Source organism: Streptomyces sp. NPDC000345 (assembly GCF_042898825.1).
GTDB lineage: Bacteria > Actinomycetota > Actinomycetes > Streptomycetales > Streptomycetaceae > Streptomyces.
Genome location: NZ_JBIAZE010000020.1, coordinates 56,872 through 113,755, shown reverse-complemented (window position 1 = coordinate 113,755; position 56,884 = coordinate 56,872). Strand labels below are relative to the sequence as shown.

Sequence of the window (56,884 nt, the reverse complement as noted above, 5' to 3'; positions counted from 1 at the left end):
CCATCTCGATCAGGACGCCGTAGCCGTTCTCCAGGCCCCAGTGGAAGCCGGCGAGATAGGCGGCGCCGAGGCCTTCCTTGCCCTTGCGGTGCAGCACCTGGACCTGGTCGTCGGCGGCGGCCAGTTCGTCGGCGAGCTTGCCGGTCCCGTCGGGGCTGTTGTCGTCGGCCACGAGGACGTGGGCCTCGGGGACGGCCTTGCGCACCCGGCCGACGATGCTCCTGATGTTCTCCGCCTCGTTGTAGGTGGGGATGATCACCAGGGCCGTGCCCAGCGGACCGAACTGTCTCCCCCGGTCCCGTGCCGCGAGGGTCCCGTCGCCGTCGTTCACTGCTGCCCCTTCGTGTCCGTACGCAGGCCACCACCATAGTGGTCACCGCCTGCGATGACGTGACAGGACGTTCGAACGGTGGTGTCGGTTCCACAAGAGCGGGGTAAGAACAAGCTTTTGGTCTCGTATGTACGTACCCCGCTCGGGTGGGCCGAAGCGTGCTGCGGATGGGGGCCCGGCGCCCTTCGGGCCGACCTGGGGCCCGCTGGCTGCGGGTCGACCGAAAGCCGTTGTCTACTGAGCGCCCGGGCCCCACCCGGGTCACACCTCCCCGGCCGGACCGAACGTTCACTCGCTGCGGCGCGGGCGCTGAGCCTGGCTGCCAGTGACGGTGCCCCGGTGCGGCACACCGTCCCTGACCCAGCGGCGCCGCCACGCGTGCGCGGACGTTCTGCGGCGGGGCGTCCGGTGGTGGACCCGGCCGAACCTACCGGCCCCCCGCCGTCGGCTGTCAACAGCCGTTCGACCTGCGGGTTTTCCGTCAATTCCCTGGTCAGCGGCGAGACGGCACCGGCTGCGCCTCCGCGTGCGGACGGGTGATCTTCCCCGCACCGGCTCCGGAGATCACTCGCCCGGCCGTACGAACACCGTCCGTCCCGCGACCACCGTGCGCAGGCACACGGGCAGGTCGGTGCCGGGGGTGAGATCGGGCAGCCCGGGGGTGCCGGAGCGAGGGTCGGTGGACCAGCGGGCGACCCGGTCGTCGGGGGCCTGGACGATCAGTTCGTCGGTGCGCCAGACCGCGTAGTCCGCCGGTGCGCCCGGCACCAGCACGCCCGCGTCGTCACGGCCGATCGCCCGCCAGCCGCCGCGGGTGTGGGCGGTGAAGGCGGCGCGGACGGAGACGCGGTGTCCGGGGGTGCGGTGGAAGGCGGCCGCGCGGACCGTGCCCCAGGGATCGAGGGGGGTGACCGGGCTGTCGGAGCCGAAGGCGAGGGGGACACCGGCCCGCAGCAGGGCCGCGAAGGGGTTCAGGGTGGCGGCCCGCTCGGCGCCCAGGCGCTGGGCGTACATGCCCTCCTCGCCGCCCCACAGGGCGTCGAAGGCAGGCTGCACCGAGGCGGTCAGGCCCAGTTCGGCGAAGGCCGCGATGGTCTCGGGCGTCATCATCTCGGCGTGCTCGACGCGGTGACGGGCGGCGCGGACGCGGGCCTGGCCGGTCTTCTCCGCCGCGGCCCGCACGCCCTCGACCACGGCGGTCACGGCGGCGTCGCCGATCGCGTGGAAGCCCGCCTGGAGGCCCGCCTCGGTGCAGGCGGCCACGTGCGCGGCGACGTCGGCGGCGGTGAGGTAGGCGATGCCGGTGTGGGCCGCGTCGGTGTAGGGGGTGCGCAGACAGGCGGTGTGGGAGCCGAGGGCCCCGTCGACGAACAGGTCCCCGGCGGCGCCGAGCGCGCCCAGCTCCCGGGCCTTGTCGACGTCGCGCTCGGCCCAGTAGCCGACGACCCGCGGGCCCGTCTCCTCGGCGGCGAGCCGCAGCAGGTCCGTGAAGTCGTCCTCGGAGGAGATCGCGGGGCCGGCGCACTCATGGACTGAGCCGATGCCGAGCGAGGCTGCGTGCGCGAGGGCGGCCCGCTGGGCCTCGGCGCGCTGTGCGGGCGTCACGGCTGCGAACGCGGCGGCGCGTACGGTGTGGTGGGCGTCGCGGGTGAGCGGCTCCCCGTCCTGGAAGCCGGGCTCGGTGCGGGCCCGGGGTGCCAGTTCCAGCAGGGCGGTGGTGACCACGGCCGAGTGGACGTCGATGCGGCTGAGGTAGAGCGGCCGGCCGCCGGTGGCCTCGTCCAGTTCGTTCCGCCGGGGAGGGCGCCCCTCGGGCCAGCGGGAGGCGTCCCAGCCGTGCCCGAGCAGCACCTTGTCCTGCGGCCGGGCGGCGGCGAAGTCGCGTACGAGGTGCAGGGCCGCCGGCAGGGAGGGGGCGGCCGAGAGGTCGAGGCCGGTCAGGGCGAGGCCGGTGGCCGTGGTGTGGACGTGGGCGTCGGTGAACGCCGGGGTGACGAGGGCGCCGTCCAGGTCGACCACCTCGTCGACGCCCTCCGCGAAGGCGTCGGCGGCGCCCTCCGAGCCGACCCAGGCGACCTGGCCGCGCTCGACGACCATCGCGGTCGCGAACGGGTCGGCGGGGCTGTGGACCTCTCCGCGGCGGAGCAGGACGGTCTTCGGCTCGGGGGTGCGCTCACTCATGGGGAACAGTCTCGCGCCTCGCGCGGAGCGCCCCGCACGCAGGTGGGGTCAGATCCGGGGCGGCCGCGCCTCGTACGGAGTCGACAGGACGACGGTCGTGCGCGTCGACACCCCCGCGAGCGCCCGCAGCCGGCTCAGCAGCTCCTCCAGCTCGTGCGGGGTCGCCACGCGCACCTTGAGGATGTAGTTCTCGTCCCCGGCGACGCTGTGGCAGGCCTCGATCTCGGGCACACCGGCCAGCCGGTCGGCGATGTCGTCGGGGGCGCTGGGGTCGAACGGTTTCACCGAGATGAAGGCGGTCAGGGGCAGCCCGACGGCCTCGGGGTCGACGACGGCCGCGTAGCCCCGGATGACACCGCGCTGCTCCAGCCGGCGCACCCGCTGGTGCACGGCCGACGTGGACAGGCCCGTGGCCTTGCCCAGGTCGGTGTAACTCATCCGCCCGTCCTTGACGAGCAGCTGCACGATCTGCCGGTCCAGCTCCTCCATGGCGCAAGAACCTACAGTGCGTGTGATCTCCTCGTATACCGATGCAGCGCAGGTCATACCCGGTTCGTGATGTGTCCCGCAATCGCCGGGAGCCGTCTGTGAGCCGGCTGAGCGTTCCGGTGGCGCGTGCGAGGCACCTGCGGGTGGCATGTGACGAAGACCACAGCCCCCGTCAAGGCTTCGTGATGTCCTCGTGATTACCGCCGAGACGGGCTGGGAAGTGCTTGCTGTGGTCGAGGCCGCAGTGCCTTCACGGCCCAGCCCGAGGGGGAGAATCCCATGCAGAGTCTTAAGCGCCCTGGTCGCACCGCGCCCAAGCGGCTCCAGTCGGTCGTCGAGCCCGAGCCGGAGGGCGTCGAACCCGACGATCCCGAGGCCGCCGACGAGTTCGACGCGTACGACACCTTCGAGATGTACCGGGTCATCTGCCCGGACTGCGCGCAGCCCATCGCGCTGCTGGCGGACGAGGAGGTCCTGCCGGAGCACGCGCTGTGCGCCTCGCCGTGGAACCCGTTCGGGCTCACGGTCTGCGCCGGCACGGGACGTACGGCGTCCGAGGCCCGGCCGGCGGACGAGTCCTGCGCGCCCCAGGAGCAGGACACCGCCCTCCTGCTGACGCTTCCTCAGGGGCTCGACTGGCGCATGCAGCCCTTCTCGCACGTCGGCGGCCCGGGCTCACGCCCGATGCGCGTACCGGCGATGCGGCGCCAGGCCGCCTGAGCCTCGTCGCTCGGCTTCCGGAGCCCGTTTCCCTGTAGCTGCCCTGCACCATGGCTCGCAGGCCGCCATGGTGCAGGATCAGTGCGTCCGGGACCGGCCGGGACACTCACCTCACGGAAGTACGCCCGGCCGCCCGAAATTTGACGATACGTCAGCCGGGGCGGCGGCGGCCGGATACGGACCGGCCGAAACCGGGCCGGGGCCTGTGCGAACACACGCTCGACGGGGTGAGCCGTGACCTGGCGTCCCGCCCCCGCGTTGCCCCGGTATGGCCCCTACGTACACCGCGGTGCGCCGACGCCACCGCCGGCTCCTCGTCGCCGCCCCCGCGGAGGCGGGCGGCGCGGATGCCGGAGGCACGGAACACAGAGGCGCAGAATCGGTTCCCCGGACCGCTCCGGCCGCGCCGCCCCCGCCGGACCCGCCCATCTACCGGGAACTGATCAGCACATGGGCGGACCGTGGCCGCACCCTGCCGGGGCGACACGACCCGGAGTGGGTGCGGCTGGCGGCGCCGCAGGTGCGGCCCGGGCAGTTCAGTGAGTCGGCCCCAGCAGATGACGGGCGATGACCATCCGCTGGATCTGGTTCGTGCCCTCGACGATCTGCAGGGCCTTGGCCTCGCGCAGATAGCGCTCGACGGGGAAGTCGGCGGTGTAGCCGTATCCGCCGAGCACCTGGACGGCGTCGGTGGTGACCTGCATCGCGGCGTCGGTGCAGTGGAGTTTCGCCATCGCCGCCTGCCGGGCGAACGGGCGGCCGGCGTCCCGCAGCCGCGCCGCCGCCAGATACAGGGCGCGGCCCGACTCGACCCGGGTCGCCATGTCGGCGAGCAGGAAACGCAGCCCTTGGAAGTCCGCGAGGCGCCGCCCGAACTGCCGTCGCCGGGCCGCGTAGGCGACCGCCTCGTCCAGGGCCGCCTGGGCGAGGCCGACCGCGCAGGCGGCGATACCGAGCCGCCCGGAGTCCAGCGCGGCCAGGGCGATCGCGAAACCCTGCCCCTCGTCGCCGAGGCGGCGCGCGTCGGGGATCCGTACGCCGTCGAAGTGGAGCTGGGCCGTGGGTGAGCCCTTCAGCCCCATCTTCCTCTCCGGGGGCGCGGCGGCGAGGCCGTCGGCGTCGCCGGGCACCAGGAACACGGTGATCCCGCCCGCGCCCTCGCCGCCGGTGCGCGCCATGACGGTGTAGAAGTCGGCGATCCCGCCGTGGGTGGTCCAGGCCTTGGTGCCGCTGATCACCCACTCCTCCCCGTCCCGCACGGCCCTGGTGCGCAGCGCGGCGGCGTCCGAGCCGGAGGACGGTTCGGACAGGCAGTAAGCGCCGAGCAGCCCGCCGCCGAGCATGCCCGGCAGATGCGCGGCCCGCTGCTCCTCGGTGCCGTGGGCGGCGAGCGGGTAGGTCGCCAGGGTGTGGACGCTGACACCGAGCCCGACGGTGAGCCGGACGGCGGCGAGTTCCTCCAGCACCTGGAGGTAGACCTCGTAGGGCTGGTCGCCGCCGCCGTACCGGGAGCCGTACGGCAGACCGAGCAGCCCCGACACGGACAGAAGGGTGAACAGCTCGCGCGGGAAGTGCCCCGCGTCCTCCTCCTCGGCGGCCGTCGGGGCGATCTCGCGCCGGGCGATGTCACGGACGAGCGCCAGGAGTTCCCGGGCCTCGTCCGTGGGCAGGGCCCGTTCCACCGGCGCCGGCGTGCGCTCGGGCATGGGGCGCCTCCTCAGTGGCCGACCAGCGGCTTCGCGCTGTGAGTATGCCCGCGGGACGCCTTCGCCGCACGGCCGAGCACCCGCGGGATTGGTCCAAACCATTGACCGAACTGGTCTAGTCCTCCTACCGTTTCGGTCCAACGCCTCCCCGCGTTCATGCCGATCGGCGTGCGATCCCCTCCCTGTCCCTGCGAGGAGACACCCGATGCACACCCCGCTCCACCCCCGCACCCGGTTCCGGACGCTCCTGTCCGCCGGCTGCTGCGCCGCCCTCGGCGCCGCCCTGCTCGCCGGCGCGGGCACCGCCACCGCCGGCGAGCCCGGTCCGGCCGGGACGAGCGCCGGCTCCAAGGTCGTGGGCTACTTCACCGACTGGGGCATCTACGGCCGCCAGTACTACGTCAAGAACATCGAGACGTCCGGCTCCGCGGACAAGCTCACCCACATCAACTACGCCTTCGGCAACGTCACCGACGGCAAGTGCGCCCTCGGTGACTCCTGGGCGGACACCGACAAGCCGTTCACCGCCGAGGAGTCCGTGGACGGCGTCGCCGACACCGCCGACCAGCCTCTCAGCGGCAACTTCAACCAGCTGCGCGAGCTGAAGAAGCTGCACCCGAACCTCAAGGTCCTCTGGTCGTTCGGCGGCTGGAGCTGGTCGGGCGGCTTCGGTGAGGCGGCCAAGGACCCGGCGGCCTTCGCCCGGTCCTGCTACGACCTGGTCGAGAACTCCCGGTGGGCGGACGTCTTCGACGGCATCGACATCGACTGGGAATACCCCAACGCCTGCGGCCTCACCTGCGACACCAGCGGCCGCGAGGCGTTCCGGGACGTCATGAAGGCCCTGCGCGAGAAGTTCGGCAAGCGCGAGCTGATCACGGCGGCCATCACGGCGGACGCCACGGGCGGCGGCAGGATCGAGGCGGCGGACTACGCGGGCGCGGCCCGGTACGTCGACTGGTACAACCCGATGACGTACGACTACTTCGGCGCCTGGGCGGCCACCGGCCCCACGGCCCCGCACTCGCCGCTGCACTCCTACCCCGGGATTCCGACGAAGGGCTACGACACCGCCACCACGATCGCCAAGCTCAGGAGCCTGGGCATCCCGTCCCGGAAGCTGCTGCTCGGCATCGGCTTCTACGGGCGCGGCTGGACCGGTGTCACCCAGGCGAAGCCGGGCGGCACGGCCACCGGGCCCGCGGCCGGGACGTGGGAGGACGGCAACGAGGACTACAAGGTCCTCAAGGACACATGCCCGGCGACCGGCACGGTCGGCGGCACCGCGTACGCCAAGTGCGGCAGCGACTGGTGGAGTTACGACACCCCGAAGACCATCAGGGGGAAGATGAAGTACAAGGACGCCCAGCACCTGGGCGGCACGTTCTTCTGGGAGCTGAGCGGGGACACGGCGGACGGTGAGCTGATCGACGCGATCGGCTGACGCGAGCCACCGAGCGGGCCGCCCGGTGACCGGGGCGGGGGACCACGGCCCCTCGCCCCTCGCGGGTGCTCAGTCCCGGCGGGCCGGCCTGGGCGCCGGGAAGGCGGGGTCGATCTCCTCGATGGCGCGCAGGGCGCCGCCCAGGGTCTTCACCAGCAGGTCGCACATGACCTCGCGGGAGAGCTCGGGGCGGTCGATCCAGTCGAGGGTGGCCCCTTCGACGCTGCACACCCAGGAGAGCAGGGCCATGCGGGGCAGCGGCGGGATGTCGCTGTCGCCGTAGGCGCCCTCGGCGAGGGTCGCGACGATCGCCGCGCGGACCCCGTCCCGGATGGCGTGCACCTCGGTGTCGAAGCCGACGCCCCCGCTGACGATCGTGCGGAAGGCGGCCTGGTTGTGCTCGGCGTAGCGCAGATAGCCGTCGATGGTGCGCTGGACCCGGTCGACCTGGGGCAGTTCGAGACCGCTCGCCGCGAAGGAGACCAGGTCGGCGACGGAGTCCTGGACGATGGCCAGGTAGTAGCCGCGCTTGGACTGGAAGTAGTAGTAGATCAGCCCCTTGGCGACGTGCGCCTGCCGGGCGATGTCGTCCATCGAGAGCGCGTCGTAGGACGTGTCGGCGAACAACCTGCGCCCGATGGTGATGAGTTCGGCGCGTCGCGCCAGTGAGCGCTCGGTTCCCCGCGCCCGGGGACGGGCGGCGTCGCGCTGTTGGCTGATATTCAATTCGACCCTGGTCTCCGTCGGTCTGCGGGACGACGTCAGTATGTCAGGTCGAACCGAGGGTCAGGTCACGTCAGCAACAGGTGCAGCAGGGGTCACATCAGTCCCAGCTGTGTCACGAACATCGCGACGACGGCGACGAGGACCCAGCCCAGAACATGCTCGGCGATCTTCGGGCCGTCGTCCCGGGGGCCGCCGGTGCGGGCACGGGTGGCGGTGGCTGCGTGTGCGGTCATGATGTCTCGCTGAGGTCGGGCGGGCACGGGGCGCGCGGCGGGCAGGCGGACCTTTCCGCCCACTTTGCCACCGGCCAGGGCTTTTGCGGCCGAGACCTTGCTCACACGCGCACGCCCACCGACGTCAGCGCCGCCCGCTGGAGCGCGCCGGGACAGACCGGGAAGTAGAGGTAGCACACGCCCCCGGTCCCGGAGACGACCTTGCCCTCGGCGTTCGTGCGCCGGGTCCTGAGCCAGACGTTCTCGAACTGCCGCCGCCGGTACACGCGCCGGACCGAGGCGTCGTCCACCGCGTACGGGTCGTTGGCGATCACGTCGCCACCGGCCGTGAAGCCGATCACGGTCATCAGGTGTCCCGCGGTGCCGTAACCCGCCCCCGTGAGCTCCTCCTTGAGGAAGGACTGGGACGTCACGGCCGGGATGCCGGCCGCGATCAGGGTCTCCAGGTCGGTGAGGGAGGTGAGCCGGGTGACCACACCCTGCAGGTCCTTGAAGGTGGCCGCGTAGGCGGCGTTGAACGGCCAGTTGCCGCAGCCGCGGTACTGGTGGTCGTACGTGTGGCGGGCCGCGTGGCACACCTGCGGGTCCGCGTAGGACGGGTCCACCCAGGCGAGCTGCCCGGCGGTCAGCCGGCCGCCCCAGTACTCGATGACCATCTGTGAGGAGGTCGGGCTGCACCAGGCCTCGCCGCCGTTGTCGTACTCCGGGTACTGGCCCTTGTGGATCTCCTGCGAGTAGCGCGGCACGGCCAGTTCGCGCGCGAGGCCCGGTACCGAGGCCGGGACGGTGAAGCGGTCCGGGATGCCGGATCCCGTCACGCCCAGCCGCCACACGGTCGGGGTGAGCGTCGTGCCGGGACGGCGGTACAGGGTCAGCCGGATCCGGTACGAGGCGAGGCGCGGGCCCGCCGCGGCGTCGTCGATCGCGAGGGTGTCGGTCTGGACGGTGCTCCTGCCGTCGCTCTGGCCGTCGACCGAGGTCCGCTTGATGTCCTGGTCGCCCGACGCCCAGCGGCCCATGACGTACCAGGGGGTGTCCGTGCCGTCGGAGTAGGTGGCCTTCAGTTCGGTCTGGAGCCAGGTGCCGGCCGGGGTCTTCGCGTTCCAGGAGGCGATCACCTCGGTGGCGGGAACGGTGAGCCGGTGGACGGGGGAGGTCCAGGTGGCGTACTCCCAGCGGGCCGTGGTCCTGGTGTGCGGGTCGGCGTAGTCGACGGTGCCGAGCGGCGTGCCGAGGACCAGGCCCGGCCGGGTGGCCGCCACGGCGCGGGTGCCCCGGGCGGTGCCGCCCGTCCAGTCGGCGTACGTGAACCAGGCGCGGTGGTCGACGGGCCGGGCGGGGGCGGACCCGGCGTCCGGGCTCTCGCCGGCGTCCCCGGCGGCGGTGGCCGTCGCCGGGGACGCGCCGCCGGCGAGCGCGGCGGCGACGGTCACGGCGAGGAGCGCTCTGCGGGACGGCTGTTCGACTCCGCGGGAGGACTGGTCGGCGCTGCTCATGGGCGGAAGGACCCCCAGGGTGTCCGGTGCTCGGCTGTGCGCCCACTATGGACGCAGGCGGCCCCGCTCACCAGCATCTCCCTCCCCAACGGTGCCTTTCGTGTCGCACGGGGTGTCCCACTAGACTTTCGCGCCGCGCACCCCCGTTCTTCCGCCACCACGAGAACCCGCCCCCGCACCCGCCTCCAGGACCCGTCATCCACCAGCTCGCCTCCCGGCTCCGCCGTCTCCCCCCGTCCTGTGGCCCGGTCCGTCTGATCGGGATCGACGGACACGCGGGCTCGGGCAAGTCCACGTTCGCCGGCCGGCTGGCCGGGGCGCTCGGCGGTGCGCCGGTGCTGCACCTCGACGACATCGCCAGCCACGAGGAACTGTTCGCGTGGACCGGGCGGCTGCTGACCGAAGTGATCGAGCCGTTGCGCCGCGGCGAGAGCGCGCACTACGCCCCCTACGACTGGCGTGAGCGCCGCTTCGGCCCGCCCCGGCCCCTGCCCGCGGCCCCCGTCGTCCTGATCGAGGGGGTCGGCGCGGGCCGCCGCGCCCTGCGGCCGCACCTGGCCTGTCTGCTGTGGCTGGAGACGCCGCGCGAGGAGGCCTGGGCGCGCGGCCGGTCCCGGGACGGGGAGGAGCAGCGGGAGTTCTGGGACGGCTGGGTCCGGGCGGAGGAACGGCACTTCGCGGAGGACCCGTCGAGACCCCATGCCGGGCTGCTGGTAAGGGAGTTGAGCGAGGGATACGAGGTACTGCCGGGGCCCCTGGGTGAGTCCGGCGGACACCCGGATGTCACCCACCGTGAGGGACCACCCGCACTGTGGTGAACGTGTGAAGAGCCCTGCGCTCGAACTTCGCCAAGTGCCTCAACTTCGCTTGACCGACGGCCGGGACAGGACTTACGTTTCCCATGTGCGGCCATCGCGGCCGCCCCCAGTCGCGAAGCCCCCGGTTGTTCCCCCGTGATCGGGGGCTTCGTTCTGCCCTCCCCCGCTCCGCGCCCCCGATGTGTGGACGCTCCGTGGTGCCGGTCGCTCACCGAGGGTCACCGTCCGGGATGCGCCCCATCCGCTCCCACCTCGTCGAACGGCCTGTGCGGCACCCTTCGGCGGGCACTGCTTCCGCAGGTACGATGCCCTCGGTGCGACCTACGGACAGCTGCTTCGCGCACCTTGCAACTCCGGTCCGCGGCACAGCGGTTCGACCAAGGCAGCCGGCGGGCGACGGCCCGGTGGCAAACCGACGGGGGCACGGTTTGTGGGGGACGTGATGGACTTCGGCACGCGGGGCCCCGAGGCTCCGGCCGACCTCGCCTGGCTACGAGGCGTGGACGCCTACACCATGGGCGCGTATCCGCAGGCGGAAGAGGAGTTCCGCACCGCGGTACGGATCGATCCCGGGATGGCCGACGGCTGGCTGGGACTGCACGCGCTGCGCGTGGACACGACGACCGCGCTGCTGCGGATGTTCCGGCACCGGGACCGCTTCGGCGAACAGCGCGCCCGGCATCGCCGTACGCTCAACTCCTGGTACTGGCTGGGCTGGTGGGTGCAGCCCGTGCTCGAGAGCCCGCGCGACCTGCTGCTCGCGCACGCCTCGCACTGGCTGGACGGCCGGCACGTGCCCGAGCTGGACCGGGCGCTCGCCGGACTCCCGCCCGTCGACACCGACCACCAGGTCCGCTTTCTGCACGCCTGCCGCGCCTACCTGGTCAAGGACTGGGAACAGCTCGTCCGGCACACCGACCCGCTGGTGAACGACCCGCTCCTCGGGATCGAGGCCGGGCTGTTCGGCGGGATGGCGAGGGTCCGGCTGGAAATGTACGGCCAGGCCGAGCCGCTCCTCTCCGCCGCCCTGATGCGCTGTCGCAGCGAGCAGCCGCAGCGCAAGGAACTGCGGTACTGGCTGGCCCGGGCCCACGAGGGCACCGGCCGCTCGGCCGCCGCGCTCCCCCTGTACCGGGCGGTGCACCGGGTCGACCCCGCCTTCATGGACACCTCCGCCCGGCTCGCCGCGATCGCCGAGGGCGACGGCTACGACGATCCCGTCGACCTCGCGGCGATCACGCTCAGCGGCGTGGGACAGGACGTGGGGGACGGACCGGACGCGCTCGATCCGCTGTTCGGCACCGAGGGCCGGGACCTGAAGCTCACCGAGCCCGCCGACCTGCCGCCGGCGGTTCCGCTGGCGTCGGTCGCCGACCCCGCCGTACGCGCGAAGACGGTCGGACCGTCGCCGCTGCCGGCCGGGCCCACCGACCCCGTCTTACTCGAGGAGGCGCTCGCCGAGCTGGAGCGCATGGTGGGTCTGGAACCGGTGAAGCGCCAGGTCAAGGCGCTGTCGGCCCAGCTGAACATGGCCCGGCTGCGGGCTGGGCAGGGACTTCCCGTCCAGCCGCCCAAACGGCACTTCGTCTTCTCCGGCCCCTCCGGCACCGGCAAGACCACCGTGGCCCGCATCCTCGGCCGCGTCTTCTACGCCCTCGGGCTGCTCGGCGGCGACCATCTGGTGGAGGCCCAGCGGGCCGACCTCGTCGGCGAGTATCTGGGCCAGACGGCGGTCAAGGCCAACGAACTCATCGACTCCGCCCTCGGCGGCGTCCTCTTCGTGGACGAGGCGTACTCGCTCTCCAACTCCGGCTACGGCAAGGGTGACGCGTACGGCGACGAGGCGCTGCAGGTGCTGCTGAAGAGGGCCGAGGACAACCGGGACCACCTGGTGGTGATCCTGGCCGGCTACCCGGAGGGCATGGACCGGTTGCTCGCCGCGAACCCCGGACTGTCCTCCCGCTTCACGACCCGCGTCGACTTCCCCTCCTACCGCCCCCTCGAACTCACCTCCATCGGTGAGGTGCTCGCCGCGGAGAACGGCGACGTGTGGGACGAGGAGGCGCTGGACGAACTGCGTTCGATCGCCGGGCACGTCGTCGACCAGGGATGGATCGACGAGCTGGGCAACGGGCGGTTCCTGCGGACCCTGTACGAGAAGAGCTGCGCGTACCGGGATCTGCGGCTGTCCACGTATCCGGGCGGGCTGACCCGGGACGACCTGTCCACCCTGCGCCTGCCGGACCTGATGCAGGCGTACGGAGAGGTGCTGTCGGGACGCGGGCCGCAGGATCCGTCGGCGATGTGAGGCGCCCCGGGCGGGCTGGGCGGGGGTGGGTTCAGGGGGGGTTCACTCGCCCGCTCTCGCGGGGTGCCGCCGCGCCCACCCGTGCCGCCGGGGCGGCACGGCTGCCCGCGGCTACGGACACCGCGGCGGCACCGCGCCTTCCCTAGCCGGCCATGGCCTCCTCCGGTTCCCCGCTCACCCTCGGTTCCGTCAGCCGGACCTCCGGGACCTCCCGGTGGGCCGGGTCGGTGACCTCGCCGACCAGGAGTTCCAGGACGTCCTCCAGGGCGACCAGGCCCAGGACCTTGCCGGAGGCGTCCGCGACCTGGGCCAGGTGGGTGGCCGCGCGGCGCATCACCGTCAGGGCGTCGTCCAGGGGGAGGTCGGAGCGCAGGGTCGTCATCGGGCGCCACACCTGCTGGGGTACCGCCCGTTCGGAGTCCTCCACGTCGAGGACGTCCTTCACATGCAGATAGCCCATGAAGGCGCCGTTCTCCGCGGCCACGGGAAAGCGGGAGTAGCCGGTGCGGGCGGTGAGCTCGACGATCTCGCCGGGGGTGACCGAGGGGCTGACCGTGACCAGCGACTCGCGCTTCAGCAGGACGTCCGTCACCGGGCGGGAGCCCAGTTCCAGGGCGTCCTCCAGACGCTCCTGTTCCTCGGGGTCGAGCAGGCCCGCCTGGCCGGAGTCCTCCAGCAGGCGGTTGAGCTGCTCGCTGGTGACCACGGCCTCGACCTCGTCCTTGGGCTCGACCCGGAAGAGCCGCAGGATGCCCCGGGCGCAGGCGCCGAGGCCGACGGTGATGGGCCGGCACAGCCGGGCGAAGGCGACCAGGCCGGGGCTGAGCCACAGCGCGGCCTTCTCCGGGGCCGCCATGGCGAGGTTCTTCGGGACCATCTCGCCGATGACGAGGTGGAAGAAGACCACCGCGGCCAGGGCTATGACATAGCCCAGGGGATGGATCATGCCGTGCGGGAGGTGGATCCACTCGAAGAGCGGTTCCAGCAGCTGGGCGACGGTCGGTTCGGCGACCGCGCCCAGGGTGAGGGAGCAGACGGTGATGCCGAACTGGGCGGCGGCCATCATCTGCGGCAGGCGCTCCAGGCCGTAGAGGACCTGGCGGGCGCGTGCGGTGCCCAGGGGCTCGATCTGGCTGCGGCGGACGGAGACGAGGGCGAACTCGGCGCCCACGAAGAAGCCGTTCGCCAGCACGAGCAGGGCGGCGAAGACGAGTTGGAGGACACTCACCGGGTGACCTCCACGACCTGGCCGGTCCGCACCAGCCGGACGCGCTCGGCACGGTAGTGGCCGACCCGGCGCACCGACAGCCGCCAGCCGGGCAGTTCCGCCCGGTCGCCGACGGCGGGGATGCGGCCGAGCAGGTCGGCGACGAGGCCGGCGACCGTCTCGTACGGCCCCTCGGGCGCCTCCAGTCCTATCCGGCGCAGGGTGTCGACCCGGCAGCTGCCGTCGACGTCCCAGGCGGGCCTGCCCTCCTCGGGCGGGGCGGCGGCCAGTTCGGGGGTGTCCTGGCCGTCGTGCTCGTCGCGGACCTCGCCGACGATCTCCTCGACGATGTCCTCCAGGGTGATCACACCGGCCGTGCCGCCGTACTCGTCGACGACGACGGCGATGGGCTGTTCGCTGCGCAGCCGGGCCAGCAGGGGCTGGACGGGCAGCGTCTCGGGGACCAGCAGCGCCGGACGGGCGATACGGGCGACCGGGGTGCGCAGGCGGTCCCGGACGGGGACGGCCAGGGCGTCCTTGAGGTGGGCCATGCCGACGATCTCGTCGATCTTCTCGCGGTAGACGGGGAAACGGGACAGGCCGGTGGCCCGGGTCAGGTTGACCACGTCCTCGGCGGTGGCCGAGGACTGCAGGGCGCTCACCTTCACGCGCGGGGTCATGACGTGCTGCGCGGTCAGCTCGGCCAGGGACAGGGTCCGGACGAACAGGTCGGCCGTGTCCTGTTCGAGGGCGCCCGCCTGGGCGGAGTGGCGGGCCAGGGAGACGAGTTCGCCCGGGGTGCGGGCGGAGGCCAGCTCCTCGGTGGGCTCGACGCCCAGGGCGCGCACCAGGCGGTTGGCGACCGTGTTGAGACCCGCGATCACCGGCCGGAACAGGCGGGAGAAGGCGTGCTGCGGGCCGGCGACGAAGCGCGCGACCTGAAGGGGCCTGGACACCGCCCAGTTCTTGGGCACGAGTTCGCCGACCACCATCTGGACGGCGGACGCCAGCAGCATGCCGACGACCACGGCGACACCGGAGACGGCGCCCTCGGGGATGCCGATCGCGGTGAACGGGGTGTGCAGCAGCTCCGCGAGCGCCGGTTCGGCGAGCATGCCGACGACGAGCGAGGTGATGGTGATGCCGAGCTGGGTGCCGGAGAGCTGGAAGGAGAGCTCCTTGAGCGACTCCACGACCGTACGGGCTCGCTTGTCGCCCTCGGCGGCGGCCTTCTCCGCGTCCGGGCGTTCGACCGTGACGAGGCCGAACTCGGCGGCGACGAAGAAGCCGTTGGCGAGGATGAGCACAAACGCGGCTGCCAGGAGCAGCAGGGGGATGGTCATGATGCCGCCGCCTCCGAACCATGTCGGATGGGGGCGGCGCAGGTACTACAGGACGAACCGTCCATCGCCGGTGAGGGTCACTCCTCGGGTAGCAGGAACCCCTGTGCGCCCGGCAGGGCGCGACAGGGGCGGAGGAACGAAGGGAACGCCTCCGTCACCAGATTAATCAAGACAGGGGGTCCAGCGGCAGGGTGGACGGCCCCGAGTCAGCCCTGATCTTGCCCTGTGGACGTCTCGGGGTCCCGCAGGGTACGGGCCTCGGCGAGCGCACGCAGGGTCCGCGCGTCCGTGATGGCCTGCTGCTTGTCGATGCCGGGCTGGATGCCGAGCGCGGGCAGGCTGGTGCCGTCGGTGAGGTCGAGGAACACCCAGGGGTCGCCCGGACGGAGGTTCACCTGGATGATCTCCGCCCAGTCCAGGCGCCGGCGGCTCGCGATGTTCACCACGGTGACACCGGAGTCTTCGGCGACGACCCGCACCCGGGCGAGCTGGGCCAGGACCCAGAAGATCAGGCCACCGGTGACGACGAAGCTGAGCCGCTCCCCCGGGCCGAGCTTCTCCAGCATCATCGCGACGCCGGAGATGACGAGGAAGATCGCCACCCCGGCCGTGAGCAGCACCGCTCGGGTGCGGCCCGGCCGGAAGGTGACGGGAAGGGTGGGCAGGTCGGACATCGTCGCGTGGATCTCTCGGGGCTTGTCTCGGGGGCTCAGAGGCGGCAGGCGTGGATGGCCGTGGTCAGGATGGCACGGGCGCCGATGTCGTACAGGTCGTCCATGATCCGCTGGGCCTCCTTGGCGGGGACCATGGCACGGACGGCGACCCAGCCCTCGTTGTGCAGCGGGGAGACGGTCGGCGACTCCAGGCCCGGGGTGAGCGCGACGGCCTTCTCCAGCTGCTCGACGCGGCAGTCGTAGTCCATCATCACGTAGGTCCGGGCGACCAGGACGCCCTGGAGGCGGCGCAGGAACTGCTGCACCTTGGGCTCCGCGGACTCCTCGGTGTCCGCGCCGGTGCGGCGGATCACGATGGCCTCGGACTTCATGATGGGGTCGCCGAAGACCTCCAGGCCGGCGTTGCGCAGCGAGGTGCCGGTCTCGACGACGTCGGCGATGACCTCGGCGACGCCCAGCTCGATGGCGGTCTCGACGGCGCCGTCGAGGTGCACGACGGAGGCGTCGACGCCCTGCTCGGCGAGGTGCTTGGCGACGATGCCCTCGTAGGAGGTGGCGACGGTCCGGCCCTTGAGGTCCTCGAGGGTGTGGGCGGTGCCCGGCTTGGAGGCGAAGCGGAAGGTGGAGCGGGCGAAGCCGAGCGGCAGGATCTCCTCGGCGTCGGCGCCCGAGTCGATCAGCAGGTCGCGGCCGGTGATGCCGATGTCGAGGCGGCCGGAGGAGACGTAGATCGCGATGTCGCGGGGGCGGAGGTAGAAGAACTCGACCTCGTTCTCCGGGTCGACGATCCGCAGTTCCTTGGACTCGCGCCGCTGCTGGTAGCCGGCCTCATGCAGCATGTCCGCCGCAGGGCCTGACAGGGAACCCTTGTTGGGGACGGCGATGCGCAGCATGAGGTCGGCTTCCTTTGCGTGATGAGGGGTGGTGTCTGGGACGGGGTTCTACAGGTGGGCGTACACGTCGTCGAGCGAGATTCCGCGCGCGACCATCATCACCTGGACGTGGTAGAGCAGCTGCGAGATCTCCTCGGCGGCCGCCTCCTTGCCCTCGTACTCTGCGGCCATCCAGACCTCGGCGGCCTCTTCGACGACCTTCTTGCCGATGGCATGGACGCCCTTCCCGACCAGTTCGGCGGTGCGGGAAGTGGCGGGGTCGCCGGTGGCGGCCTTCTGCTGGAGCTCGGTGAAGAGCTCCTCGAACGTCTTCTTGGACATGGTGCTGCCCACCCTAGCCGTAGTGCCGGTGGGCCTACCGCCAGGGTTCAGATACTGAGCGCAGGGTGGCGGCGGTCGCCACCGCGGCCGTCACCGCCTCGTGCCCCTTGTCCTCGCCCGAGCCCTCCAGGCCGGCCCGGTCCAGGGCCTGCTCCTCGGTGTCGCAGGTGAGGACGCCGAAGCCGACGGGGACGCCGGTCTCGACCGACACCTGGGTCAGCCCCTGGGTGACGCCCTGGCACACGTACTCGAAGTGGGGGGTGCCGCCGCGGATGACGACGCCGAGGGCCACGATCGCGTCGTAGCCGCGGCCCGCGAGGACCTTGGCGACGACCGGGAGCTCCCAGCTGCCGGGGACCCGCAGCAGGGTCGGCTCGTCGATGCCCAGGTCGTGCAGGGCGCGCAGGGCGCCGTCCACCAGACCGTCCATCACCTTCTCGTGCCACTGTGCCGCGATGACGGCGACCCGCAGGTCACCCACATTGCGTACGGACAGTTCCGGTGCGCCCTTGCCGCTCACGTGTCTCCTCTTGAACCGTCTTGCTGTTCTTACTGGTTGCCGCAGGGGGACACGGGGGCCGTGTCCAGCCAGGGCAGGTCGTGTCCCATCCGGTCCCGCTTGGTGCGCAGGTAGCGGATGTTGTGCTCGCCCGCCTGGACGGGCATCGGCTCGCGGGCCGAGACCTCGATGCCGTGCCGGACGAGCGCGTCGGTCTTCTCGGGGTTGTTGGTCATCAGCCGGACGCTGCGCACGCCCAGGTCGGCGAGGATCTGCGCGCCGGCCCCGTAGTCACGGGCGTCGGCGGGCAGGCCCAGCTCCAGGTTGGCGTCGAGGGTGTCGTGCCCCTGCTCCTGGAGCTCGTACGCCCTGAGCTTGGACAGCAGGCCGATGCCCCGGCCCTCGTGTCCGCGCAGGTAGACGACCACGCCCCGGCCCTCGGCCTGGATGCGTTCCAGGGACGCGTCGAGCTGGGGGCCGCAGTCGCAGCGCTGGGAGGCGAAGATGTCCCCGGTGAGGCATTCGGAGTGGACCCGGACCAGGACGTCCTCGCCGCCCCCGATCTCGCCGTGGACGAGGGCGACGTGTTCGACGCCGTCGACGGTGGAGCGGTAACCGTACGCGGTGAAGGTGCCGTGCACGGTGGGCAGCCGGGTCTCGGCCTCGCGGCGGACCGTCGGCTCGGCGCTGCGGCGGTAGTCGACGAGGTCCTCGATGGAGATGATCGTCAGGCCGTGCTTGCGGGCGAACGGGATCAGTTCGGGCAGGCGGAGCATCCGGCCGTCCTCGCCGGCGATCTCGACGATCGCGCCGGCCGGGCGCAGTCCCGCGAGGCGGGCGAGGTCGACGGCGGCCTCGGTGTGGCCGTTGCGGGTGAGGACCCCGCCCGGCTTGGCCCGGAGGGGGAAGACGTGGCCCGGGCGGACGAAGTCCGCCGGTTCCGCGTCGCCGCTCGCCAGCAGCCGGAGGGTGGTGGCGCGGTCGGCCGCGGAGATGCCGGTGGTGACGCCGTGGGCGGCGCAGGCGTCGACGGAGACCGTGAAGGCGGTCTTCATCGACTCGGTGTTGTCGTCGACCATCTGCGGGAGCTTCAGCCGGTCCAGCTCGTCGCTCTCCATGGGGGCGCAGATCAGGCCGCGGCACTCGCTCATCATGAAGGCGATGATCTCGGGGGTGACCTTCTCGGCGGCGATGACGAGGTCGCCCTCGTTCTCGCGGTCCTCGTCGTCGACGACCACGATCGGGCGGCCGGCCGCGATGTCGGCGATGGCCTGCTCCACGGGGTCGAGCGCGAAGTCCTCGATGCCGTCGGTGCTGTAGAGGATCGGTGCCGTGCTCATGCCGGCGCTCCTTCCAGAGCGGGCCGCGCGTCCTTGCGGGAGCGCAGCCACCAGTCGCGCATGCCCCACAGGACGAGCGCGCCGTAGATGACGTAGACGAAGCCGGAGAAGGCGTAACCGTTGGCGAAGTTGAGGGGGACGCCGACGAGGTCGACGAGGAGCCAGGCGATCCAGAACTCGACCATGCCGCGCGCCTGGGCGTACATGGCGACGATGGTGCCGACGAAGATGTAGGCGTCCGGCCAGGGGTCCCAGGACAGGGACGGGTAGGCCTTGAAGATCAGGGCCACGGCGACCGTGCCGGCGGCGGCGGCACCGAGCATCGCGGCGCGCTCGGGCCAGGTGGCGAAGCGCGGGACGATGTGGCCGTCCGCCGACCGGTCCTTGTCGCGGTTCCACTGCCACCAGCCGTACAGGGCGACGGCCATGACGACGACCTGCTTGCCGGCGCTGCCCGCGAGATGGCCGTAGAAGGCGACGAAGAGCACGAGGCCGGAGAGGAACTGCACCGGCCAGGTCAGCAGCGAGCGCCGCCAGCCGAGGGCGAGGGTGATCAGGCCGAGGATGTTGCCGATCATGTCCGACCAGATGATGTGCTGGTCGAAGGCGACGAAGGCCTCGGAGTTCAGCCAGTTCACTTCGCCGCTCCCTGACCGGTCGTCGTGGCCAGCAGGCGCTCGACGTACTTGGCGACGATGTCCACCTCGAGGTTGACCGGGTCGCCGGGCTGCTTGAGGCCGAGCGTGGTCAGGGCGAGCGTGGTGGGGATGAGGCTGACGGTGAAGTGATCGGGACCGGCCTCGACGACCGTGAGGCTGATGCCGTCGACGGTGATGGAGCCCTTCTCGACGACGTACCGGGCGAGGTCGGCGGGGAGCGAGATCTTGACGATCTCCCAGTTCTCGGACGGCTTGCGCTCCAACACCTCGCCGGTGCCGTCGACATGGCCCTGCACGATGTGGCCGCCGAGGCGGGCGCCGACGGCGGTGGGGCGTTCGAGGTTGACGCGGGAGCCGACGGTCAGGGTGCGCAGGCTGGAGCGGACCAGGGTCTCCGCCATGACGTCGGCGGTGAACTCGTCGCCCTCGTGCTCCACGACGGTGAGACAGACCCCGTTCACGGCGATGGAGTCGCCGTGCTTCGCGCCGTCGGTCACGACAGGGCCGCGCAGCCGGAAGCGGGCGGCGTCGCCGAGGTCCTCGACGGCGGTGACCTCACCCAGCTCTTCGACGATTCCGGTGAACACTTCCCGGGTCCTCCTGCCTCACTAGGGCACGGACTCCGGGGCCTGTCGATGACGACAGCGGACACGAGCGGGGACACCGGGGGCGACGCCGACAGACTCGTCCGCCTGGACGAGTACACATACGGCGGCGCGCACGAATGCCCGCCCGCCGCGCACTGCCTCCCATCCGGACTTTAACCGTCGGTCCAGGAATTTCACCTGGTCAACCGGTCACTGGAAGTGACCGGGTCGCGGACTGTAACCGCCGGTTCGGACTTTCACCGACCCCGGAGTGCGCTGCTTTAGGTACAGGGCCAGTGTGCCACGCCGGATCGTCGTCCATACGGGCGATGCGTGTGGAGTGGCTCACAGAGCGTGCCCCTGGACCTGTCGGGCGGCCCGGGCCGCCAACTCGCCGCGTCCGGGGCAGATCTGACGTTTGGTCCAGACCTATTGACCTATTGGTCTAGTCCTCTTAGGGTCGACAGGTGCGGTCCGGCGGCGGTGACGACGGCCCTTGCCCGTCGCCGGACCTCCCCATGCCGGGGTCGCACCGCTCCCACCTCGGGGTTCTGGCAGGGTGACCCCCATGACGACGACCGCGACCGCAGACGAGTTCGAGACCCACCGTCCCCGGCTGTTCGGGCTCGCGTACCGGATGCTGGGCTCGGCCGAGGAGGCCGAGGACACGGTCCAGGACGCGTATCTGCGGTTCAGCGGGGCCGACCGGGCCGCGATCACCTACCCGGCGGCCTGGCTCGCGAAGACCGTCACCAACCTCTGTCTCACCCGGCTGACCTCCGCGCGGGCGCGGCGCGAGAGCTACGCCGGGCCCTGGCTGCCGGAGCCGGTCGTCACCTCCGACGGCGCGCTCGGCCCGCTGGAGTCGGCCGAGCAGCGGGACGCCGTCTCGCTCGCGATGCTGGTCCTGCTGGAACGGCTGACCCCGACCGAACGCGCGGTGTACGTGCTGCGGGAGGCGTTCGCCTACAGCCACCGGGAGATCTCCGAGGCGCTCGACCTGAGCGAGGCCAACTGCCGTCAGCTGTACCGCCGGGCGGAGCAGCGGGTGGCGGTCGGGAAAGGGCGCTTCGACGTCGCCCCCCGGCGCCGGGAGGAACTGGTGGCCTCCTTTCTCACCGCGGCGCGGGACGGGGACCTGGCCGCCCTGGAGCGGACGCTCTCGGCCGAGGTGACGTGGTGGAGCGACGGCGGGGGCAAGGTCACCGCGGCAAGGCGGCCGATCGAGGGCCGCGAGAAGGTCATGCGGTTCCTGGCCGGGGCGTTCAAGGGCTTCGCCGCCGGGGTCACGCTCACCGTGGTCGAGCTCAACGGCGCCCCGGGCATCCTGGGCCGGGACGGCGACACGCTGCTGGCCGCGCTCTGCTTCGACTGCGGCGACGGCGGGATCACGCAGGTGCGGGCCGTGGTGAACCCGGAGAAGCTGGACTTCGTACGGCGTCAGCTCGGGTGATCGCGCAGGACTGTCACATTCCGCGGGGGCTGCCCGGTCTCGGCTGACGAGGACGTTCCACCCGGGAGCGTCCGGCGTCCGAAGGGGCTGAACAGCATGACCACGATCCTGGTGACCGGCGGCACCGGAACCCTCGGCCGGCCCGTCACGGAGCGGCTGCGCGCGGACGGCCACGAGGTGCGGGTGCTGAGCAGGCACAGCCGGCCGTACGCCGTCGACCTGCGGGAGGGCGGGCCGGGGCTGGAGGCGGCCCTGGCCGGTGTGGACACGGTCGTGCACTGCGCGAGCACCCCGCGCGGGGGCGACGAGCGCGCGGCGGCGCATCTGATCGAGGCGGCCCGGAAGGCGGGGGTACGGCACCTGGTCTACATCTCGATCGTCGGGGTGGACCGGGTGCCGTTCGGCTACTACCGGGCGAAGCTGGCCGTGGAGAAGCTGGTGGAGGAGTCGGGGCTGGGCTGGACCGTGCTGCGCGCGACCCAGTTCCACGATCTGCTGCTCCAGTTGTTCGAGGGTCTGGCCAGGGTGCCGGTGATGTTCCTGCCGGCCGGGGTCGACGACCAGCCGGTGGAGGTGGCCGAGGTCGCCGACCGGCTCGCGGAGCTGGCGGCCGGGGCGCCGGCGGGGCGCGCCGAGGACATGGCGGGGCCCGAGGTCCGTACGTTCGAGTCGCTGGCCCGCGCGTATCTGAGGGCGAGCGGCAAGCGGCGCAAGGTGGTGAACGTGCCGCTGTGGGGCGCGGCCTACCGGGCGTTCCGGGCGGGCGGTCATCTGGCGCCGGAGCGGGCGGTGGGGAAGAGGACGTTCGAGGAGTACCTCGCGGCCCGCGCGCGCACCGCCCGGTGAGGGGGCCCGAGGGGCACGCGCGGCTACCATCGGTGAACGCACGCGCGCGTACCGGACCGTGACCGCTCGCGCGCGTACCGAAACGGTGACCGCTCGCGCGCGTGCCGGACCGTGACACCCGCGCATACCCTCGTCGCCCTCGTCAGGGCGCCCCGAACAGGTCTTCCTGGGCGGACTCGCGGGCGGTGAGCAGTGCTCCGCGCAGGACACCGCCGCCGCCCAGGACGCCCGGCCGGACCTCGGTGGGCAGGGGCGTCAAACTCCGGAGCCGCCGCGCGACCCGCCCGGCCAGTTCCTCTCCGCCCGCCTGCCCGACCTCGCCCCCGAGGACCACGCATCCGGGGTCGAGCACGGCGACGACGGAGGCGGCACCGAGGGCGAGGCGGTCGGCGAGGGCCTCCAGGAACCGGCCGGCGGGCGAGGCCTCGCCCCCACGGTCCCGTGCCCCCGTCACCCGGACCGCCTCCCGCACCACCGCCGCCGCCGGCGGCTCGTCCCCCTCCGGCACGGTGGTCAGGCCGTACCGGCCCGCCAGGGCCACGATCGCCGCCGAGCCGGCCAGGGAGTGGAAGCCTCCCTCGCAGTCCGTGGCCGACGGCAGACCGGTCGTGCCCGGCACCGGCAGGAAGCCGATCTCGCCCGTGCCTCCGGAGGCGCCGCGGCGCAGGGTGCCGTCGAGGACGACGGCGGCGCCGGTGCCGTGGCCGAGCCAGAGCAGGACGAAGGTGGCGCGGTCCCGGGCGCCGCCCTCACGCTGTTCGGCGAGGGCGGCGAGGTTGGTCTCGTTCTCGACGCTCACGCGCGCGTAAGGGAACCGTTCCTGCAGTGCCGCCACCAGGCGGCGGTGCCACTCGGGCAGGCCGATGGAGTTCCGCAGCTCGCCGAGGGCGGGGTCGATCAGTCCGGGCGCGCCGATGCCCACGGTGTGCAGCCGGTCGGCACCGGCCTCCTTGACGGCCTGCTCGACCAGCGTCACCGCCTGTTCGACGGCGGGGCCGGTGCCGGCGTCACCGGCGATCGGCACGGAGGCCTCCGCCAGCACCCGGCCCACCAGATCGGACACGCGCACGGCGACGCCCTCGGTGCGCACGTCCAGCGCCGCCAGGTGGGCGCGGTCGGCGACCAGGCCGTACACCTTGGCGTTGGGCCCGCGCCGCTGCTCCCCCGCCTCCCCCACGACCTCGATCAGCCCGGCGGCCGCCAGACGCTCGACCAGGTCGGCGACCGTCGGCCGGGACAGGCCGGTGAGCTGCTTCAACCGCCCTGCCGTCAACGGGCCTTCGTCCTGCAACAGCCGCAGGGCGAGCCGGTCGTTGAGGGCCCGGGCGGTGCTCGGGGATGCGGGCATGCGGGGAATCCTCCCACGGCCGGACGATCGGGACCGGCCGAACATTCTCTTTTTATCAGGCAGGGTTCCTGATAGTTTGCGACGGCATCCGCGGCGGCGCGGTGCTGAGCCGTGAGAGGCGGGAGAATGAGCCAGGTGGTCCAGGCACCGAGGGAGGCAGGGCGCGCCCGGTACGCCGTGGCCGCCGTGTTCACCGTGCACGGTGCGGTCACCGGGTCCTTCGCCACCCGGGTGCCGTGGATCCAGGACCACGCCGGAGTGAGCGCCGGACAGCTCGGCTTCGCCCTGGCCTTCACGGCGTTCGGCGCCTCGTGCGCGATGCCGCTGGCCGGCCGGATCACCCACCGCTACGGCAGCCGTACGGCCCTGCGCGGCCTGCTCGCCCTGTGGACGCTGTCGCTGGTCCTGCCCGCGCTCGCGCCCGGCCTCCTCACCCTGTGCCTGGCGATGTTCACGTACGGCGCGACCTCCGGCACCGCCGACGTGGCGATGAACGCGCTCGGTGTGGAGGTGGAACGGCGGCTCGGCAGGTCGATCATGTCCGGGCTGCACGGCATGTGGAGCGCCGGCGCTCTGATCGGTTCGGCGGGCGGCACGCTCGCCGCGCACCTGGGCACCGACGCGCGCGTGCACCACGCGCTGGCGGCGGCCGTCCTCACCGTGCTGGGCCTGCTGGCCTGTCACTGGGTGCTGGACCTGCGGCCCACCGAGGACGAGGAGCCGCCCCCCAGGTTCGCGCTGCCCCCGCGCTCGGCGCTGCTGATCGGCGCGGTCGGGTTCTGCGCCGTGTTCGCGGAGGGCGCGAGCCTGGACTGGTCGGCGGTCTATCTGCGCGATCAGCTGGAGACGTCGGCCGGGCTGGCCGCGGCCTGCACGACCGGCTTCATGTTCACGATGGCGGCGGCCCGGATCGCGGGCGACGCGGTGGTGAACCGCTTCGGCGCGGTGCGCACCGTCCGGGCGGGCGGCCTTCTCGCCACACTGGGCGGGCTGTCGATCGTGCTCGCCGGGAATCCCGCGGTCGCGATGGCCGGGTTCGGGCTGCTGGGCCTCGGGATCGCCGTCGTCGTCCCGCTGTGCTTCGCGGCGGCCGGGCACAGCGGGCCGAACCCCAGTCAGGCCATCGCGGGCGTCGCGACGATCACCTACACGTCCGGGCTGGTCGCCCCGAGCCTGATCGGCGGGGTGGCGCAGGCGACCAGCCTGATGGTGTCGTTCGCCGTGGTGACGGTGCTCGCGTTCGGGCTCGTCGTGTTCGCGGGGGTGCTGCGGACCGGCGGCCGCCGCAGCGCGGAGGTCAGTGCGCGGGCCGCAGCAGTTCCCGACCCGCGGCCCTGAGGGTCTCGCTCCAGGGCGCGGGGCGCATGGTCGCCGCGTCCAGCCGGACGAGGACCCGGGTGCCCCGCGCGTACGTGACCGTCCCGTCCTGCGAGCAGAACCGGAAGCCGTACGTCAGGCCGGTGGTGCCGAGCCGTTCCACCCAGAGGTGGACGGCGTACGCACCCGGCCGGGTGACCGGCGCCTCGTAGCTGACGCGCAGTTCCCTGACCGCGTTGCAGGCGTCGCCGGCCGTCGCCCAGTCGCCCTCGAAGCGGACGCCGTACTCCTGGCACAGCTCGGTCCAGGCGCGCTCCACCATCAGCGGGTAGCGGGCGTTGTGCAGCAGTCCGAGCGCGTCCAGGTCGTCGAAGTGGACGGTGACGGGGATCAGCCGGCCGTACGACAGGGCGGGGGCGATCGGGGCTTCGGCGGTCACGGGCGGGACTCCTGGGTGTATGGGGCAACGACACCTATCCTAAGCGGTCGCTCACCCTCTCCTTTCACGTGAGAATGATCCGGGGAGAGGTCACTCCGACCGAGAACCCCCGAGAACACCCGCGCCCGCGCCCGCACCCGCACCCTCACGAAAGCGAAACCCACACCATGGATCTTGGCGTCCGCTGGAAACTGCACGGCGACGGACGCACCCCGGCGCCCGGCGCGGTGGTCCGCCCCGACGAACGGCTCTCCTGGCCCCGTACGGTCGGGCTCGGCGCCCAGCACGTGGTGGCGATGTTCGGGGCGTCCTTCGTCGCACCCGTCCTGATGGGCCTCGATCCCAACCTCGCCATCATGATGTCCGGCGTGGCGACCGTGATCTTCCTGCTCGCGACCCGTGGCCGGGTGCCCAGCTACCTCGGCTGCTCGCTCTCCTTCGTGGGCGTGGCCGCGGTCATCCGGGCGCAGGGCGGCACGAGCGCGACGGTCACCGGCGCGGTGCTCGTCGTGGGCGTCGCGCTGTTCCTGGTCGGGGTGGCGGTGCAGCGGTTCGGGGCGCGGATCATCCACGCGGCGATGCCGCCGATCGTGACCGGCGCGGTCGTGATGCTGATCGGCTTCAACCTCGCCCCGGTGACCGCCTCCACGTACTGGCCGCAGGACCAGTGGACGGCCCTGCTGGTGATGCTGTTCACCGCTCTGGCGGTGGTCTGCCTGCGCGGATTCTGGTCCCGGATCGCGATCTTCCTCGGGCTGGTCTTCGGCTACGGCGTCTCCTGGGCGTTCGACCGGATCTTCGGCCGGATCCACTCGGCCGACGCGAGCGGCAAGGTCACCGACCACTGGCGGCTCGACCTCTCCGGTGTCGGCCGGGCCGACTGGGTCGGACTGCCGGACTTCCACGGCCCGACCTTCCAGTGGTCGGCGATCCTGGTCGCGCTGCCCGTCGTCATCGCCCTGGTCGCGGAGAACGCCGGACACGTCAAGGCGGTCGGCGAGATGACCGGCGACCCGCTGGACGACCGGCTCGGTACGGCGATCTCGGCCGACGGCATCGGCTCGGTGCTGTCCACCGCGGTGGGCGGCCCGCCCAACACCACCTACTCCGAGAACATCGGCGTGATGGCCGCGACCCGCGTCTACTCCACGGCCGCCTACTGGGCCGCGGCCGGCTTCGCGCTCCTGTTCGGCCTGTGCCCCAAGTTCGGCGCGGTGGTGGCCGCGATCCCGGGCGGCGTCCTCGGCGGCATCACCGTCATCCTCTACGGCATGATCGGCCTGCTCGGCGCCCAGATCTGGCTCAACGCGGGCGTCGACCTGCGCAACCCGCTGAACCTGGTCCCGGCCGCCGCCGGCATCATCATCGGCGTCGGCGACGTGACGATGAAGTTCACCGACACCTTCTCGCTCAGCGGCATCGCGCTGGGCACGGTGGTCGTCATCACCGGCTACCACACCCTGCGCGCCTTCGCCCCGGGCCACCTCAAGCCGCAGGAACCGCTCCTGGACGAGGGCACCAGCTCCTACGACGCGGCCAGTTCGTAGGCGCGTCTCCTACGGCGAGGCGAGCTCGTAGGCGTACGAGGGGCTGAACTCGCCCGCCGCGCCCCGGCAGCCGTCGGACTCCCCGGGCAGCTTCACCCACAGGTAGGCGTCGATGCGCGCCTCGCCGGTGTCGAGGGTGGGGGCGCGGCCGATCCTCCGCCCGGCGGGGTCGCACCACTGCCCGTCCCGGGGCGCCCCGTTGCCGTTGCGGCTGGTGTCGATGACCGCGCCGAGGTCCGGCGGACCGCCGAGGGCGTCCAGGACGCGCCGGTCGTAGGCGCTCTCGTCGGCCGTGCCGCGGAAGTTGGAGACGTTGCTGAAGACGCCGTCGGCCGAGGCGGCGCCCGCCTGCCGCAGGAGCGCCGCCTGTTTCTCCGGGGCGTTCCAGCCGGAGTGGCCGGCGTCGTAGTAGACACGGGCCCGGGGGTTCGCCGCCTTCAGGACGCGTCCGGCGCGGGCCAGCGAGGCGAAGCGGTCGGCCCGCCGGCCCTCGGGGAGACAGCCGGCCTGGGCGATCGAGTCGGGCTCCAGGATGACCACGGTCTCGCCGGAGCCGAGCCCCGCGGCGAACCGGTCGATCCAGCCGTCGTAGGCGTCCAGGTCGGGTGCCCCGCCCTCGGAGGCGCCGCCGCAGTCGCGGTCCGGGATCGCGTACGCCACGAGGACGGGCACCCGGTCCTGCGCCGCGGCGGCCGAGGTGACCGCGCGGACCCGTGAGGTGACCGTGCCGGGCGCGTACTCGGTGAACCACACGGCCGTCGGCCGGCTCGCGATCCGGGACTCGACGACGGGGCGGCGCGGGTCGCCGGGATGGGCGCGGACCCAGTCGAGGACCTGGGAGTCGGGATGGCGGTAGAGGCGCGGGGACTCGGTGGGCACGGACCCCGATGTCCGAGGGACGGGCGACGGCGTGGCGCTCGGGGTCGCCGGGCCGCTCCACGGCGCCGGTGAGGGCGCCGCGGACGCGACCGACGCGCTCTCCCGCACCCCGGCCCGCCCCGGGTCCTCAGGTCCGTCGTCTCCCCCGCCGAACACGGCCGTCGCCGCGGCGGCGATGCCCAGAGCAACCACCGCCGAGGCCGCGGCCCTGACACCGCGCCGGGTGACCCGCCGCTCATGCGACTCCGACACCATGCTGTCCCCTTCCCGCGCGACGGGCCCGTTCCCCCGTTCCGGGGAAGCGCCGGGCTCGCGGGCCCGCGGGCCGGCCCAGGGCTGGGACCCTTCCCCCATGCCGCAACTGGAACAGTTCACCCCTCCCGTAGACATGGCCCCGCACCCGGCTCTCGACGCGAGCGTGCCCGACGTGCTCACCCGGATGCGCGCCCTCGACGCGGCCCTGCCGCCCCACGACGGGGTGGCGGTCTTCAACCGGGTCTACCTTGCCGTGACCCGGGAGGTCGCCCGGCGGATCGACACGGGCGAGTTCACGGACGCGGGGGCCGCGCGCACGCTGGACGTCCTGTTCGCGGACCGCTACCTGGCCGCGGTGGACGCGGTCACGGCCGACCGGCGCCCCCCGGCCTGCTGGCGCCCGCTGTTCCAGATGCGCCGCCATCCCGGCGTACGTCCGCTGCAGTTCGCGCTCGCGGGCATCAACGCGCACGTCGGGCACGACCTGGCGCTCGCCGTCGTGGACGCCTGTCGTGGCCTCGGCTGCGAACCGGCCGACCTGGAGGACGAGTACGACCGGGTGGGCGACCTCCTGATCGCGCTGGAGGAACGCATCCGCGAGGAGCTGATGCCGGGCCCCGACCTGCTCCAGCTCGCCGATCCGCTCACCCATCTGCTCGGCTCGTGGAGCCTGGAGCGCGCCCGGGACGCCACCTGGACGGCGGCCCGGGCGCTGTGGGCCCTGCGCCGGCTCCCGGACGTCGCCGAGGAGTTCACCGAACGCCTCGACACGGCGGTCGGCTTCGCGGGCCGCATGCTGCTCACACCGCTGTGAGCGCCAGTCAGTCCTCCGGCAGTTCGACCGGGGCGATCTCGTCGTACACGTCACCCGGGCCCGGGTTGGTCGCGTCCGTCGCGCCGCCGAAGTGGCGCATGACGCCCCAGACGGCGTTCAGCGCGGTCTGCACGGCGCCCTCGGCCCAGCCCGCCGTCCAGGAGATGTCGTCGCCGGCGAGGAAGATGCCCCGCTTGTCGGCGGGCAGCCGGTCCTGCATGAAGTGGGTGAACAGGCGCCGCTGGTAGCGGTAGTGGCCGGGCAGGTTGGCCTTGAACGCGCCCATGAAGTAGGGCTCGTTCTCCCAGGAGACGGTCACCGGGTTGCCGATGACGTGCTTCCTGATGTCGACGTTCGGATAGATCTCGCCGAGCGACTTCAGCATGACCTCCATCCGCTCGTTCGCGGACAGCGGCAGCCACTTCAGGCTGTCGTCGCACCACGTGTACGAGAGGCAGATGACGGCGGGCTTGTCCGGACCGTCGTCCAGGAGGTAGGTGCCGCGGGTCATGCGGTCGGTGAGCGTCATCGACATGACGTCCCGGCCCGTCTCCTCGTCCTTGTCCAGCCAGAAGGGCCGGTCCACGGGCACGAAGAGCTTGCTGGACTCCATGTAGTGGGTGCGCTCGATCGCCGTCCAGTGGTCGATCGGGAAGAGCGAGTCGTCACAGGCGATCTTGGACAGCAGCATCCAGGACTGGGCGGTGAAGATCGCCGCCCGGTAGGTGCGGATGTCGCCGTCCGCGTCCGTCACCGTGATCCGGTTGCCCGCGGTGCGGTGCAGCCGGGTCACGGCCGGGCGGGGCTCGCCGCCCTCGTGCAGGCTCGCGAGCGAGGTGCCCTGGGCCCAGTGGACGATCTTCTGCGGCTCGCGCTCCCAGAGCCGCAGCGGGAGCTGCTGGCTGCCGCCGACGATGCCGCGGTGGTGGTCGTCGGCCTCTGTGTAGACGACGCGGAGGATCTCCAGGATGGAGTTCGGGAAGTCCGTGTCCCAGCCGCCGGTGCCGAAGCCGACCTGGCCGAAGATCTCCCGGTGCCGGAAGGACTTGAACGCCTCGGAGTCGCAGAGGAAGCCGTAGAAGGTCTGGTTGTCGAGCTTCTCGACGAGCCTCGCCCAGATCTCGCGGATGCGCGGAACGTCCCGCTCACGCATCGCGCGGTTCATGTCCGAGAAGTCGGCGCCTTCTTCGAGGCACTTGTTCCAGGCCTCGGCGACATCGCGGTAGACCTGCGGCAGGTCGTCGATCGTCTCGGCGTAGTGCGACTCGCCCTTGAGGTCGACGACCGTCGAAGGGGTCGCCTCCGCCAGGGGGTTGGGGAAGGGCCGGGTCTCCAGGCCCACCAGGTCGATGTAGTGCTGGAGGGCCGTGGAGGAGGGCGGGAAGCGCATCGCGCCCATCTCGGCGGTGAGGGAGGGGTCGCAGCCGTCGAAGCCGACGGTCCGCAGCCGCCCGCCGATCCGGTCGGCCTCGTACACGACCGGCTTGAGGCCCATCTTCATGAGCTCGTAGGCGGCGACGATGCCCGACAGCCCGCCGCCGATGACGGCGACCTCGCTGCCGTGCTCGGTCGCGGGAATCTGGCCGAGCCCCGCCGGATGGGCGAGGAAGTCGTCGTACGCGTACGGGAAGTCCGGGCCGAACATGGTGATCGGCGGCTGCTGCTCGTCTGCGTGCTCGACGGCGTTGGGCACCGTGGACGTCATGGGGTACGGACTCCTTGCGACAAAGGAAACTGCGTCAGGGAAGGGCGGGGGTTCAGACCAGGGACCCGTAGAGGCCGGGGCGGCGGTCCTTCAGGTACGGGTTGGCCTCGCGGGAGGCGGCGAGCAGGACCGGGTCGGCGTCGGCGAGGACCAGTTCCTCACCGCGTCCGGCCCGGGCGCGGGCGACCCCGTCGGGACCGGCGAGCGTGGAGAGCCCGACGAACTCGAACTCGCCCTCCCGGCCGACCCGGTTGACGTAGGCGACGTACATCTGGCTCTCGAAGGCGCGCACCGGGATCACCGACTCGGCGACGAACTGGAAGGGGTGCATCTGCGCGGTCGGGACGACGAGGAGGTCCGTGCCGGCCAGGGCGTGGGCCCGGACGTTCTCCGGGAACTCGACGTCGTAACAGATCATGAGACCGACGGTGAGGCCGCCCAGCCCGGCCTGGACGACCGGCTGCTCCCCCGGCGTGAAGTGGTCGCGCTCGAAGCAGCCGAACAGGTGGGTCTTGCGGTAGTTGGCGAGACGGCTCCCGTCGGCGGAGATCAGTTGCGCGGAGTTGTAGACCGTCCCGCCGGACCGCTCCGGGTAGCCGTACACGAGCGCCACGCCGTGCCGGGCGGCCAGCTCGGCGACCGCGTCCGCGGAGTCGCCGTCGGCGGGCTCGGCGAGGCGGGCGATGTCGTCGCCGATCGCGTACCCGGTGAGGAACATCTCCGGCGCGACGAGCAGCCCGGCGCCCGCGGCGGCGGCGCGGCCCGCGGCCTCGTCGAGGACCTTGAGGTTCTCGACGACCGAGCCGGGGCGGCCGGAGCTCTGGAGCAGGGCTGTGCGCATGCGGGATCCTCACCGGTACGAGGGGGGTTCGGGGTCTCCTAGACGGTACGGTCGGCCGCGCGGGCCGGACAAGAAGGAGCCGTTGCGCGCCGATGAGCGGATCGTTGCGTGCCTCGGGCGTCCGGCGGCGATTCGTTGCGCGCCCTCAACCCCCGCTTCCTTCCGCCCCCGCCCGCGCTTCCTTCCGTCTCACGCCCGCTTCCCTCCCCGGGCCACGGCCGTCGCCGTGACCAGGTACGGCACCGCGCACAGCGCGAAGGCCAGGGCGTGGCCGCCCGTGGCGGCGAGGAGGGCGTACGTGCCGTAGACGCCGATGGTCACCGCCTCGGTGCCCAGGCTCGCGACCGAGGTGAGGGTGGCCCGGCCGCCGTCCTCGATGCGGTGCTGGAGCCGGACGTCGGCCAGCACGGTGGCCAGCTGGAAGCCGCCGAAGGCGAGGGCGACGAGAGCGAAGCCGGCGGGCGTCCGGGTCAGGGCGCCGACCGCGAGGGCGAGTGCGGACGCCGTGAGCAGCGCGGCGAGCCCGGTCCGGCCCAGCCGCTCGGCGGGCCCGGCCAGCAGGCTGCCGGCCGTGACGCCGGCCCAGATCAGCATCAGCAGGTAGGGGACGGCCGCGTCCGGGACGCCGGTGTCCCGGGCCAGCAGGGAGGTGTACTCGTCGAGAGCGCCCCAGACCGCGGCGACGGCCGGCACGAGCAGCAGGGCGCCGCGGACCGAGCGGTCCCGGCGGGCCTCGCCGAGTCCGGCCCGCAGGGTCGCGGCCCAGCCGGTGCCGTCGCCCTCGCTCCCGGTGGCCGGGGCGCGGTGCTCGGGGAAGCGCGTCGCGGTCGCGGCGCAGAGCAGACAGGCCAGCACGCTGGCCGCGCCGACCGCCGGATGGCCGCCGCAGGCGAAGACCGGGCCGGCCAGCCCCATGGCGGCCATCGCGGCGGCCTGCCCGACGGCGTGGGCGCGGCCCATCACCCGGGCGTACCGGTCCTGCGCGCCGAGCCGCTGCAGCTCCTCGTAGACCAGGGCCTCCAGCGCACCGGAGCCCAGCGCGCCGCGCGCGCCCCACAGGACGAAACCGGCCGCGAAGGACCCGTACGAGGGGACGAGCACCCACAGGGCGAAGCCCGCCGCACCCAGCAGCGGGCCGAGCCACAGCAGTACCCGTCGGGAGACGACGTCGGCCCAGGCGCCGGAGGGCACCTCCAGCAGGACACCGGTCAGGGACCACAGCACGAAGAGCGAGGAGATCTGCCCGACGGACAGTCCGGTGTCCGCGAAGAGCAGCGCGTACACCGGGTAGAGCAGCACGAACTCGTCGAGGAACGCGTACGCGTAGAGCGTGGCGGTCAGTCGACGGGTGCCGGGGCCGGTCGTGGATCAATGTCGCCAGGTCATGCCACCGATGGTAGACAGCGCCTGCCCCGCTGCCCAGCGATTTCCGGCGGCCGTCGCGGTGCCCGGGCGGGAGCCGGTCCCCGCGCCGGCCGCCGCGCGGGGCGGGGTCAGGTGGGCGAGCCCGAGGAGAAGCGCCTCAGCAGCGGGGACAGCACCAGCACCGACTTCGTCCGTTCCACGAAGGGCTCGCCCGCGATCCGTTCCAGGACGCGTTCGAAGTGACGCATGTCCGCGGCGAAGACCTGGGCGACCGCGTCGGCGTCCCCGGTGACGGTGGAGGCGGCCACGACCTCCTGGTAGCGCTCCAGGCCCCGCTGGATGGTCTCCGGGGAGGTGTTGCGCCGGCAGTAGATCTCGACGAACCCCTCGGTCTCCCAGCCGAGGGCCGCCGGGTCCACGCGTACGGTGAATCCGGTGATGGCTCCGGTGGCCCGCAGCCGGTCCACGCGCCGCTTCACGGCGGGCGCGGACAGGCCGACCAGGTGCCCGATGTCCGCGTAGGAGCGGCGGGCGTCCTCGGCGAGGGCGTGCACGATGCGTTCGTCGAGATCGTTCAGCACGGTCGGTTGATCACTTCTCAGCTGGTGCGGGGGTGGCGAGTCGGGAGCGGCGGTGGCCGTACACGAAGTAGAACACGAGGCCGACGGCCATCCAGACTCCGAAGACCACCCAGGTGACGGCCGAGAGGCTGCCCATCATCCACACGCAGAAGCCGAAGCCCAGGGCCGGCAGGACCGGGGAGAGCGGCACCCGGAAGGTGCGGGGCATCTCCGGGCGGGTCCGGCGCAGCACCACGACGGCCACGTTGACCAGCGCGAAGGCGAACAGCGTGCCGATGCTGGTGGCGTCGGCGAGCTGGCCCAGGGGGATGGCCGCGGCGAGGACACCGCAGAACAGGGAGACGATCAGCGTGTTGGCGCGGGGCGTACCGGTCTTCGGGTGGACCTTGGCGAACACCTTGGGAACCAGCCCGTCCCGGGACATGGCGAAGAGGATGCGGGTCTGGCCGTACAGCACGGTCAGGACGACGCTCGCGATGGCGATGACCGCGCAGAAGGCGAGCAGGGTTCCCCAGAAGGTCTGTCCGGTCACCTCGCGCATGATCTGTGCCAGCGCGGCCTCGGAGTCCCCGAACCGCTGCCAGGGCTTGGCGCCGACGGCCACGGCCGCGACGAGGACGTACAGCGCGGTGACGATGACGAGCGAGAGCATGATGGCCCGCGGCAGATCGCGCTGCGCGTTCTTCGCCTCCTCGCCGGCCGTGGACGCGGCGTCGAAGCCGATGTACGAGAAGAACAGCGTGGCGCCGGCCGCGCTGACGCCCGCCATGCCCAGCGGCATGAAGTTCTCGTAGTTGCCGGAGCGGAAGCCCTGGACGCCGATGGCGCAGAACAGCACCAGTGCGGCGATCTTCACGGCCACCATCACGGTGTTGGCGCGCGCGGACTCCCTGGCCCCGCCCAGCAGGAAGGCCATCGCGAGCATGACGACGATCAGGGCGGGGAGGTTGAAGACGCCCCCGTCGCCGGGAGGTGCCGACAGCGCGTCCGGGATGGTGACGCCGAGGGTCCCGTCGAGCAGTTCGTTCAGGTACTCGCCCCAGCCGACGGCCACGGCGGCGACCGAGACGCCGTACTCCAGGACCAGACACCAGCCGCAGACCCAGGCGATCAGTTCACCCATCGTTGCGTACGCATACGAGTACGAGGATCCGGCGACCGGGATGGTGCCGGCCAGCTCGGCGTAGGACAGGGCCGAGAAGAGCGCCGTGAGACCGGCGATCACGAAGGAGAGGGTGACGGCGGGGCCGGCCTTGGGGACGGCCTCGCCGAGGACGACGAAGATGCCCGTACCGAGCGTCGCCCCGATGCTGATCATGGTGAGCTGCCACAGCCCGAGGGAACGCCTCAGCGCCCCTCCCTCACCCTGGCCGCCCTCGGCGACCAGGTGTTCCACGGGCTTGCGCCGCATGAGGCGCGCGCCGAGCCCCGGGGACGGCGGGGCGGCCTGGGTGCGGTCTTTCGGGGGTGCGCTTTGGTCGAGCACGCGCTGACTCCTTCGTCGCTGCCTCTCGACGCGAGGGGGACCGGCGGGCACACCTGCGCAGACAGGAACCCACCGAGCGGGGTCCCCGCCACGCCACGTACAGCGCACGACCCTATGAGCAGGGTCGTAGCGGTCGTAATGTTGCAACCTTGCGCACCCACGCAAGATCGTTGCGTTCACGGCACGAAGGCGCGCTTTTCGTTGCAGGCCGCCTTAACGCACCCTCGAAAGGGTGCGGGAAGTGCGCGGCCGGCCCTCGCCGGCCCGCTGCGGACGGACGGCCGCGCCCGGTCCGGCGGCCGGGCTACCAGCTGGCGTGCAAGGGCTTGCCCTCCGCGTATCCGGCCGCGCTCTGGATGCCCACGACGGCCTTCTCGGCGAACTCCTCGAGGGAGCCCGCGCCGGCGTAGGTGCAGGAGGAGCGGACGCCCGCGATGATCGAGTCGATCAGGTCCTCGACGCCCGGCCGGGCCGGGTCCAGGAACATCCGGGAGGTGGAGATGCCCTCCTCGAACAGCGCCTTGCGGGCGCGGTCGTAGGCCGACTCCTCCGACGTGCGGTTGCGCACGGCGCGCGCGGAGGCCATGCCGAAGGACTCCTTGTACGGGCGGCCGTCCGCGTCGTGCTGGAGGTCGCCCGGCGACTCGTAGGTGCCCGCGAACCAGGAGCCGACCATCACGTTGGACGCGCCCGCGGCCAGCGCCATGGCGACGTCACGGGGGTGCCGGACACCGCCGTCGGCCCAGACGTGCTTGCCGTACTTCCTGGCCTCGGCGGCGCACTCCAGGACCGCCGAGAACTGCGGGCGGCCGACGCCTGTCATCATGCGGGTGGTGCACATGGCGCCGGGGCCGACGCCCACCTTGATGATGTCGGCGCCCGCCTCGACGAGGTCCTTGACGCCCTCGGCGGCGACGATGTTGCCGGCGGCGATCGGCACCCTCGGGTCCAGTGCCCGCACGGTCCGGATGGCGTTGATCATCGACTCCTGGTGGCCGTGCGCCGTGTCGATGACGAGCGTGTCGACGCCCGCGTCCAGCAGCTGCTTGGCCTTGCCCGCCACGTCGCCGTTGATGCCGACGGCGGCGGCGATGCGCAGCTTGCCCCCCGCGTCGGTGGCCGGTGTGTACAGCGTGGCGCGCAGGGCGCCCTTGCGGGTCAGGATGCCGGCGAGCTTGCCGTCCTTGTGGACGGCCGGGGCGTACCGGCGGTTGGCCGCGTCGAGGGTGTTGAAGGCCTCGCGCGGGTCGATGTCGGCGTCGAGGAGCAGCAGGTCGCGGGACATGACGACCTCGAGCTGCGTGAAGCGGTCGACGCCGCTGAGGTCCCGGTCGGTGACGACGCCGACCGGCCGGAAGTCCTCGTCGACGACGACGCCCGCGTTGTGCGCGCGCTTGGGCAGCAGCGAGAGGGCGTCGGCGACCGTCTGGTGCGGGGCGAGCACGATCGGGGTGTCCAGGACCAGGTCACGGCTCTTGACCCAGCCGACGACGTCGGTGACGACATCGATCGGGATGTCCTGCGGGATCACGACGAGTCCGCCGCGCCGGGCCACGGTCTCGGCCATCCGGCGGCCGGCGACGGCCGTCATGTTCGCGACGACCAGCGGGATCGTGGTGCCCGTGCCGTCCGGGGAGGAGAGGTCCACCCCCTGACGCGACCCGACCGCGCTGCGGCTCGGCACCATGAAGACGTCGTCGTAGGTCAGGTCGTAGGCGGGCTGGATGTCGTTGAGGAAACGCACGTGCTGCACATCCCAGTCGATCAGAGGTGACCCCCTGACAGGTCAGCCAGGGGGAAGAGCACGTACTTCATTCTCCCATGACGACCGCGACGCAGTGGCCGGACAGAACATCCAAGCAGCTCACAGGGCTGTTAGGAGGATCCTCCGAGAGCGAGCACGACGGAGAGCGCCGGCACGTGGTTCGCGGCCGACGAGAAGACCTCCTGGGCGATCTCCCACTCCTCCGGCCGCACCTTCGCGTACGGCTGCCAGTTCCGCACGACGACCAGCACCGGCCCCGACTCGGGTCCGTCCGGCAGGTCGGTGAGGCTGTCCGCGAGGGCGTCCCAGTTGCGGCCGAACCAGTCGGGCAGCTCCAGGTCCCGGACACAGCGGTCCATCAGCGCCGCCTTGTCCATGACCCCGTCGAGGTCCAGCGTGAGCACATGCTCGGTCATCCAGGCACCGTCCTGAGCGAGTCGTGGTTACGGCGTGAGGGGGCGGCCGTGCCGACCGCCCCCTTCTGGTCTTCCCTCAGATCCCGTCCGGGTCCGCCCGGTTGAGGGCCGGCTTCGGTGTCGGGCCGGCCGTCATCAGGTAGTCGGCCGCGGAGGTGTCCGTCACCAGGCTGGTGACGAGCCCGGACCGCAGCACCGCGTCGATCGCGGCGGCCTTGCGCTGCCCGCCCGCGATCGCGACGACCTCCGGGATACGGCGGAGCTGGTCGGCCTTGACCGTGATGCACCGCTCGCCCAGGTCGCGTCCGACCCGGCGGCCCTCGGTGTCGAAGAGGTGCGCGGACATCTCGGCGGCGACGCCGAGCGAGGCGTAGTGGGCCCGCTCCTCGTCGCTGAGCATGTCGTGCACCGTCGAGATGCCGGGCTCCCAGGAGCCGATGGAGACACAGGCGACCGTGACCTTGTCGAAGTACTCGAAGGCCCGGGCGATCCCGGTCTGGTGGCGCAGCGCGGCCGCGGTGGCCGCGTCCGGCAGCAGCATCGGCGCGTAGATGGGGTGCGCGTCGCCGCCGGAGACCTGGGCGGCGCGTCGGACGGCCTCGACCGAGCCGCGTTCGGCGGTGCCGGCGTCGTACACGCCGGTCAGCTGCACCACCGTGCACGGCGGCAGCCGGTCCAGCGCCGCCGCCATGTGGATGGTGGAGCGGCCCCAGGCCAGGCCGAGGACATCTCCTTCGTTCACGAGCTCGCCGAGCAGGTCGGCGGCCACTTCTCCCAGGTTCTCGGGGTCGGGCGAGTCCTCGGCCTCGGCCGGGGACTCGACCACCACGGCGTGCCTGAGGCCGTACCGGGCGCGGAGCGCGTCGGAGCGCTCCGCGTCCAGCTCGGCCGGCACGCGGATCTCGATCCGTACGAGATCCCGTTCGAGAGCGGTCTCCAGGACCCGGGCCACCTTGAAGCGGCTGACGCCGAACTCCTCCGCGATCTGGATCTTGGACTTGCCCTCGAGGTAGAAGCGGCGGGCCATGGCCGCCGCCTGCACCAGCTCTGCGGGTCCCATCCGCATGGCTGACCGGCCCGCCGACATACCCGACACGGCGATCTCCTCACTGCTGTTCACACTCTGGATACGCCGTTCATCCTTGCAGATCCGGCGCACTTGATCAGCCCTGATGAGAGCCGTTCACGTACCTGTGGCCCCGTGGCCGCGTGGGCCGCGTATTCAGTGGGCTACGTATGCCTTCCGCCCCCTGTTCAGAAGGCGGGCGCTTCAGTGGGCGCAGGCCCAGCTCGCCTGCGCGGTCGTCGCCTCCGCCTGGGCGCGCAGGGCGCGGACCGCCTCGGCGGGGTTCTCGGCGCCGTAGACGGCGGAACCGGCGACGAACACGTCCGCGCCGGCCTCCGCGCACCGCTCGATCGTCGAGGCCGAGACGCCGCCGTCCACCTGGAGCCACAACTGGAGGCCGTGCTTGCTGATCAACTCGCGGGTGCGGCGGATCTTCGGGAGCATGATGTCGAGGAACGCCTGACCCCCGAAGCCCGGCTCGACCGTCATGATCAGCAGCATGTCGAGTTCGGGCAGCAGGTCCTCGTACGGCTCGATGGGCGTCGCGGGCTTGAGCGCCATGGAGGCTCGGGCGCCCTTGGCGCGGATCTCGCGGGCGAGTCGCACCGGCGCGGCGGCCGCCTCGACGTGGAAGGTGACGGACGAGGCACCCGCCTCGACGTACTGCGGGGCCCAGCGATCGGGGGCCTCGATCATCAGATGGCAGTCCAGCGGAGTCTCCGTCGCACGGGCCAGGGACTCTACGACCGGCACACCGAGCGTGAGGTTCGGGACGAAATGGTTGTCCATGACGTCGACATGGAGCCAGTCGGCTCCTTCCACCGACTTCGCCTCGTCCGCGAGGCGGGCGAAGTCGGCGGACAGAATGCTGGGGTTGATCTGCACGGCCATGACCCAAGCCTGCCATGCCCTCCAGGGGTTAGCCGCACCGGTCCCGGATGGATACCGTCGTACGCACGGTGCGGGCCGTCGGTGGCCGGTCGCGCCCACGCGGCGCGGCCGCGCGGGTCGGAGCCCCGCGCCCGTGGAGCGCTGTCGCGGGGGTGGGTATGAACGGGAACCGAGGGATCGCGCATTTCGTCTGCGGGCGGCGGGCCAAGTGGCTGGTGCTGGCCCTGTGGCTCATCGTGCTGTTTCTGGTGGCGCCCTTCGCCTCGAAGCTGACCGACGCCCAGGACAACGACGCGGCCTCCTGGCTGCCGGGCTCGGCCGAGTCCACGCAGGTCCTGGAGATCTCCAAGGACTTCCGGCCGGAACAGATCCCGGCGGTCGTCGTCTACGCCCGTGACGCCGGCCTGACGGCCCAGGACCGCGCGCAGATCACCGCGGACGCGCGTCAGCTCAAGCAGCTCACGGACCACGGCATCCGCGGCGCCGAGACCCGCGGCCCGGTCTACGAGCGCCGAACGGACCCGCGCGCCGCGCAGATCTACGTGCCGATCACCATGGACGAGAAGGGCTGGGACCGGATCGCCCCGGCCGTCGACTCGATCCGGGACGTCACCGGCAAGGGCGGGGCCGGTCTGGCCGTGCACATCACCGGGCCGGGCGGCACGTCCGCCGACTTCTCCGAGGCGTTCGAGGGCATCGACTCGACGCTGTTGCTGTCGGCGATGGCCGTCGTCATCGTCATGCTCCTGATCACGTACCGCAGCCCCACCCTGCTGCTGGTCCCCTTGCTCTCCGTGGTCGCCGCCCTGTTCACGGCCCAGGCCCTGATCTACTTCCTGGCCGAGCATGCGGGCCTGACGGTGAACGGCCAGAGCGCGGGCATCCTCACGGTCCTGGTGTTCGGGGCGGGCACCGACTACGCCCTGCTGCTCGTGGCCCGCTACCGGGAGGAGCTGCGCCGTCACGAGGACCGCCACGAGGCGATGGCGCTGGCCCTGCACCGGGCGGGCCCGGCGGTGCTGGCCTCGGGCGCCACGGTGGTCCTGAGCATGCTCGTGCTGATGGCCGCCGAGATGAACTCCACGGCCGGTCTGGGTCCGGTGGCCGCCATCGGCGTGGCGGTGGCCCTGCTCGCGATGATGACCCTCTTCCCCGCCCTCCTGGTGATCTGCGGCCGCTGGATCTTCTGGCCGGTGATCCCGCGCTTCGGCTCGTCCGATCCGACGGAGCGCGGCGTCTGGGCCCGCACGGGCCGCGGCATCGCCCGCCGCCCGCGCATGATCTGGGCGGTGACCGCGCTCGCCCTGGCCGTCTGCTCCCTGGGCCTGATCCAGCTGCGCGCCGAGGGCATCAGCAACGCGGATGCCTTCACCGGCAAACCCGACTCGATCACCGGCCAGCAGGTGTCCGAGGAGTACTTCCCGGCGGGCAGCGGCGACCCGCTGGTCATCGTCTCCGACCAGGCCCAGGCCCGCCAGGTGGGCCAGGCGGTGGCCGCCGCCGAGGGCGTCGTGCCGACCTCGCTCGGCCTCCCCGAGGGCACGAAACCCTTCTACGACGGCAAGGTGCTGTTCGAGGCCACCATGGCCGCCCCGGCGGACAGCGAGGCCGCCAAACAGACCGTGGAGCGGGTCCGGGACGCCGTGCACGCGGTGCCCGACGCCGACGCCAAGGTCGGCGGCGGCACAGCGGCCCTGCTGGACATGGAGAGGGCGACCACGCACGACAACCTGCTGATCATCCCGCTCGTCCTGGCCGTCGTCCTGCTGATCCTGGGCGCCCTGCTGCGCGCCGTCGTCGCCCCGCTGCTGCTGGTCGGGACGGTGATCCTGTCCTTCGCGTCGGCCCTGGGCATCAGCGCGCTGGCCTTCCGCCACCTGTTCGACTACGCGGGCGAGTCGACGGACTTCCCCCTGTTCGTCTTCGTGTTCCTGGTGGCCCTGGGCATCGACTACAACATCTTCCTGACCACCCGTATCCGCGAGGAGGCGGCCCGCCAGGGCACCCGGAAGGGCGTGGTGACCGGACTCGCCACGACGGGCTCGGTCATCACCTCGGCCGGCCTGGTGCTGGCGGGCACCTTCGCCGCCCTCGCCACGCTCCCCATGGTCGCCTTCGCCGAGATCGGCTTCGCGGTCGCGCTGGGCGTCCTCCTGGACACCTTCGTCGTCCGGTCGGTGCTGGTCCCGGCACTGTTCCTGGACGTCGGTCCGAGGGTGTGGTGGCCGCACCGGCTGGCCCGGGAGGACGGGCGGGCGCCGGCTCCGAACGCACCGGAGCCGGTCACCCGGTCCGGCGGATGAGCGCCAGGTACATGGCGTCGGTGCCGTGCAGATGCGGCCACAGCTGGACGTCGGGACCGTCGCCGAGCGCCGGCATCCCCGGCAGCAGGGGCCGTGCGTCGAACAGCTCGGCCTGCGGGAACTGCTTGAGCACGTCGGCGACGACCGCCCGGGTCTCCGCGAGATGCGGTGAGCAGGTGGCGTAACCGACGACGCCCCCGACCCGCACGGACTCCAGGGCTGTGCGCAGCAGCCCGCGCTGCAGGGGCGCGAACCCGTCGAGGTCCTCCGGGCGGCGCCGCCACCGCGCCTCGGGCCGACGCCGCAGCGCACCGAGCCCGGTGCAGGGCACGTCCATCAGCACACGGTCGAAGGAGCCGGGCCGCCACGGCGGCCGCGTCCCGTCGGCGGCGATGACCTGGTAGGGCCCCGGGTTGCCGTGCAGGGCCTTCGCCACCAGCCCCGCGCGGTGCGGCTGCTTCTCCGAGGCGAGGAGGGTGGCCCCGCGCTCGGCGGCGAGGGCGGCGAGCAGCGCGGCCTTGCCGCCGGGGCCGGCGCACCCGTCGAGCCACTTCTCGTCCGGTCCGTCCAGCGGCGCGGCGGCGAGGGCGAGCGCGACGAGCTGGCTCCCCTCGTCCTGCACCCCGGCCCGTCCCTCCCGCACGGCGTCGACGGCGCCGGGCTCCCCGCCCTCGGTGAGCCGTACGGCGTAGGGCGACCAGCGCCCGGGCACCGCGGCCTCCTCCCGGAGCAGTTCCTCGGTGGTGGCCCGGCCGGGCCGGGCGACGAGGGTCACCTCGGGCCGCTCGTTGTCGGCTTCGAGCAGGTCCTCGATCCCGGCGCGCCCGCCGCCGAGCGAGTCCCACAGCGCGGAGACGACCCAGCGCGGGTGCGAGTGCACCACGGCGAGGTGGTCCTCGGGATCGTCGTCGTACGGCGGCGCGACCTGCTCCAGCCAGCCGTCGAGATCGTGCTGGGCGACCTTCCGCAGCACGGCGTTGACGAACTTGGCCCGCCCGTCCCCGAGCACGACCCGCGCCAGCTCGACCGAGGCGGAGACGGCGGCGTGGGTGGGGATCCGCGTCCCGAGCAGCTGGTGCACACCGAGGCTGAGCACGTCGAGCACCGGCGGATCGACTTCCCGGAGGGGGCGGTCCACACAGGCGGAGATCACGGCGTCGTACGTCCCCTGCCGCCGCAGCGTCCCGTACACCAGCTCGGTGGCCAGCGCGGCGTCCCGCCCGTCGAACGTGTCGGGTCCCTCCTTCTCCCGTGCCTTGCGCAGCAGCGGGGGCAGCACCAGGTTGGCGTACGCGTCCCGCTCGTCCACGGCGCGCAGCGCCTCGTAGGCGAGGATGCGGACGGGGTCCTTCTGGGGCCGGCGGTAGGGCTTGGCGGGCTTGCGGGGACGGCGGGACTGCTCGCTCACGAAAAGGTGCTCCGGATTGCGGGAGGGAAGACGCGTCCAGCGTACGGCGTGGGCGCGGGGCCGGTGCAGGAGCGTTACGCCCCGACCCGCTCACCGTCGCCGATGCGCACACCGCGCGCCCAGTCGGCGGCCCGCATCGGCTTCTTGCCCTGCGCCTGCACCCACAGCAACTCGACGGCGTACGACCCGGTGCCGGCGTGCACGCTGTTCTTGCCCACGGCCAGCGCGCCCGGCGCGAGGTCGTCACGCCCCGGCACGGGCTGCACCTGGATGAGCTTGAGCCGCTCGCCCCGGAAGGTCGTCCAGGCACCGGGGGCCGGGGTGCAGCCGCGCACGACGCGGTCGACGCGCAGTGCCGGGGCGGTCCAGTCGACCAGGGCGTCCTCGACGGTGATCTTGGGAGCGAGGGTGATGCCCTCGGCGGGCTGCGGTACGGCCTTCAGGGTGCCGTCCTCGATCCCGTCCATGGTCGCGGCGAGCAGCCCGGCGCCGGCGAAGGCGAGGCGGGTGAGCAGGTCACCGCTGGTGTCGGTGGGACGGATCTCCTCGGTGACGGTGCCGTAGACCGGGCCGGAGTCGAGGCCCTCCTCGATCAGGAAGGTGGAGGCCCCGGTGATCTCGTCCCCCGCCATGAGGGCGTGCTGGACGGGCGCGGCGCCGCGCCACGCGGGCAGCAGCGAGAAGTGCAGGTTGACCCAGCCGTGGGCGGGAATGTCGAGGGCCGCCTTGGGCAGCAGGGCGCCGTAGGCGACGACGGGACAGCAGTCCGGCGCGATCTCCTTGAGCCGCTCCAGGAACTCGGGTTCCCGGGGCCGTCCGGGCTTCAGCACCTCGATGCCCGACTCCTCGGCCCGCTGCGCGACGGGAGAGGCGACCAGCCGGCGCCCTCGCCCGGCCGGCGCGTCGGGCCGCGTCACCACGGCGGCCACCTCATGCCGCCCGGAGGCGATCAGAGCGTCCAGAGCGGGTACGGCGACCTCGGGGGTACCGGCGAAGACGAGCTTCATGAAGGGACGGGCCTCTCGGACGAACGGACGACGGGCAACGCACAAGTTTATGACCACGGACGAGAGGCCGCCGACGGCACGGACCACCACCGGAGGACGGAGCCGCGCGCAGTCCACCGGGGGGCGCCCGCATATGCCCACACGCCCCCACACCGTGACCAGCGGAGCGCACCCGCGTTGGTCAAGAAAAAGTTGACCCTTTCTTCACGCCGGTTCGAGAGGCTTGTTCATGGCCGACCATGCAACCCACGACGCCCAGGCCCGGGCCAGCCTGCACTTGCTGGTGCGGGACATCGAGCGGGTCCGCCGGCAGGTGGACGCGCTGCGCACCCTCACCGCCCAGCTGGGCAACGTCTACCGTCCGCGCCGCTCCGGCCCCTCCACGGGCTTCGTCGTCTACGGACGCGCCCCCGCCCCGACGGTCCGCCTCGCCCAGGAACTCCGGGACAGTGTCGAGACCCTGGTCACCGCGGCGGTGGACTTCGACCGTTCCCTCGGCTTCTCGTGGGACGCGGTGGGCTCCGCGCTCGGCGTCACCAAGCAGGCGGTCCACCGCCGCTACGGCGCCCGCCGTGCCGCCGCCCAGGCGCCCGCGGAGGCGGAACGGACCCCGGAGGCGACCGGCGCCCGCACGGTCGGCGTGAACACGGGCATCCCGACGGTCCCGGCGGTCCCCACCGTCCCCGCCGCCCGCTCCATGCCGACCCAGCCGACGGCGGGCAGCCCGGCCCTGCGCGAAGAGGCGAGGCCGACGGCCTTCCCCGGCCCGCGCAACGGCTGACACCCCCACTCCTGCCCTCTCGGCCCCTCCCGAGAGGGCAGCCGCATGTCCGCCCCCGTGCCTCCCGCCGCCCCGCACGGAGCGTCACGGGCCCGACGCACGTCAGCCGGCGTCCGCCCCCACACCACCCCGCCACACACCCAACCCCACCGGCCCCGCGCACCTCAGCCGACGTCCGGCCCCCCACACCGCCCCGCCGGACACACGGCCCCACCGGCGCGGCGCGCATCAGCCGACCTCCGCCCCCCACACCACCCCGCCACACACCCAACCCCACCGGCCCCCCGCGCCTCAGCCGACCTCCGGCCCCCCACACCGCCCCGCCGCACACACTGCCCCACCGGCGCGGCGCGCATCAGCCGACGTCCGCCCAACCCCACCGGCCACGTACATCAGCCGACCCTCCGCCCCCCACACCACCCCGCCGCACACACAGCCCCACCGGCGCGGCGCGCATCAGCCGACGTCCGCCCAACCCCACCGGCCACGTACATCAGCCGACCTCCGCCCCCCCAACACACACACCACCCCGCCGCACACACAGCCCCACCGGCCCCGCCCGGCGTACGTCAGCCGATGTCCGGCGGGTCGATTCGCACCCGCACGGCCTCTTCCCCGCCCCGGGCCATCCGGGCCGCCTGCGCCGCCTTCAACGCGGCGGCCAGCGCCGCCCCCCTGCCCGGCGGCACCCGGACCAGCGCCCGTTCCCAGTGCTCCCCGGGCGGCGGCGCCCCCGGCCGGCGGGGCCGCCCCGGCGGATCGACCGGCAGCGGCACCGGCCCCAGCACCTCGGCCTCCCCCGGCAGCTCGACGGCGCCCAGGAACGCGGCCACCGCCTCCGCGGTCCCCGACACCGCCGCCATCCGCGACACCGGCGGAAAGCCCAGCTCGGCCCGCTCGGCGAGTTCCCGCAGCGCATGCCCCACGGGGTCCCACCGCACCAGCGCCTGCACCGGCCGCAAGGTCGGCTCGGCGACGACGACCACGGTCCCCCCGTCCCCCTGCGGCCGCACCAGCGCCGCTGCCGCGATCCAGCGGCGCAGCGCGTCCTCACCGGCCCGCAGATCGGGGCGCCCCAGCATGGCCCAGCCGTCGAGCAGCAGCGCCGCCGCATACCCGCCCTCGGCCACCGGTTCGGCCCCCGGCGTGCTGACGACCAGCGCCGGCGCCCCGGGCACCGTGTCCAGCACATGCTCACGCCCGGACGTGCGCACCGGAACGGCGGGAAAGGCCCGCCCCAGCTCCTCAGCGGTCCGCCGCGCGCCCACGATCTGGGCCCGCAGCCGGAAGGACCCGCACTCCGGACAGTGCCAGGCGCTCTCCTCACGCCCGCACCAGCCGCACCCCAGCGCCCCGCCGTCGCGCGCCTCCAACGGCCCGGAGCAGTGCCGGCAGCGAGCGGCGGCCCGGCACTGCGCACACGCCATCCGGGGCACGTAACCCCGTCGCGGCACCTGGACGAGCACCGGGCCGTGCCGCAGCCCCTCCCGGGCGGCCTGCCAGGCGAGGGTGGGCAGCCGGGCGGCGCGCGCGGCCTCGTCCCGTGCCAGGTCCTGGTCCCCCACGGTCCGCACCAGCGGCGCGGCCTGCCGCACCTGCTCGCGCGCGGCGATCAGCGGCCGCGCCCACCCGCTCTCCACGAGTTGCGCGCCCTCCACGGTGCAGCTCCAGCCCCCCATCAGAAACCCGCACCCGTCCTGGGCGGCGCGCAGCAGCAGCGCCTCGCGCGCATGGGGCTGCGGCGCGTGCAGCTCGCTGTGGCTGTCGTCCCCGTCGTCCCAGAGGGCGACCAGCCCGAGATCCCGTACGGGGGCGAACATCGCGGCCCGTGTGCCGACGACGGCCCGCACGGAGCCGCGCCGCACCGCCAGCCACTCCCGGTACCGCTTCTCGGGCCCGGCGTCGGCGGTGAGCAGCGCATGCCGCCCCTCACCCAGCAGAGCCGTCAGCGCCGCGTCCACCCGAGCGGCGGCCCGTCCGTCCGGTACGACGACGAGCGCGCCCCGTCCCGAGGCGAGCGTCGCGGCGACGGCCCGCGCGAGCTCCTCGCTCCACAGGGGGCCCGGCAGCGCGTTCCACACGGCGCGCGGCGCACCCCCGGACGCCAGCGACTCCAGGAACGCGCCCCCACGCTCGTACCGCGCCCAGGACCCCGGCACCGGTGCCGGCGGCGGGGGCATCGGCGGGGGTGAGGGCCGCTGTTCGGCCCGCGCGCTGCGCGGCGGCACGGCCAGTTGGAGCACATCGGCCAGACTCCCGGCGTACCGGTCGGCGACGGCCCGCGCGAGCCCCAGCAGCTCCGGGCTCAGCACCGGCTCGGGCGACACCACCTGGGCGAGGGCCGCGAGCGGCCCGGAGTAGTCGGACGAGGCGAGCCGCTCGACGAGGAAGCCGTCGATGAGCCCTCCGCCCTCGCGCCGCCCCTCCCGCACCCGGCCGCGGCCGGCCCCGAACCGCACCCGCACCCGCACTCCCGGCTGGGCGTCGGCGTCCAGCTCCGCGGGCACGGCGTAGTCGAAATACCGGTCCAGATGCAGCACGCCCTTGTCGACGAGGACCCGTGCGACCGGCAGCTCCCCGGCCAGCTCGGCCCCCCGCCACGTCCGCGGCTTGGCCCGGGGCGCCTTGGCCTTGCGCACACTCTCCCGGATCAACGCGAGCTGCTCCGGCGGCGCACCCTCCCCGGTCCCGCCCCCTTGCCCGTACTCGCTGCTCACCCCTGCATTCTTACCCGACGGCGCTGACAACAGCCCGCTCGGAGTACCGCGTCCGCCGTGCGAGGCCCGCGCACACGCCAGGGGCCCGGCTCTCACGGGTGAGAGCCGGGCCCCGGGGAGAGACGGACGGGGACTACAGGCCGGCGGCCTTGCGCAGCTCCTCCACGCGGTCGGTCCTCTCCCAGGTGAAGTCGGGCAGCTCACGGCCGAAGTGGCCGTACGCGGCGGTCTGGGCGTAGATCGGGCGCAGCAGGTCGAGGTCGCGGATGATCGCGGCCGGGCGCAGGTCGAAGACCTCGTCGATGGCCTTCTCGATCTTCTCGGGCTCGACCTTGTGGGTGCCGAAGGTCTCGACGAACAGACCGACCGGCTCGGCCTTGCCGATGGCGTAGGCGACCTGGACCTCGCAGCGCGCGGCCAGGCCGGCGGCGACCACGTTCTTCGCGACCCAGCGCATCGCGTACGCCGCCGAGCGGTCGACCTTGGACGGGTCCTTGCCGGAGAAGGCGCCGCCGCCGTGCCGGGCGAAGCCGCCGTAGGTGTCGATGATGATCTTGCGGCCGGTGAGGCCGGCGTCACCCATCGGGCCGCCGATCTCGAAACGGCCGGTCGGGTTGACCAGCAGACGGTAGTTCTCGGTGTCGAGCTTGATGCCGTCGTCCAGGAGTGCCTTCAGCTCCGGCTCCACGACGAACTCGCGGATGTCGGGAGCCAGCAGGGAGTCCAGGTCGATGTCGGACGCGTGCTGCGAGGAGACGACGACCGTGTCGAGGCGGACGGCCTTGTCGCCGTCGTACTCGATGGTGACCTGGGTCTTGCCGTCGGGACGCAGGTAGGGGATGGTCCCGTTCTTGCGGACGTCCGACAGCCGCTTGGAGAGGCGGTGCGCCAGGAAGATCGGCAGCGGCATCAGCGTCGGCGTCTCGTCGGAGGCGTAGCCGAACATCAGGCCCTGGTCGCCGGCGCCCTGCCGGTCCAGCTCGTCCTCGTCGCCCTCGACCCGGGTCTCGTACGCGGTGTCGACGCCCTGCGCGATGTCCGGGGACTGGGCGCCGATGGACACCGAGACACCGCAGGAGGCGCCGTCGAAGCCCTTCTTCGAGGAGTCGTAGCCGATCTCGAGGATCTTGTCCCGCACGAGCTGGGGAATCGGCGCGTAGGCCTTGGTGGTGACCTCGCCGGCCACGTGCACCAGACCGGTCGTGATCAGGGTCTCGACGGCGACGCGGGACGTCGGGTCCTCGCGCAGCAGCGCATCGAGGATGGTGTCGCTGATCTGGTCAGCGATCTTGTCGGGGTGACCCTCGGTCACGGACTCCGAAGTGAACAGGCGACGGGACACAACGCTCCCTGGGGTTGCAGCGGCTGCTGGCTGATCATTGGCGGACGCGACGGGAGCTGCGCCCGGCGTCGTCCGGGAACAGTTTATCGGTCGAGCCCGGCCACCGGCCCACGCGTCTCGCCTCTCGGGAGCGCTGTGACCTGCGGCACGGGCATTCTGCCGAATGCCGAGCACCCTTGGCCAGGGTCGCCACGCCCGAATCGAGCGGCGTTCGAGCGAACCAGGGGCGCATCGAACCGTCAGCTCAGGCGCGGCGCCACCAGGTCCCACACGGTTTCGGCCAGGGCTTCCTTGGGGCCGTGCGGCACGGGGGTCTCGCTGCCGTCGGCGCCCAGGACGACCGCCTCGTTCTCCTCGGAGCCGAAGGTCCTGCGCTCCCCCACCTCGTTCACCACCAGCAGGTCGCAGCCCTTGCGGCGCAGCTTCGTCCGGCCGTTGGCGAGGACGTCGTCGGTCTCGGCGGCGAAGCCGACGACCACCTGTCCGGGGCGGGCGCGGTCGGCGGATATCTCCGCGAGGATGTCCGGATTCCGTACGAGGACGATCGGGTCGGGTTCCTGTCCGTCCTTCTTCTTGATCTTCCCGGCGGCGTAGGTCTCCGGCCGGAAGTCGGCCACGGCGGCCGCCATCACGACCGCGTCGGCGTCGGCCGCCGCCTTCAGCACGGCCTCGCGCAGCTGTACGGCCGTCCCGACCTGAACGACGTCGACGCCGGCCGGGTCGGGCAGCCCGGTGTTGGCCGCGATCAGCGTGACGCGGGCGCCCCGGGCGGCGGCGGTGCGGGCGAGGGCGTAGCCCTGCTTGCCGGAGGAGCGGTTGCCGAGGAAGCGGACCGGGTCGAGGGGCTCGCGGGTCCCGCCGGCGCTGACCACGACGTGCCGGCCGGTGAGGTCGGGCTCGCGCACGCCCCTGGCCAGGACGCGGCGGCAGATCTCGAAGATCTCGGCGGGGTCGGGCAGCCGCCCCTTGCCGGTGTCGACACCGGTGAGGCGGCCGACGGCCGGCTCGATCACGACGGCGCCGCGGCGGCGCAGCGTCGCCACGTTCTCCTGGGTGGCCGGGTGCTCCCACATCTCGGTGTGCATCGCGGGGGCGAAGACGACCGGGCAGCGGGCCGTGAGCAGGGTGTTGGTGAGGAGGTCGTCGGCGAGGCCGTGCGCCGCCTTGGCGAGCATGTCGGCGGTGGCGGGGGCGACGACCACCAGGTCGGCGTGCTGGCCGATGCGGACATGCGGGACCTCGTGGACGTCGTCCCAGACCTCCGTGGAGACGGGGTGGCCGGAGAGGGCGGACCAAGTGGCGGCGCCGACGAAGTGCAGGGCGGAGGCGGTGGGAACGACCCGTACGTCATGGCCGGACTCCGTGAGCCTTCTCAGCAGCTCACAGGCCTTGTAGGCGGCGATGCCACCGCTGACCCCCAGAACGACCTTGGGCTTGTCCACCGTCTCTCCCCGGACCTCGGAAGCGCGCCGTGGCTCCGGCGCACGTCTCCATCACACACCACAGGCCCGGCAGGAGCACTGCCGGGCCTGTGGAAAAGTCAGCTGCAAGCTGAAAGTAGTACTTACTGCGCCGGGCCCTCGACGGCCTCGGACGTCAGCAGACCCGCGTTGATCTCGCGAAGGGCGATCGAGAGCGGCTTCTCGTGGACGTGGGTGTCGACGAGCGGACCGACGTACTCGAGGAGGCCCTCGCCGAGCTGCGAGTAGTACGCGTTGATCTGGCGGGCCCGCTTGGCCGCGTAGATCACGAGGCTGTACTTCGAGTCGGTGGCCTCGAGGAGCTCGTCGATCGGCGGGTTGATGATGCCCTCGGGCGCGGAGATGGAAGAGGACACGCTCTACCTTCCGATGGATGGGAAAAGAATGGCCGTGATCACACGGTTCTGATCACATGGACCGCGATCACACAACATCCATCAAGGCTAGCAGCTCACGCGCCACATCCTCGACGGAGGTGTTGACCAGGGTCACGTCGAACTCCGGCTCGGCCGCGAGTTCGGTCTTCGCGGCGTCCAGCCGGCGCTCGATGACCTCGGGCGGCTCGGTGCCCCGCCCGGTGAGTCTGCGCACCAGCTCCTCCCAGGACGGGGGAGCCAGGAACACCAGCTGGGCGTCCGACATGGACTCTCGGACCTGCCGGGCACCCTGGAGGTCGATCTCCAGGAGAACGGGCTCACCGGACTCCAGGCGCTCCATCACGGCCCCGCGCGGGGTGCCGTAGCGGTTGCCGGCGAACTCGGCCCACTCCAGCAGCTCACCGTTGGCGATCAGCTTGTCCATCTCGTCGTCGGTGACGAAGAAGTAGTGGACGCCGTGCTGCTCGCCGGGGCGGGGCTTGCGGGTCGTCGCCGACACCGAGAGCCAGACCTCGGGGTGTTCCTTGCGCATATGGGCGACGACCGTGCTCTTGCCGACCCCGGAGGGGCCGGAGAGCACGGTCAGCCGCGGACGTGCGTCCGGGGGTTCGGGGGTCGTCCCCCGGAGTGTTACAGCCATGCAGCGATTATTCCAGCAATCCCGGAGTGCCCGGGACTCCCTTCCCGGCAGTACCCGGGATCAGGAGCCGGTGCTGCCGAACTCACGCTCCAGGGAGGCGATCTGGTTGGACCCGAGACCGCGTACGCGGCGGCTCTCGGAGATGCCGAGTCGCTCCATGATCTGCTTGGCGCGGACCTTGCCCACGCCCGGAAGGGACTCGAGCAGGGCGGAGACCTTCATCTTGCCGATGACGTCGTTCTCCTGGCCCTGCTTGATGACCTCGTGCAGGGAGGCGCCGGAGTGCTTGAGTCGATTCTTGACCTCGGCCCGCTCCCGGCGAGCCGCGGCGGCCTTTTCGAGCGCGGCTGCGCGCTGTTCGGGGGTAAGGGGCGGAAGAGCCACGCCTACGTCACCTCGGATGTCGAACTGTCGGATACGGACCGGTGAGGAACCTAGTCGCCCCACACCTGGGGAGCCACGAGCAACACGCTCTGCCCGTTTCTCCCCCACTGCTTGAAGAGTGTGGGAGGTACCCCCACTGCTCGGAGACTAGCGGCCAACTCCGTCTGAGTCAGCGAGAACAGAGGAAAAGTCCTGGTCAGCCTCCGTCAGGACGGGATATTTCAGACATAGTGCCCCGGATTTGAGAATGTATCCAGCCTCAAATCGCCAAGGAGGCTCTCGTCGGAGGTTTGAAAAGTGCCCGGGCCGCCCATCAGGCAGACCCCACCGCCGACCGGATCTCCTCCGCGAAGCGGTCCGCGGCGTCACGCAGCGCGACCACGTCGGGACCGTGGCGCAACACACCCCGGCTGACGTTCGGCACGACATTGCGCACCGCCGACCCGAACACCCGGGGCAGGTCCGCCGCAGTCGCGCCCTGGGCACCGACGCCGGGGGCGAGGAGGGGGCCGTTGATGTCGAGGTCGTACGACGACAGATCACCGAGCGTGGCCCCGACGACCGCCCCGAAGGAGCCCAGCGGCTCCTCCCCCGCGTTCTCCAGGGCCAGGTGGGCCAGCATGGTCGCGCCGACGTCACGGCCGTCCGCGCGCACCGCGTGCTGCACCTCGCCGCCCTCGGGGTTGGAGGTCAGCGCCAGCACGAACAGACCGGCGCGGTTCTCCCGGGCGAGCGCGACGGCGGGGCTGAGCGAGCCGTAGCCGAGGTACGGCGAGACCGTCAGCGCGTCCGAGAACAGCGGCGCGTCCTTGTGCAGGAAGGACTCCGCGTACGCGGCCATGGTCGAACCGATGTCGCCGCGCTTGGCGTCCATGACCACCAGGGCGCCCGCGGCCCGCGCCTCCTGGACCGACCTCTCCAGGACGGCGACCCCGCGCGAGCCGAACCGCTCGAAGAACGCGCTCTGCGGCTTCAGTACGGCGACCCGGTCGGCCACCGCCTCGACGACCGTGCGGCTGAACCGCTCCAGGCCCGCCACGTCGTCGTTCAGCCCCCACTCGGCGAGCAGGGAGGCGTGCGGGTCGATGCCGACGCACAGGGGGCCGCGCTCGTCCATCGCGCGGCGCAGTCGGGCGCCGAAGGCCTCGGTCATACCGTCTTCCTCACGTCGGCGCCGACCGCGTCGGCGAGGGTGGCGTACGGGCTCGTGCGCAGCCGGGCGGCGAGCCCCTTGTGGATGGCGCGGCCCCAGAAGGGGCCCTCGTAGACGAAGGCGCTGTAGCCCTGCACCAGCGTGGCACCGGCCAGGATGCGCTGCCAGGCGTCCTCGGCGTTCTCGATGCCGCCCACGCCCACGAGGGTGATCCGGTCGCCCACGCGCGCGTAGAGCCGGCGCAGCACCTCCAGGGAGCGCGCCTTGAGGGGCGCTCCGGACAGACCGCCGGTCTCCGCGACCAGCGAGGGATCGGACGCCAGACCGAGGCCGTCGCGCGCGATGGTGGTGTTCGTGGCGATGATCCCGTCCAGGCCGAGCTCCACCGCGAGGTCGGCGACCGCGTCCACGTCCTCGTCGGCGAGGTCCGGGGCGATCTTCACCAGCAGCGGGACACGGCGGTTCGCGACCGTCCGGTCCGCGGCCTCGCGCACGGCGGTCAGCAGCGGCCGCAGCGACTCGGTCGCCTGCAGGTTGCGCAGCCCCGGGGTGTTCGGCGACGACACGTTCACGACCAGGTAGTCGGCGTACGGCGCGAGCCGCTCGGTCGACTTCACGTAGTCCGCGGCCGCCTCCTCCTCCGGTACGACCTTGGTCTTGCCGATGTTGACGCCCACCACGGTCTTGAAGACGGGCGTACGGGAGGCCAGGCGGGCGGCGACGGCCAGCGAGCCCTCGTTGTTGAAGCCCATGCGGTTGATGAGCGCGCGGTCCTTCACGAGCCGGAACAGCCGCTTCCTGGGGTTGCCGGGCTGCGGCTCACCGGTGACCGTGCCGATCTCGACGTGGTCGAAGCCCAGCATCGACATCCCGTCGATCGCGATCGCGTTCTTGTCGAAGCCGGCGGCGAGCCCGAAGGGACCGTGCATGCGCAGCCCGAAGGCCTCGGTGCGCAGTTCCTTGTGGCGGGGGGCGAGCGCGGCCGCGACGAAGGTGCGCAGCACGGGCACGCGGGCGGCGAGGCGGATCCAGCGGAAGGCGAGGTGGTGCGCCTGCTCGGGGTCCATCCGCTGGAAGACCAGACGGAAGAAAAGCTTGTACATGGATGTGTCCTCATGAAGAGGGGGACACCGTTTCCGGTGTCCCCCTCGTCGGCTGCTAGTCGCGGGCCGCGGTCAGGTGTTCCGCGTGTTCCTGGAGCGAACGGACACCCACGTCACCGTGGTTGAGGGCGTCGATGCCCTGGACGGCCGCGGCGAGCGCCTGGACCGTCGTCAGGCACGGCACGGACCGCGCCACGGCCGCCGTACGGATCTCGTAGCCGTCGAGGCGGCCGCCGGTGCCGTACGGGGTGTTGACGATGAGGTCGACCTCGCCGTCGTGGATGAGCTGGACGATGGTCTTCTCGCCGTTCGGGCCGGTGCCCTCGGACTGCTTGCGCACGACCGTGGCGTTGATGCCGTTGCGCTTGAGGACCTCGGCGGTCCCGGAGGTGGCCAGCAGTTCGAAGCCGTGGCCGACCAGCTCGCGTGCCGGGAAGATCATCGAGCGCTTGTCGCGGTTGGCGACCGAGATGAACGCGCGGCCCTTGGTGGGCAGCGGGCCGTAGGCGCCCGCCTGCGACTTGGCGTACGCCGTGCCGAAGACGGAGTCGATGCCCATGACCTCGCCGGTGGAGCGCATCTCCGGGCCGAGGACGGTGTCGACGCCGCGGCCGGAGGTGTCGCGGAAGCGGGTCCACGGCATCACGGCCTCCTTGACGGAGATCGGCGCGTCAAGCGGCAGCTCACCGCCGTCGCCGGTGGCCGGGAGCAGCCCCTCGGAGCGCAGCTCGGCGATGGTCGCGCCCAGCGAGATCCGGGCGGCGGCCTTCGCCAGCGGCACCGCGGTCGCCTTGGAGGTGAAGGGGACCGTACGGGACGCGCGCGGGTTGGCCTCCAGGACGTAGAGGATGTCGCCGGCCATCGCGAACTGGATGTTGATCAGCCCGCGCACCCCGACGCCCTTGGCGATCGCCTCGGTGGAGGCCCGCAGGCGCTTGATGTCGAAGCCGCCGAGGGTGATCGGGGGCAGGGCGCACGCCGAGTCGCCGGAGTGGATGCCGGCCTCCTCGATGTGCTCCATGACGCCGCCGAGGTACAGCTCCTGGCCGTCGTAGAGGGCGTCGACGTCGATCTCGATGGCGTCGTCGAGGAAGCGGTCCACGAGGACCGGCCGGGTGGGGCTGATCTCGGTCGACTCGGCGATGTAGGACGACAGCCGGGTCTCGTCGTAGACGATCTCCATGCCGCGGCCGCCGAGGACGTACGACGGCCGCACCAGGACCGGGTAGCCGATCTCGTCGGCGATGGCCTTGGCCTCGGCGAAGGTGGTGGCGGTGCCGTGCTTCGGGGCCGGCAGACCGGCCTCGGCGAGCACGCGCCCGAAGGCGCCCCGGTCCTCGGCCGCGTGGATGGCCTCGGGGGAGGTGCCGACGATCGGCACGCCGTTGTCCTTCAGAGCCTGCGCGAGACCCAGCGGGGTCTGGCCGCCGAGCTGGACGACGACACCGGCGATCGGGCCGGCCTGCGCCTCCGCGTGGACGATCTCCAGCACGTCCTCGAGCGTCAGGGGCTCGAAGTAGAGACGGTCGGAGGTGTCGTAGTCGGTGGAGACGGTCTCCGGGTTGCAGTTGACCATCACGGTCTCGTACCCGGCGTCGGACAGCGCGAAGGAGGCGTGGACGCAGGAGTAGTCGAACTCGATGCCCTGGCCGATGCGGTTGGGGCCGGAGCCGAGGATGATCACCGCGGGCTTCTCGCGCGGCGCTACCTCGCTCTCCTCGTCGTAGGAGGAGTAGAAGTACGGCGTCTTCGCGGCGAACTCGGCGGCGCAGGTGTCGACCGTCTTGTAGACCGGGCGGACGCCCAGCGCGTGCCGGACCTCGCGCACGACGTCCTCGCGCAGGTCGCGGATCTCACCGATCTGCTGGTCGGAGAAGCCGTGCCGCTTGGCCTCGGCGAGCAGACCGGCGTCCAGGCGGTCGGCGGCGGCCAGCTCGTCGGCGATCTCCTTGATGAGGAAGAGCTGGTCGACGAACCAGGGGTCGATCTTCGTGAACTCGAAGACCTCCTCGGGCGTGGCGCCCGCGCGGATGGCCTGCATGACGGTGTTGATCCGGCCGTCGGTGGGTCGCACGGCCGCGCGCAGCAGCTCGTCCTTGTCGCCGGGGTCGCCGACGAAGGTGAACTGGCTGCCCTTCTTCTCCAGCGAGCGCAGCGCCTTCTGGAACGCCTCGGTGAAGTTGCGGCCGATGGCCATGGCCTCGCCGACCGACTTCATGGTGGTCGTGAGGGTGGAGTCGGCGCTCGGGAACTTCTCGAAGGCGAACCGCGGGGCCTTGACGACCACGTAGTCGAGCGTGGGCTCGAAGGAGGCCGGGGTCTCCTGTGTGATGTCGTTCGGGATCTCGTCGAGGGTGTAGCCGACGGCGAGCTTGGCGGCGATCTTGGCGATCGGGAAACCGGTCGCCTTGGAGGCGAGCGCCGAGGACCGCGACACGCGCGGGTTCATCTCGATGACGATCACCCGACCGTCCTCGGGGTTCACCGCGAACTGGATGTTGCAGCCGCCGGTGTCCACGCCGACCTCGCGGATGACCGCGATGCCGATGTCACGCAGGATCTGGTACTCGCGGTCGGTCAGGGTCATCGCCGGCGCGACGGTGATCGAGTCGCCGGTGTGGACGCCCATGGGGTCGAAGTTCTCGATGGAGCAGACGACCACGACGTTGTCGTGCTTGTCGCGCATCAGCTCCAGCTCGTACTCCTTCCAGCCGAGGATGGACTCCTCCAGGAGCACCTCGGTGGTCGGTGAGAGCGTGAGGCCCTGGCCCGCGATGCGGCGCAGCTCCTCCTCGTCGTGGGCGAAGCCGGAACCGGCGCCGCCCATGGTGAAGGACGGGCGGACGACGACCGGGTAGCCGCCGAGCGTGTCCACGCCCGCGAGGACCTCGTCCATGGTGTGGCAGATCACCGAGCGGGCGGACTCGCCGTGCCCGATCTTGCGGCGGACCTCCTCCACGACCTCCTTGAACTGGTCGCGGTCCTCGCCCTTGTGGATGGCCTCCACGTTGGCGCCGATCAGCTCGACGCCGTACTTCTCCAGGACGCCGTTCTCGTGCAGCGAGATCGCCGTGTTGAGGGCCGTCTGGCCGCCCAGGGTGGGCAGCAGCGCGTCCGGCCGCTCCTTGGCGATGATCTTCTCGACGAACTCGGGGGTGATCGGCTCGACGTAGGTGGCGTCGGCGATCTCCGGGTCGGT

At 72.3% G+C, this 56,884-nt stretch carries 50 protein-coding genes and 1 riboswitch (2 of these 51 running past the window's edge); of the genes, 11 read left to right on the top strand and 39 right to left on the bottom strand.

Translation table 11 applies throughout. The features are described 5' to 3' along the window. From ACFY30_RS35035 to ACFY30_RS35025, 3 genes are all read right to left on the bottom strand, one after another. Positions 1 to 331: the beginning of a polyprenol monophosphomannose synthase gene (locus ACFY30_RS35035; RefSeq protein WP_390849172.1), read on the bottom strand. Its footprint begins 515 nt before the window's first position; 331 of the gene's 846 nt are visible here — the first part of the coding sequence; the start codon lies at positions 329 to 331; the stop codon falls past the left edge of the window. Positions 332 to 895: 564 nt separating this feature from the next. Beyond that, complete coding sequence (locus tag ACFY30_RS35030) at positions 896 to 2,512, bottom strand: amidohydrolase (protein ID WP_390849171.1); 1,617 nt, start codon at positions 2,510 to 2,512, stop codon at positions 896 to 898. A 48-nt stretch (positions 2,513 to 2,560) separates the two neighbouring features. Continuing rightward, positions 2,561 to 3,001 (bottom strand): Lrp/AsnC family transcriptional regulator, encoded by a 441-nt coding sequence (locus ACFY30_RS35025; RefSeq protein ID WP_390662387.1) that lies wholly within the window; start codon positions 2,999 to 3,001, stop codon positions 2,561 to 2,563. A 279-nt stretch (positions 3,002 to 3,280) separates the two neighbouring features. On the opposite strand from ACFY30_RS35025, the gene ACFY30_RS35020 reads away from it, so the two are divergent. Beyond that, on the top strand, positions 3,281 to 3,721 hold the full coding sequence (locus ACFY30_RS35020; protein ID WP_390849170.1) for a hypothetical protein: 441 nt from the start codon (positions 3,281 to 3,283) through the stop codon (positions 3,719 to 3,721). A gap of 536 nt (positions 3,722 to 4,257) precedes the next feature. Here the strand turns inward: ACFY30_RS35020 and ACFY30_RS35015 are convergent. Next, positions 4,258 to 5,427, bottom strand: a complete 1,170-nt coding sequence (locus tag ACFY30_RS35015) for an acyl-CoA dehydrogenase family protein (RefSeq protein WP_390849169.1) — start codon at positions 5,425 to 5,427, stop codon at positions 4,258 to 4,260. Positions 5,428 to 5,632: 205 nt separating this feature from the next. Here ACFY30_RS35015 and ACFY30_RS35010 point away from each other — a divergent pair, with 205 nt between their 5' ends. Then, positions 5,633 to 6,871: a glycoside hydrolase family 18 protein gene (locus tag ACFY30_RS35010; RefSeq protein WP_390849168.1), complete on the top strand. Its 1,239-nt coding sequence runs from the start codon at positions 5,633 to 5,635 to the stop codon at positions 6,869 to 6,871. 69 nt (positions 6,872 to 6,940) lie between these two features. On the opposite strand, the gene ACFY30_RS35005 is transcribed toward ACFY30_RS35010, so the two are convergent. The 3 genes from ACFY30_RS35005 to ACFY30_RS34995 all read right to left on the bottom strand — a co-directional run bounded on the left by ACFY30_RS35005 (position 6,941) and on the right by ACFY30_RS34995 (position 9,326). Then, the gene (locus ACFY30_RS35005) at positions 6,941 to 7,597 is read right to left on the bottom strand and encodes a TetR/AcrR family transcriptional regulator (protein WP_390849167.1); all 657 of its coding nucleotides are present in this window, start codon (positions 7,595 to 7,597) and stop codon (positions 6,941 to 6,943) included. 92 nt (positions 7,598 to 7,689) lie between these two features. Continuing rightward, positions 7,690 to 7,830 carry an SCO1431 family membrane protein gene (locus ACFY30_RS35000; RefSeq protein WP_390849166.1) on the bottom strand — a complete coding sequence of 47 codons (141 nt, stop codon included), beginning with the start codon at positions 7,828 to 7,830 and terminating at the stop codon, positions 7,690 to 7,692. A 101-nt stretch (positions 7,831 to 7,931) separates the two neighbouring features. After that, entirely contained in the window at positions 7,932 to 9,326 is a 1,395-nt protein-coding gene (locus ACFY30_RS34995) for a peptidase C39 family protein (RefSeq protein WP_390849165.1), read from the bottom strand. A 197-nt stretch (positions 9,327 to 9,523) separates the two neighbouring features. Here ACFY30_RS34995 and ACFY30_RS34990 point away from each other — a divergent pair, with 197 nt between their 5' ends. Further along, positions 9,524 to 10,144 (top strand): uridine kinase, encoded by a 621-nt coding sequence (locus tag ACFY30_RS34990; protein WP_390849207.1) that lies wholly within the window; start codon positions 9,524 to 9,526, stop codon positions 10,142 to 10,144. A gap of 442 nt (positions 10,145 to 10,586) precedes the next feature. Then, on the top strand, positions 10,587 to 12,452 hold the full coding sequence (locus tag ACFY30_RS34985; protein ID WP_390849164.1) for an AAA family ATPase: 1,866 nt from the start codon (positions 10,587 to 10,589) through the stop codon (positions 12,450 to 12,452). A gap of 142 nt (positions 12,453 to 12,594) precedes the next feature. Here the strand turns inward: ACFY30_RS34985 and ACFY30_RS34980 are convergent, their stop codons facing one another. From ACFY30_RS34980 to ACFY30_RS34940, 9 genes are all read right to left on the bottom strand, one after another. After that, a complete protein-coding gene (locus tag ACFY30_RS34980; RefSeq protein WP_390849163.1) occupies positions 12,595 to 13,680 on the bottom strand; it encodes a hemolysin family protein in 1,086 nt (361 codons plus the stop codon). Then, the gene (locus ACFY30_RS34975; protein ID WP_390849162.1) at positions 13,677 to 15,002 is read right to left on the bottom strand and encodes a hemolysin family protein; all 1,326 of its coding nucleotides are present in this window, start codon (positions 15,000 to 15,002) and stop codon (positions 13,677 to 13,679) included. The genes ACFY30_RS34980 and ACFY30_RS34975 overlap by 4 nt, the downstream gene beginning before the upstream one ends. A 206-nt stretch (positions 15,003 to 15,208) precedes the next feature. Then, positions 15,209 to 15,676: a PH domain-containing protein gene (locus ACFY30_RS34970; protein WP_390849161.1), complete on the bottom strand. Its 468-nt coding sequence runs from the start codon at positions 15,674 to 15,676 to the stop codon at positions 15,209 to 15,211. A 35-nt stretch (positions 15,677 to 15,711) separates the two neighbouring features. After that, a complete protein-coding gene (gene hisG / locus ACFY30_RS34965) occupies positions 15,712 to 16,569 on the bottom strand; it encodes an ATP phosphoribosyltransferase (RefSeq protein ID WP_390849160.1) in 858 nt (285 codons plus the stop codon). 48 nt (positions 16,570 to 16,617) lie between these two features. Next, entirely contained in the window at positions 16,618 to 16,890 is a 273-nt protein-coding gene (locus ACFY30_RS34960; protein ID WP_086760055.1) for a phosphoribosyl-ATP diphosphatase, read from the bottom strand. Positions 16,891 to 16,924: 34 nt separating this feature from the next. Continuing rightward, positions 16,925 to 17,410, bottom strand: a complete 486-nt coding sequence (gene ribH / locus ACFY30_RS34955) for a 6,7-dimethyl-8-ribityllumazine synthase (RefSeq protein WP_390662375.1) — start codon at positions 17,408 to 17,410, stop codon at positions 16,925 to 16,927. A gap of 29 nt (positions 17,411 to 17,439) precedes the next feature. Continuing rightward, positions 17,440 to 18,729, bottom strand: coding sequence for a bifunctional 3,4-dihydroxy-2-butanone-4-phosphate synthase/GTP cyclohydrolase II (locus tag ACFY30_RS34950; RefSeq protein WP_390849159.1), 1,290 nt, complete (start codon positions 18,727 to 18,729; stop codon positions 17,440 to 17,442). Continuing rightward, entirely contained in the window at positions 18,726 to 19,367 is a 642-nt protein-coding gene (gene pnuC, locus ACFY30_RS34945) for a nicotinamide riboside transporter PnuC (RefSeq protein ID WP_390849158.1), read from the bottom strand. The genes ACFY30_RS34950 and pnuC overlap by 4 nt, the downstream gene beginning before the upstream one ends. Next, positions 19,364 to 19,975, bottom strand: a complete 612-nt coding sequence (locus tag ACFY30_RS34940) for a riboflavin synthase (RefSeq protein ID WP_390849156.1) — start codon at positions 19,973 to 19,975, stop codon at positions 19,364 to 19,366. Before ACFY30_RS34940 ends, pnuC begins: the two co-directional genes overlap by 4 nt. A gap of 148 nt (positions 19,976 to 20,123) precedes the next feature. Further along, positions 20,124 to 20,254: riboswitch (FMN riboswitch) on the bottom strand. A gap of 289 nt (positions 20,255 to 20,543) precedes the next feature. Between ACFY30_RS34940 and ACFY30_RS34935 the strand changes: the two genes are divergently transcribed. Together ACFY30_RS34935 and ACFY30_RS34930 are read left to right on the top strand one after the other, a co-directional pair. Continuing rightward, a complete protein-coding gene (locus ACFY30_RS34935; protein WP_390849155.1) occupies positions 20,544 to 21,428 on the top strand; it encodes an RNA polymerase sigma-70 factor in 885 nt (294 codons plus the stop codon). A gap of 96 nt (positions 21,429 to 21,524) precedes the next feature. Continuing rightward, positions 21,525 to 22,274: an SDR family oxidoreductase gene (locus ACFY30_RS34930; protein ID WP_390849154.1), complete on the top strand. Its 750-nt coding sequence runs from the start codon at positions 21,525 to 21,527 to the stop codon at positions 22,272 to 22,274. A gap of 142 nt (positions 22,275 to 22,416) precedes the next feature. On the opposite strand, the gene ACFY30_RS34925 is transcribed toward ACFY30_RS34930, so the two are convergent. Next, positions 22,417 to 23,622 carry an ROK family transcriptional regulator gene (locus tag ACFY30_RS34925; protein ID WP_390849153.1) on the bottom strand — a complete coding sequence of 402 codons (1,206 nt, stop codon included), beginning with the start codon at positions 23,620 to 23,622 and terminating at the stop codon, positions 22,417 to 22,419. Between the two features lie 126 nt (positions 23,623 to 23,748). Between ACFY30_RS34925 and ACFY30_RS34920 the strand changes: the two genes are divergently transcribed. Then, entirely contained in the window at positions 23,749 to 24,960 is a 1,212-nt protein-coding gene (locus ACFY30_RS34920; RefSeq protein WP_390849152.1) for an MFS transporter, read from the top strand. Here the strand turns inward: ACFY30_RS34920 and ACFY30_RS34915 are convergent. Further along, entirely contained in the window at positions 24,920 to 25,378 is a 459-nt protein-coding gene (locus ACFY30_RS34915) for an acyl-CoA thioesterase (RefSeq protein WP_390849151.1), read from the bottom strand. The genes ACFY30_RS34920 and ACFY30_RS34915 overlap by 41 nt on opposite strands. A gap of 167 nt (positions 25,379 to 25,545) precedes the next feature. On the opposite strand from ACFY30_RS34915, the gene ACFY30_RS34910 reads away from it, so the two are divergent. After that, positions 25,546 to 26,925 (top strand): uracil-xanthine permease family protein, encoded by a 1,380-nt coding sequence (locus ACFY30_RS34910; RefSeq protein ID WP_390849150.1) that lies wholly within the window; start codon positions 25,546 to 25,548, stop codon positions 26,923 to 26,925. Between the two features lie 9 nt (positions 26,926 to 26,934). Here ACFY30_RS34910 and ACFY30_RS34905 read toward each other — a convergent pair whose 3' ends face one another. Beyond that, entirely contained in the window at positions 26,935 to 28,059 is a 1,125-nt protein-coding gene (locus ACFY30_RS34905; RefSeq protein WP_390849148.1) for a glycoside hydrolase family 6 protein, read from the bottom strand. A gap of 97 nt (positions 28,060 to 28,156) precedes the next feature. Here ACFY30_RS34905 and ACFY30_RS34900 point away from each other — a divergent pair, with 97 nt between their 5' ends. Further along, positions 28,157 to 28,873, top strand: coding sequence for a DUF5995 family protein (locus ACFY30_RS34900; protein WP_390849146.1), 717 nt, complete (start codon positions 28,157 to 28,159; stop codon positions 28,871 to 28,873). A 7-nt stretch (positions 28,874 to 28,880) separates the two neighbouring features. Here the strand turns inward: ACFY30_RS34900 and ACFY30_RS34895 are convergent, their stop codons facing one another. The 9 genes from ACFY30_RS34895 to rpe form a co-directional block, all read right to left on the bottom strand. Beyond that, a complete protein-coding gene (locus ACFY30_RS34895; RefSeq protein ID WP_390849145.1) occupies positions 28,881 to 30,578 on the bottom strand; it encodes a flavin monoamine oxidase family protein in 1,698 nt (565 codons plus the stop codon). A 52-nt stretch (positions 30,579 to 30,630) separates the two neighbouring features. Next, positions 30,631 to 31,419, bottom strand: a complete 789-nt coding sequence (locus ACFY30_RS34890) for a carbon-nitrogen hydrolase family protein (protein WP_390849144.1) — start codon at positions 31,417 to 31,419, stop codon at positions 30,631 to 30,633. Between the two features lie 189 nt (positions 31,420 to 31,608). Beyond that, a complete protein-coding gene (locus ACFY30_RS34885; protein WP_390849143.1) occupies positions 31,609 to 32,718 on the bottom strand; it encodes an MFS transporter in 1,110 nt (369 codons plus the stop codon). A gap of 194 nt (positions 32,719 to 32,912) precedes the next feature. Beyond that, entirely contained in the window at positions 32,913 to 33,365 is a 453-nt protein-coding gene (locus ACFY30_RS34880) for an Lrp/AsnC family transcriptional regulator (protein ID WP_390662361.1), read from the bottom strand. 10 nt (positions 33,366 to 33,375) lie between these two features. Further along, a complete protein-coding gene (locus ACFY30_RS34875) occupies positions 33,376 to 34,851 on the bottom strand; it encodes an amino acid permease (RefSeq protein WP_390849142.1) in 1,476 nt (491 codons plus the stop codon). A gap of 304 nt (positions 34,852 to 35,155) precedes the next feature. Continuing rightward, positions 35,156 to 36,595, bottom strand: a complete 1,440-nt coding sequence (locus tag ACFY30_RS34870) for a GuaB1 family IMP dehydrogenase-related protein (protein ID WP_390849206.1) — start codon at positions 36,593 to 36,595, stop codon at positions 35,156 to 35,158. Positions 36,596 to 36,726: 131 nt separating this feature from the next. After that, positions 36,727 to 37,032, bottom strand: coding sequence for a barstar family protein (locus ACFY30_RS34865; RefSeq protein WP_390849141.1), 306 nt, complete (start codon positions 37,030 to 37,032; stop codon positions 36,727 to 36,729). Positions 37,033 to 37,108: 76 nt separating this feature from the next. Continuing rightward, positions 37,109 to 38,152, bottom strand: a complete 1,044-nt coding sequence (locus ACFY30_RS34860; protein ID WP_390849140.1) for a sugar-binding transcriptional regulator — start codon at positions 38,150 to 38,152, stop codon at positions 37,109 to 37,111. A gap of 150 nt (positions 38,153 to 38,302) precedes the next feature. After that, complete coding sequence (gene rpe, locus ACFY30_RS34855) at positions 38,303 to 38,989, bottom strand: ribulose-phosphate 3-epimerase (RefSeq protein ID WP_390849139.1); 687 nt, start codon at positions 38,987 to 38,989, stop codon at positions 38,303 to 38,305. 158 nt (positions 38,990 to 39,147) lie between these two features. On the opposite strand from rpe, the gene ACFY30_RS34850 reads away from it, so the two are divergent. Beyond that, the gene (locus ACFY30_RS34850) at positions 39,148 to 41,292 is read left to right on the top strand and encodes an MMPL family transporter (protein WP_390849138.1); all 2,145 of its coding nucleotides are present in this window, start codon (positions 39,148 to 39,150) and stop codon (positions 41,290 to 41,292) included. Here the strand turns inward: ACFY30_RS34850 and ACFY30_RS34845 are convergent. Together ACFY30_RS34845 and fmt are read right to left on the bottom strand one after the other, a co-directional pair. Further along, entirely contained in the window at positions 41,273 to 42,700 is a 1,428-nt protein-coding gene (locus ACFY30_RS34845; protein WP_390849137.1) for an RsmB/NOP family class I SAM-dependent RNA methyltransferase, read from the bottom strand. The genes ACFY30_RS34850 and ACFY30_RS34845 overlap by 20 nt on opposite strands. 74 nt (positions 42,701 to 42,774) lie before the next feature. Then, positions 42,775 to 43,707 (bottom strand): methionyl-tRNA formyltransferase, encoded by a 933-nt coding sequence (gene fmt / locus ACFY30_RS34840; protein ID WP_390849136.1) that lies wholly within the window; start codon positions 43,705 to 43,707, stop codon positions 42,775 to 42,777. 229 nt (positions 43,708 to 43,936) lie between these two features. Here fmt and ACFY30_RS34835 point away from each other — a divergent pair, with 229 nt between their 5' ends. Next, the gene (locus ACFY30_RS34835; protein ID WP_390662354.1) at positions 43,937 to 44,488 is read left to right on the top strand and encodes a hypothetical protein; all 552 of its coding nucleotides are present in this window, start codon (positions 43,937 to 43,939) and stop codon (positions 44,486 to 44,488) included. 569 nt (positions 44,489 to 45,057) lie between these two features. Here ACFY30_RS34835 and ACFY30_RS34830 read toward each other — a convergent pair. The 9 genes from ACFY30_RS34830 to carB all read right to left on the bottom strand — a co-directional run. After that, positions 45,058 to 47,205, bottom strand: coding sequence for a primosomal protein N' (locus ACFY30_RS34830; RefSeq protein ID WP_390849135.1), 2,148 nt, complete (start codon positions 47,203 to 47,205; stop codon positions 45,058 to 45,060). A gap of 133 nt (positions 47,206 to 47,338) precedes the next feature. Beyond that, positions 47,339 to 48,547 (bottom strand): methionine adenosyltransferase, encoded by a 1,209-nt coding sequence (gene metK, locus ACFY30_RS34825; RefSeq protein WP_390662352.1) that lies wholly within the window; start codon positions 48,545 to 48,547, stop codon positions 47,339 to 47,341. Positions 48,548 to 48,786: 239 nt separating this feature from the next. After that, on the bottom strand, positions 48,787 to 49,989 hold the full coding sequence (coaBC, locus tag ACFY30_RS34820) for a bifunctional phosphopantothenoylcysteine decarboxylase/phosphopantothenate--cysteine ligase CoaBC (RefSeq protein ID WP_390662351.1): 1,203 nt from the start codon (positions 49,987 to 49,989) through the stop codon (positions 48,787 to 48,789). A gap of 122 nt (positions 49,990 to 50,111) precedes the next feature. After that, positions 50,112 to 50,384: a DNA-directed RNA polymerase subunit omega gene (gene rpoZ, locus ACFY30_RS34815; RefSeq protein ID WP_003988945.1), complete on the bottom strand. Its 273-nt coding sequence runs from the start codon at positions 50,382 to 50,384 to the stop codon at positions 50,112 to 50,114. Positions 50,385 to 50,451: 67 nt separating this feature from the next. Next, positions 50,452 to 51,045, bottom strand: a complete 594-nt coding sequence (gene gmk / locus ACFY30_RS34810; RefSeq protein WP_390662350.1) for a guanylate kinase — start codon at positions 51,043 to 51,045, stop codon at positions 50,452 to 50,454. Between the two features lie 60 nt (positions 51,046 to 51,105). Beyond that, positions 51,106 to 51,429 carry an integration host factor gene (locus ACFY30_RS34805; RefSeq protein WP_003977346.1) on the bottom strand — a complete coding sequence of 108 codons (324 nt, stop codon included), beginning with the start codon at positions 51,427 to 51,429 and terminating at the stop codon, positions 51,106 to 51,108. A gap of 313 nt (positions 51,430 to 51,742) precedes the next feature. Continuing rightward, positions 51,743 to 52,582 (bottom strand): orotidine-5'-phosphate decarboxylase, encoded by an 840-nt coding sequence (gene pyrF, locus ACFY30_RS34800; protein ID WP_390849134.1) that lies wholly within the window; start codon positions 52,580 to 52,582, stop codon positions 51,743 to 51,745. Beyond that, positions 52,579 to 53,685, bottom strand: coding sequence for a quinone-dependent dihydroorotate dehydrogenase (locus tag ACFY30_RS34795; protein WP_390849133.1), 1,107 nt, complete (start codon positions 53,683 to 53,685; stop codon positions 52,579 to 52,581). The genes pyrF and ACFY30_RS34795 overlap by 4 nt, the downstream gene beginning before the upstream one ends. Positions 53,686 to 53,740: 55 nt before the next feature. After that, on the bottom strand, positions 53,741 to 56,884 hold the 3' portion of the coding sequence (carB, locus tag ACFY30_RS34790) for a carbamoyl-phosphate synthase large subunit (protein ID WP_390849132.1). The gene runs 165 nt beyond the window's last position; 3,144 of the gene's 3,309 nt are visible here — the last part of the coding sequence; the start codon falls outside the window, past its right edge; it ends in the stop codon at positions 53,741 to 53,743.

Coding starts and splice junctions, on each gene's coding strand:
- ACFY30_RS35030 (WP_390849171.1), bottom strand. CDS start 2,512: ATGAGTGAGCGCACCCCCGAGCCGAAGACCGTCCTGCTCCGCCGCGGA.
- ACFY30_RS35025 (WP_390662387.1), bottom strand. CDS start 3,001: ATGGAGGAGCTGGACCGGCAGATCGTGCAGCTGCTCGTCAAGGACGGG.
- ACFY30_RS35020 (WP_390849170.1), top strand. CDS start 3,281: ATGCAGAGTCTTAAGCGCCCTGGTCGCACCGCGCCCAAGCGGCTCCAG.
- ACFY30_RS35015 (WP_390849169.1), bottom strand. CDS start 5,427: ATGCCCGAGCGCACGCCGGCGCCGGTGGAACGGGCCCTGCCCACGGAC.
- ACFY30_RS35010 (WP_390849168.1), top strand. CDS start 5,633: ATGCACACCCCGCTCCACCCCCGCACCCGGTTCCGGACGCTCCTGTCC.
- ACFY30_RS35000 (WP_390849166.1), bottom strand. CDS start 7,830: ATGACCGCACACGCAGCCACCGCCACCCGTGCCCGCACCGGCGGCCCC.
- ACFY30_RS34995 (WP_390849165.1), bottom strand. CDS start 9,326: ATGAGCAGCGCCGACCAGTCCTCCCGCGGAGTCGAACAGCCGTCCCGC.
- ACFY30_RS34985 (WP_390849164.1), top strand. CDS start 10,587: ATGGACTTCGGCACGCGGGGCCCCGAGGCTCCGGCCGACCTCGCCTGG.
- ACFY30_RS34975 (WP_390849162.1), bottom strand. CDS start 15,002: ATGACCATCCCCCTGCTGCTCCTGGCAGCCGCGTTTGTGCTCATCCTC.
- ACFY30_RS34970 (WP_390849161.1), bottom strand. CDS start 15,676: ATGTCCGACCTGCCCACCCTTCCCGTCACCTTCCGGCCGGGCCGCACC.
- hisG (WP_390849160.1), bottom strand. CDS start 16,569: ATGCTGCGCATCGCCGTCCCCAACAAGGGTTCCCTGTCAGGCCCTGCG.
- ACFY30_RS34960 (WP_086760055.1), bottom strand. CDS start 16,890: ATGTCCAAGAAGACGTTCGAGGAGCTCTTCACCGAGCTCCAGCAGAAG.
- ACFY30_RS34950 (WP_390849159.1), bottom strand. CDS start 18,729: ATGAGCACGGCACCGATCCTCTACAGCACCGACGGCATCGAGGACTTC.
- ACFY30_RS34935 (WP_390849155.1), top strand. CDS start 20,544: ATGACGACGACCGCGACCGCAGACGAGTTCGAGACCCACCGTCCCCGG.
- ACFY30_RS34930 (WP_390849154.1), top strand. CDS start 21,525: ATGACCACGATCCTGGTGACCGGCGGCACCGGAACCCTCGGCCGGCCC.
- ACFY30_RS34925 (WP_390849153.1), bottom strand. CDS start 23,622: ATGCCCGCATCCCCGAGCACCGCCCGGGCCCTCAACGACCGGCTCGCC.
- ACFY30_RS34920 (WP_390849152.1), top strand. CDS start 23,749: ATGAGCCAGGTGGTCCAGGCACCGAGGGAGGCAGGGCGCGCCCGGTAC.
- ACFY30_RS34910 (WP_390849150.1), top strand. CDS start 25,546: ATGGATCTTGGCGTCCGCTGGAAACTGCACGGCGACGGACGCACCCCG.
- ACFY30_RS34905 (WP_390849148.1), bottom strand. CDS start 28,059: ATGGTGTCGGAGTCGCATGAGCGGCGGGTCACCCGGCGCGGTGTCAGG.
- ACFY30_RS34900 (WP_390849146.1), top strand. CDS start 28,157: ATGCCGCAACTGGAACAGTTCACCCCTCCCGTAGACATGGCCCCGCAC.
- ACFY30_RS34895 (WP_390849145.1), bottom strand. CDS start 30,578: ATGACGTCCACGGTGCCCAACGCCGTCGAGCACGCAGACGAGCAGCAG.
- ACFY30_RS34890 (WP_390849144.1), bottom strand. CDS start 31,419: ATGCGCACAGCCCTGCTCCAGAGCTCCGGCCGCCCCGGCTCGGTCGTC.
- ACFY30_RS34865 (WP_390849141.1), bottom strand. CDS start 37,032: ATGACCGAGCATGTGCTCACGCTGGACCTCGACGGGGTCATGGACAAG.
- rpe (WP_390849139.1), bottom strand. CDS start 38,989: ATGGCCGTGCAGATCAACCCCAGCATTCTGTCCGCCGACTTCGCCCGC.
- ACFY30_RS34850 (WP_390849138.1), top strand. CDS start 39,148: ATGAACGGGAACCGAGGGATCGCGCATTTCGTCTGCGGGCGGCGGGCC.
- fmt (WP_390849136.1), bottom strand. CDS start 43,707: ATGAAGCTCGTCTTCGCCGGTACCCCCGAGGTCGCCGTACCCGCTCTG.
- ACFY30_RS34835 (WP_390662354.1), top strand. CDS start 43,937: ATGGCCGACCATGCAACCCACGACGCCCAGGCCCGGGCCAGCCTGCAC.
- gmk (WP_390662350.1), bottom strand. CDS start 51,045: ATGGCTGTAACACTCCGGGGGACGACCCCCGAACCCCCGGACGCACGT.
- pyrF (WP_390849134.1), bottom strand. CDS start 52,582: ATGACCGAGGCCTTCGGCGCCCGACTGCGCCGCGCGATGGACGAGCGC.
- ACFY30_RS34795 (WP_390849133.1), bottom strand. CDS start 53,685: ATGTACAAGCTTTTCTTCCGTCTGGTCTTCCAGCGGATGGACCCCGAG.